46 protein-coding genes (1 of these 46 only partly in view) are annotated in these 57,671 nt (G+C 59.6%); 24 read left to right on the top strand and 22 right to left on the bottom strand.

What is annotated here, in order from left to right; genetic code table 11:
• Positions 1 to 12: 12 nt before the first annotated feature.
• Both LJ738_RS08215 and LJ738_RS08210 read right to left on the bottom strand, forming a co-directional pair.
• Positions 13 to 621, bottom strand: a complete 609-nt coding sequence (locus tag LJ738_RS08215; protein WP_227785844.1) for a thioredoxin family protein — start codon at positions 619 to 621, stop codon at positions 13 to 15.
• A 37-nt stretch (positions 622 to 658) separates the two neighbouring features.
• A complete protein-coding gene (locus LJ738_RS08210; RefSeq protein WP_227785843.1) occupies positions 659 to 1,144 on the bottom strand; it encodes a TlpA disulfide reductase family protein in 486 nt (161 codons plus the stop codon).
• A gap of 284 nt (positions 1,145 to 1,428) precedes the next feature.
• Between LJ738_RS08210 and ispG the strand changes: the two genes are divergently transcribed.
• Both ispG and LJ738_RS08200 read left to right on the top strand, forming a co-directional pair.
• Positions 1,429 to 3,417: a (E)-4-hydroxy-3-methylbut-2-enyl-diphosphate synthase gene (gene ispG / locus LJ738_RS08205; protein WP_227785842.1), complete on the top strand. Its 1,989-nt coding sequence runs from the start codon at positions 1,429 to 1,431 to the stop codon at positions 3,415 to 3,417.
• Between the two features lie 31 nt (positions 3,418 to 3,448).
• Entirely contained in the window at positions 3,449 to 3,895 is a 447-nt protein-coding gene (locus tag LJ738_RS08200) for a WapI family immunity protein (RefSeq protein WP_227785841.1), read from the top strand.
• A 31-nt stretch (positions 3,896 to 3,926) separates the two neighbouring features.
• Here LJ738_RS08200 and LJ738_RS08195 read toward each other — a convergent pair whose 3' ends face one another.
• On the bottom strand, positions 3,927 to 4,388 hold the full coding sequence (locus tag LJ738_RS08195) for a nuclear transport factor 2 family protein (protein ID WP_227785840.1): 462 nt from the start codon (positions 4,386 to 4,388) through the stop codon (positions 3,927 to 3,929).
• 139 nt (positions 4,389 to 4,527) lie between these two features.
• Here LJ738_RS08195 and LJ738_RS08190 point away from each other — a divergent pair, with 139 nt between their 5' ends.
• Both LJ738_RS08190 and LJ738_RS08185 read left to right on the top strand, forming a co-directional pair.
• Complete coding sequence (locus LJ738_RS08190; RefSeq protein ID WP_199243456.1) at positions 4,528 to 4,701, top strand: DUF6728 family protein; 174 nt, start codon at positions 4,528 to 4,530, stop codon at positions 4,699 to 4,701.
• 10 nt (positions 4,702 to 4,711) lie between these two features.
• On the top strand, positions 4,712 to 5,062 hold the full coding sequence (locus LJ738_RS08185) for an MmcQ/YjbR family DNA-binding protein (protein WP_068195286.1): 351 nt from the start codon (positions 4,712 to 4,714) through the stop codon (positions 5,060 to 5,062).
• A 193-nt stretch (positions 5,063 to 5,255) separates the two neighbouring features.
• Here LJ738_RS08185 and LJ738_RS08180 read toward each other — a convergent pair whose 3' ends face one another.
• Positions 5,256 to 7,829 (bottom strand): M14 family metallopeptidase, encoded by a 2,574-nt coding sequence (locus LJ738_RS08180; RefSeq protein WP_317206790.1) that lies wholly within the window; start codon positions 7,827 to 7,829, stop codon positions 5,256 to 5,258.
• Positions 7,830 to 8,141: 312 nt separating this feature from the next.
• Positions 8,142 to 11,111, bottom strand: a complete 2,970-nt coding sequence (locus LJ738_RS08175) for a leucine--tRNA ligase (RefSeq protein ID WP_227785839.1) — start codon at positions 11,109 to 11,111, stop codon at positions 8,142 to 8,144.
• A gap of 232 nt (positions 11,112 to 11,343) precedes the next feature.
• Between LJ738_RS08175 and dnaG the strand changes: the two genes are divergently transcribed.
• The 5 genes from dnaG to LJ738_RS08150 all read left to right on the top strand — a co-directional run bounded on the left by dnaG (position 11,344) and on the right by LJ738_RS08150 (position 18,425).
• Complete coding sequence (gene dnaG, locus LJ738_RS08170; RefSeq protein WP_227785838.1) at positions 11,344 to 13,449, top strand: DNA primase; 2,106 nt, start codon at positions 11,344 to 11,346, stop codon at positions 13,447 to 13,449.
• 103 nt (positions 13,450 to 13,552) lie between these two features.
• Entirely contained in the window at positions 13,553 to 14,608 is a 1,056-nt protein-coding gene (locus tag LJ738_RS08165) for a potassium channel family protein (protein ID WP_227785837.1), read from the top strand.
• Positions 14,609 to 14,694: 86 nt separating this feature from the next.
• Positions 14,695 to 15,921, top strand: coding sequence for a glycosyltransferase family 4 protein (locus tag LJ738_RS08160; RefSeq protein WP_227785836.1), 1,227 nt, complete (start codon positions 14,695 to 14,697; stop codon positions 15,919 to 15,921).
• Positions 15,922 to 15,944: 23 nt separating this feature from the next.
• Positions 15,945 to 17,117: a glycosyltransferase gene (locus LJ738_RS08155; RefSeq protein ID WP_227785835.1), complete on the top strand. Its 1,173-nt coding sequence runs from the start codon at positions 15,945 to 15,947 to the stop codon at positions 17,115 to 17,117.
• A 78-nt stretch (positions 17,118 to 17,195) separates the two neighbouring features.
• The gene (locus LJ738_RS08150; protein WP_227785834.1) at positions 17,196 to 18,425 is read left to right on the top strand and encodes a bifunctional 3,4-dihydroxy-2-butanone-4-phosphate synthase/GTP cyclohydrolase II; all 1,230 of its coding nucleotides are present in this window, start codon (positions 17,196 to 17,198) and stop codon (positions 18,423 to 18,425) included.
• Between the two features lie 169 nt (positions 18,426 to 18,594).
• Here the strand turns inward: LJ738_RS08150 and LJ738_RS08145 are convergent, their stop codons facing one another.
• Positions 18,595 to 19,902 carry a competence/damage-inducible protein A gene (locus LJ738_RS08145; RefSeq protein ID WP_227785833.1) on the bottom strand — a complete coding sequence of 436 codons (1,308 nt, stop codon included), beginning with the start codon at positions 19,900 to 19,902 and terminating at the stop codon, positions 18,595 to 18,597.
• A gap of 113 nt (positions 19,903 to 20,015) precedes the next feature.
• Here LJ738_RS08145 and LJ738_RS08140 point away from each other — a divergent pair, with 113 nt between their 5' ends.
• Positions 20,016 to 20,915 (top strand): DUF4197 domain-containing protein, encoded by a 900-nt coding sequence (locus LJ738_RS08140; RefSeq protein ID WP_227785832.1) that lies wholly within the window; start codon positions 20,016 to 20,018, stop codon positions 20,913 to 20,915.
• An 89-nt stretch (positions 20,916 to 21,004) separates the two neighbouring features.
• Here the strand turns inward: LJ738_RS08140 and LJ738_RS08135 are convergent, their stop codons facing one another.
• The 6 genes from LJ738_RS08135 to LJ738_RS08110 form a co-directional block, all read right to left on the bottom strand.
• Positions 21,005 to 21,367 (bottom strand): hypothetical protein, encoded by a 363-nt coding sequence (locus tag LJ738_RS08135; RefSeq protein ID WP_068195260.1) that lies wholly within the window; start codon positions 21,365 to 21,367, stop codon positions 21,005 to 21,007.
• Between the two features lie 204 nt (positions 21,368 to 21,571).
• Entirely contained in the window at positions 21,572 to 22,204 is a 633-nt protein-coding gene (locus LJ738_RS08130; RefSeq protein ID WP_227785831.1) for an ABC transporter ATP-binding protein, read from the bottom strand.
• An 11-nt stretch (positions 22,205 to 22,215) separates the two neighbouring features.
• Positions 22,216 to 23,022 carry an acyl-ACP--UDP-N-acetylglucosamine O-acyltransferase gene (gene lpxA, locus LJ738_RS08125; protein ID WP_227785830.1) on the bottom strand — a complete coding sequence of 269 codons (807 nt, stop codon included), beginning with the start codon at positions 23,020 to 23,022 and terminating at the stop codon, positions 22,216 to 22,218.
• A 100-nt stretch (positions 23,023 to 23,122) separates the two neighbouring features.
• Positions 23,123 to 24,517 (bottom strand): bifunctional UDP-3-O-[3-hydroxymyristoyl] N-acetylglucosamine deacetylase/3-hydroxyacyl-ACP dehydratase, encoded by a 1,395-nt coding sequence (locus tag LJ738_RS08120; RefSeq protein WP_068195253.1) that lies wholly within the window; start codon positions 24,515 to 24,517, stop codon positions 23,123 to 23,125.
• Positions 24,518 to 24,627: 110 nt separating this feature from the next.
• On the bottom strand, positions 24,628 to 25,668 hold the full coding sequence (gene lpxD, locus LJ738_RS08115; protein ID WP_227785829.1) for a UDP-3-O-(3-hydroxymyristoyl)glucosamine N-acyltransferase: 1,041 nt from the start codon (positions 25,666 to 25,668) through the stop codon (positions 24,628 to 24,630).
• 154 nt (positions 25,669 to 25,822) lie between these two features.
• On the bottom strand, positions 25,823 to 27,052 hold the full coding sequence (locus tag LJ738_RS08110) for an HD domain-containing protein (protein ID WP_227785828.1): 1,230 nt from the start codon (positions 27,050 to 27,052) through the stop codon (positions 25,823 to 25,825).
• Between the two features lie 357 nt (positions 27,053 to 27,409).
• On the opposite strand from LJ738_RS08110, the gene porX reads away from it, so the two are divergent.
• The gene (gene porX / locus LJ738_RS08105) at positions 27,410 to 28,981 is read left to right on the top strand and encodes a T9SS response regulator signal transducer PorX (RefSeq protein WP_227785827.1); all 1,572 of its coding nucleotides are present in this window, start codon (positions 27,410 to 27,412) and stop codon (positions 28,979 to 28,981) included.
• A gap of 54 nt (positions 28,982 to 29,035) precedes the next feature.
• Here the strand turns inward: porX and LJ738_RS08100 are convergent, their stop codons facing one another.
• The 4 genes from LJ738_RS08100 to LJ738_RS08085 all read right to left on the bottom strand — a co-directional run bounded on the left by LJ738_RS08100 (position 29,036) and on the right by LJ738_RS08085 (position 35,842).
• Positions 29,036 to 29,392: a TonB-dependent receptor plug domain-containing protein gene (locus tag LJ738_RS08100; protein WP_227785826.1), complete on the bottom strand. Its 357-nt coding sequence runs from the start codon at positions 29,390 to 29,392 to the stop codon at positions 29,036 to 29,038.
• Positions 29,393 to 29,529: 137 nt separating this feature from the next.
• Positions 29,530 to 30,786 carry a pyridoxal phosphate-dependent aminotransferase gene (locus LJ738_RS08095; protein ID WP_227785825.1) on the bottom strand — a complete coding sequence of 419 codons (1,257 nt, stop codon included), beginning with the start codon at positions 30,784 to 30,786 and terminating at the stop codon, positions 29,530 to 29,532.
• Positions 30,787 to 30,857: 71 nt separating this feature from the next.
• Positions 30,858 to 33,311 (bottom strand): TonB-dependent receptor, encoded by a 2,454-nt coding sequence (locus LJ738_RS08090; RefSeq protein ID WP_227785824.1) that lies wholly within the window; start codon positions 33,309 to 33,311, stop codon positions 30,858 to 30,860.
• A gap of 65 nt (positions 33,312 to 33,376) precedes the next feature.
• Entirely contained in the window at positions 33,377 to 35,842 is a 2,466-nt protein-coding gene (locus tag LJ738_RS08085) for a TonB-dependent receptor (protein ID WP_227785823.1), read from the bottom strand.
• A gap of 204 nt (positions 35,843 to 36,046) precedes the next feature.
• Between LJ738_RS08085 and tsaE the strand changes: the two genes are divergently transcribed.
• The 3 genes from tsaE (at position 36,047) to LJ738_RS08070 (ending at position 38,302) form a co-directional block, all read left to right on the top strand.
• Positions 36,047 to 36,484, top strand: a complete 438-nt coding sequence (gene tsaE / locus LJ738_RS08080) for a tRNA (adenosine(37)-N6)-threonylcarbamoyltransferase complex ATPase subunit type 1 TsaE (protein WP_227785822.1) — start codon at positions 36,047 to 36,049, stop codon at positions 36,482 to 36,484.
• A gap of 108 nt (positions 36,485 to 36,592) precedes the next feature.
• Positions 36,593 to 37,819, top strand: coding sequence for an alanine dehydrogenase (locus LJ738_RS08075; protein WP_068195232.1), 1,227 nt, complete (start codon positions 36,593 to 36,595; stop codon positions 37,817 to 37,819).
• 174 nt (positions 37,820 to 37,993) lie between these two features.
• Positions 37,994 to 38,302 (top strand): YdhR family protein, encoded by a 309-nt coding sequence (locus tag LJ738_RS08070; protein WP_227785821.1) that lies wholly within the window; start codon positions 37,994 to 37,996, stop codon positions 38,300 to 38,302.
• An 88-nt stretch (positions 38,303 to 38,390) separates the two neighbouring features.
• On the opposite strand, the gene LJ738_RS08065 is transcribed toward LJ738_RS08070, so the two are convergent.
• On the bottom strand, positions 38,391 to 39,314 hold the full coding sequence (locus LJ738_RS08065) for a flavin reductase family protein (RefSeq protein WP_227785820.1): 924 nt from the start codon (positions 39,312 to 39,314) through the stop codon (positions 38,391 to 38,393).
• Positions 39,315 to 39,393: 79 nt separating this feature from the next.
• On the opposite strand from LJ738_RS08065, the gene LJ738_RS08060 reads away from it, so the two are divergent.
• From LJ738_RS08060 to acs, 9 genes are all read left to right on the top strand, one after another.
• Positions 39,394 to 40,359 carry a M28 family peptidase gene (locus LJ738_RS08060; RefSeq protein WP_227785819.1) on the top strand — a complete coding sequence of 322 codons (966 nt, stop codon included), beginning with the start codon at positions 39,394 to 39,396 and terminating at the stop codon, positions 40,357 to 40,359.
• A gap of 96 nt (positions 40,360 to 40,455) precedes the next feature.
• On the top strand, positions 40,456 to 40,878 hold the full coding sequence (locus LJ738_RS21470; RefSeq protein ID WP_227785818.1) for an IS1/IS1595 family N-terminal zinc-binding domain-containing protein: 423 nt from the start codon (positions 40,456 to 40,458) through the stop codon (positions 40,876 to 40,878).
• A 139-nt stretch (positions 40,879 to 41,017) separates the two neighbouring features.
• Positions 41,018 to 42,559: a hypothetical protein gene (locus LJ738_RS08050; protein WP_227785817.1), complete on the top strand. Its 1,542-nt coding sequence runs from the start codon at positions 41,018 to 41,020 to the stop codon at positions 42,557 to 42,559.
• A 52-nt stretch (positions 42,560 to 42,611) separates the two neighbouring features.
• The gene (locus LJ738_RS08045) at positions 42,612 to 44,102 is read left to right on the top strand and encodes an MFS transporter (protein WP_227785868.1); all 1,491 of its coding nucleotides are present in this window, start codon (positions 42,612 to 42,614) and stop codon (positions 44,100 to 44,102) included.
• A gap of 214 nt (positions 44,103 to 44,316) precedes the next feature.
• Positions 44,317 to 44,460 (top strand): hypothetical protein, encoded by a 144-nt coding sequence (locus tag LJ738_RS08040; protein ID WP_227785816.1) that lies wholly within the window; start codon positions 44,317 to 44,319, stop codon positions 44,458 to 44,460.
• A gap of 67 nt (positions 44,461 to 44,527) precedes the next feature.
• The gene (locus LJ738_RS08035; RefSeq protein ID WP_227785815.1) at positions 44,528 to 47,335 is read left to right on the top strand and encodes a sensor histidine kinase; all 2,808 of its coding nucleotides are present in this window, start codon (positions 44,528 to 44,530) and stop codon (positions 47,333 to 47,335) included.
• Between the two features lie 29 nt (positions 47,336 to 47,364).
• Positions 47,365 to 47,742 carry a response regulator transcription factor gene (locus tag LJ738_RS08030; RefSeq protein ID WP_227785814.1) on the top strand — a complete coding sequence of 126 codons (378 nt, stop codon included), beginning with the start codon at positions 47,365 to 47,367 and terminating at the stop codon, positions 47,740 to 47,742.
• Positions 47,743 to 47,961: 219 nt separating this feature from the next.
• On the top strand, positions 47,962 to 49,887 hold the full coding sequence (locus tag LJ738_RS08025) for a propionyl-CoA synthetase (RefSeq protein WP_227785813.1): 1,926 nt from the start codon (positions 47,962 to 47,964) through the stop codon (positions 49,885 to 49,887).
• Between the two features lie 162 nt (positions 49,888 to 50,049).
• Positions 50,050 to 51,960, top strand: a complete 1,911-nt coding sequence (acs, locus tag LJ738_RS08020; protein ID WP_227785812.1) for an acetate--CoA ligase — start codon at positions 50,050 to 50,052, stop codon at positions 51,958 to 51,960.
• Between the two features lie 129 nt (positions 51,961 to 52,089).
• Here acs and LJ738_RS08015 read toward each other — a convergent pair whose 3' ends face one another.
• The 5 genes from LJ738_RS08015 to LJ738_RS07995 all read right to left on the bottom strand — a co-directional run bounded on the left by LJ738_RS08015 (position 52,090) and on the right by LJ738_RS07995 (position 56,544).
• Positions 52,090 to 53,577 (bottom strand): exonuclease domain-containing protein, encoded by a 1,488-nt coding sequence (locus LJ738_RS08015; RefSeq protein ID WP_227785811.1) that lies wholly within the window; start codon positions 53,575 to 53,577, stop codon positions 52,090 to 52,092.
• 160 nt (positions 53,578 to 53,737) lie between these two features.
• Positions 53,738 to 54,220 (bottom strand): ferritin-like domain-containing protein, encoded by a 483-nt coding sequence (locus LJ738_RS08010; protein WP_227785809.1) that lies wholly within the window; start codon positions 54,218 to 54,220, stop codon positions 53,738 to 53,740.
• A gap of 86 nt (positions 54,221 to 54,306) precedes the next feature.
• A complete protein-coding gene (locus LJ738_RS08005) occupies positions 54,307 to 54,615 on the bottom strand; it encodes an AI-2E family transporter (RefSeq protein WP_317206789.1) in 309 nt (102 codons plus the stop codon).
• Between the two features lie 152 nt (positions 54,616 to 54,767).
• On the bottom strand, positions 54,768 to 55,244 hold the full coding sequence (locus LJ738_RS08000; protein ID WP_227785808.1) for a ferritin-like domain-containing protein: 477 nt from the start codon (positions 55,242 to 55,244) through the stop codon (positions 54,768 to 54,770).
• A 94-nt stretch (positions 55,245 to 55,338) separates the two neighbouring features.
• Positions 55,339 to 56,544, bottom strand: a complete 1,206-nt coding sequence (locus LJ738_RS07995) for an AI-2E family transporter (protein ID WP_227785807.1) — start codon at positions 56,542 to 56,544, stop codon at positions 55,339 to 55,341.
• 180 nt (positions 56,545 to 56,724) lie between these two features.
• Between LJ738_RS07995 and LJ738_RS07990 the strand changes: the two genes are divergently transcribed.
• A protein-coding gene (locus tag LJ738_RS07990) for a DNA topoisomerase IV subunit B (protein ID WP_068195191.1) crosses the window boundary here: on the top strand, positions 56,725 to 57,671 show its beginning. The gene runs 997 nt beyond the window's last position; 947 of the gene's 1,944 nt are visible here — the first part of the coding sequence; the start codon lies at positions 56,725 to 56,727; its stop codon lies beyond the right edge, outside the window.

Here is a 57,671-nt window from a genome sequence, read left to right as displayed (position 1 = left end):
GACAAGAACGCACTAAGCCCGTTTCCATTTTATAGTGCACCCAACGGCTTTGGTTGAGCTGGGAGAAGCAGGCTTGCCGGCCATAATATCGGCCATGGCATTCTCCACATATTTGGTTTTCACCTGCTTCGGGTCCTCGGAATTATCATCGATGGCCCCGATGTAGGATACGACGAAGTCGGCGCCTTTGCGCGTGAGCACGAAGAGGTGTGGGGTGCGCGTGGCCCCGTAGAGCTTGGCTACCTGCTGCGATTCGTCCTGCAGGTAGGGAAAGGAATACTTCTTGGCTTGCATGGCGGCGTAGGAGTCACCGGGCGCCACGGCGGGGTCATTCGGGTTGATTGCCACCACGGGGTACCCTTGAGGCGCGTATCTCTCGTTCAGCGAGACGATGCGGCTTTCGTAGGCCTGCGCAAATGGGCAGGTATTGCACGTGAACACCACGATGTAGCCTTTGGCGGTCTTGTTATCAGCTAATGACACCATTTTGCCGTCTACATTTTTTAGTTTGAAATCAGCGGCTTTATCGCCCACTTTGTACCCCTCGGAAACAGGCCGAAAAACGAAGCTGCTCAGCAGCAAGGCGAAGCAAAGGGTGAGGAAAGGAATGGCTTTTTTCATGGTGCGGATGAAATAAAGGGTGACAAAATGAAATCTGCTACAAAAATGGCTGCAGGGCCGCCTTCAGCTCAACGGCCGAAAGCTCTTTCTCGAATGTAACTCGTTTTTTGGTCTTGTTGTTGACAATCAGCGTGAATGGCAGGGCGCCTGACCATTTGGGGTCAACTTTGTCGAGCCAGGAATTAGGGTCGGGTTCGTTGAGAATCACCACTTCTGATTTCAAGCTGCGCTGCTTAACGAAAGGCTTGATTTTTTTATCCAGCTGCGAGGCGTAGTCCAGGCTCACGAGCAGCACTTTTAACTTTTTGTTTGCGTAAGTGGTTCGGAGTTGCTCAAAGTTGGGCAGTTCCTTCACGCACGGGGCGCACCACGTAGCCCAGAAGTTGATGACGTAGGTGGTATCGGTGGGCCGCGTGAGCCGCTTTTGCAGCTCAGGAAACTTGATAACGGCTACCTGCTGGGCAAAGCTCGGCGCCGCTAACAGCAGGCTGAGACCTAGTAGAATGACTTTCGTGGGGCCCATATTTATCAATATTAAGAATAACTAGTTAGGAGAATTTAATCAGTCAGCAATACGTATGTTTTTACCCTTGCTAGGTAAGGCTGCTGCTTTGCAACGACCCGTGCGAACCTGACAAGCTGCTTCGTTGAGCTGAAGTTGAGAAAATTGTACAAGATGCCTATCCTCAAATACAGACAGCCAACAATGACGTGAAGTTGCGGCCCGGAAGGCGTAGCGCCCGCGCCGGACGGCTTTACCTTTGTGCTACGGCGCAACTTTCGCCTTCCGACCATAGTTTTTGGTTTATGAACAAAACGTATTGCCCCAGCCTGACCGAATACAAGCGCCGCGTAGCGCGCGTAGTTAACATTGGCGACTTGCCCTTAGGCGGCAATTACCCCATTCGGGTGCAGAGCATGACCACTGTGGACACCATGGACACGCTGGGCTCCGTGGAGCAGACGTTGCGCATGGTGGAGGCGGGGTGCGAGTACGTGCGCATCACGGCTCCCAGTATGAAGGAGGCCCAGAACCTGCTCGAAATCAAGAAGGAGCTGCGCAAACGCGGCTGCACGGTGCCGCTCATCGCCGATATTCACTTCACGCCCAACGCCGCCGAGCTGGCCGCCCGCATCGTGGAGAAAGTGCGCGTGAACCCCGGCAACTACGCCGACAAGAAGAAATTTGAGGAAATAGAGTATACCGATACCACCTACGCGGCCGAGGTAGACCGCATCCGGGAGCGGTTTCGGCCGCTGGTGAAAATATGCAAACAGTATGGAACGGCCATGCGCATTGGCACCAACCATGGCTCGCTGTCGGACCGCATCCTGAGTCGGTACGGCGACACGCCGCTGGGCATGGTGGAATCGGCGCTGGAATTTCTGCGCCTCTGCGAGGAAGAAAATTACTTCGACGTGGTGCTGAGCATGAAGGCCAGCAATACCCAGGTGATGGTGCAAGCCTACCGCCTGCTGGTGCAAAAGCTGGATGAGGAAGGCCTGCAGCCTTACCCATTGCACCTGGGCGTGACCGAAGCCGGCGAGGCCGAAGACGGCCGCATTAAGTCGGCCGTGGGCATCGGCACGCTGCTGGAAGATGGCCTCGGTGATACCGTGCGCGTGAGCCTGACCGAAGCGCCCGAAGCCGAAGCGCCGGTAGCGAAAATGCTGATTGACCGTTATACGCACCGCGCGGCAGCAGCTCAACCCATTGCCCCGCTGGTAGGCGAGGAGCCGATAAATCCGTTCCAGTACTTCCGCCGCATCACGCACGAGGTGGCCAATCTGGGTGGCCAGAACGTGCCCCGCGTCATTACCGACTTGTCTCGTTTGCCCAACCTGGAGTATGCCGATTTGCGCGCGGCCGGGCAATTGTACTCGCCGTTTCTCGACAAGTTTCAGATGTCGGACCTGGGCGCTGACTACATCTATACCGGCCAGCGGCCCGCCCCATTCATGTTGCCCAACGGCCTAAAGGAAATCGTAGACTACGCCGCCTGGCGGGACGCCGGGCACCGCGCCGACCATTTCCCGGTGTTCACGCAAGCCGAATATGATGTGACTGCCGTGCGCCACCCGGAGCTCAACTTTGTGTTCCAGAGCCTGGCTTCACTCACTGCGCCCGCGCTCGACCAGCTGCGGGCCGATAGCACTGCCGTGGTCATTCTTTACACCGAGAATGCTCACGCCATGCCGGAGATTCGGCGCGCCTTCTTCGAGCTGATGAACGCCGGCGTGACCTGCCCGGTCATTATCAACCGCCAGTACCCGGCCCTTTCGCCGGAAGAAACCCAGCTCTACGCCGCTACCGATGGGGGTGGGCTGCTGCTCGATGGCCTGGGCGATGGCATAGTACTCAGCACCGAGCTGCTGCCGGAGCGCCCGAAGCAGGAATGGCTCAATACCCTCGATGGCCTCAACCAGCTGTCGTTTGGCATCTTGCAGGCGGCCCGCACCCGCATGAGCAAAACTGAGTACATCAGCTGCCCCAGCTGCGGCCGTACCCTTTTCGACCTACAGGAAACCACGGCCATGATTCGCAAGCGCACCGACCACCTCAAGGGCGTAAAAATCGGCATCATGGGCTGTATCGTGAACGGCCCCGGCGAAATGGCCGACGCCGACTACGGCTACGTGGGCGTGGGCAAGGGCAAAATCTCGCTCTACCGCGGCCAGGAAGTCATCAAGAAATCCGTGCCCGAAGAAGCCGCCGTGGATGAGCTAATTGAGCTAATGCGGGAGGACGGCCGCTGGATTGAGAAGGAAGTGGTGGAGGAGCCGGTGGGTATTTAGATTGTAATTATAACCTCTTTGTAAAACTGAGATGGTCGTTTTTGCAGATTCAAACCATTCTGTTGTTTTGCAAACGGTTAATTATCAGTTTCCACAAGCCGGGATAGGAGGGGATTGGAATTGGGACGCTAATTTTCTAGATATCGCATTAGAAGTAAAAAGCGAAATAGGAAATTGGAGCATCATCGACCCTTGCCTTACCACCTGGGACTTAGGCTTACTAGCTAAGTGGTTTTCTGATTTATCGCAAAATCAAAGTGTAAACACCGAATTAGGGTTTATTGAGCCAAATCTGTCTTGGGAATTGGTGAGTAGTGATGAAACCAAGAAAATAATTCGAATGCACTTCGATTTGGAATGCAGGCCACCTAATGCATTAGACGAAGAAGTTTTTTTGGATTTCAGCTTTGATGATTCTGATTTGGAAAAAATATCAAGAGCTTTTCTTAGTGAATTAAATAAATTTCCTAAGAGATAGAGTGGGGGAAAGGATGCTTTTAATTAAAGCCTTACTTACACTTCTCCTTGCGCCGCGTATCGATGATGTGCGCAATTTTCCAGCCATCGGCCAGCTTCACCAGCTGAAACGAATCGTAGCCGCAGTGGCTGAATTTGCTGCCCAGGTAGAACTCATACGGTGCCCAGACGCTGGCCAGGTTGGCGTCGATGAGAACCCGCTCGAATTGTACCCGCTCGTCCCAGATTTCGGGGTGGGGCGTGCCTACGGCCTTTAGGAAACCGTTGATGCTTTCCGTTTCCAAAGTGGACGGCTGGCCGGGCTTTCCGCCGATGCCGTGGAAAACCACGCCCGGTGCCAAGGTGCGGCGAACCATGGTGCTGTCGCCGCGCCGCATGCCGTCGAAAAACGACGTTACGGTTTGCTTGACGGCAGCAGTTTCGGACGAAGCTTTCTGGGCAAAAGCGGAGCTGGTGGCAGCAGCTGATAGCAGCAATGCGAAAAAGTGTTTCAAGGGAAGCGGGGGGTTAGTTTAATGAACGACGCCGTGAGGCTGACGGAGTTGCAAACGTAGTACGGCGCAACTAATCCGGTTGCTCTAAATCATTCTGCCGCGCTTGGTGTTACCTTTCTGAACCAAAACACCATGTGCCATGAACGGTAAGAACCTATTTAATTTTGGTCCGGTCCTCGGTTATTATTTCCGCCGCAACGACCCTAATCGCAAGAGCAACTTCAACTTGAAGACCATGCACTTCATCAATAAGCTTAGCTTGGCGATGTTTCTGGTGTGCCTGGTGGTGATGCTGTTTCGCTACGTTCTGTAACAGCTTTGCGATGAATATTGAGGACTTTCGCGACTACTGCCTTGCCAAGCCCGGCGTGACGGACGGAACCCCGTTTGGCCCCGAAACCCTCGTGTTCAAAGTCGGCGGCAAAATGTTTGCCCTGACCGACATTGACACATTCGGCAGCATCAACCTCAAATGCGACCCCGAGCGGGCCGTTGAGCTGCGCGAAGCCCACGATTACGTGCTGCCCGGCTACCACATGAGTAAGACGCACTGGAACACCGTGCTGATTGGTACCGGCATTCCAGAGCGCCAGTTACGCGAGCTAATTGACCATTCTTACGACTTGGTACTTGCATCCCTGCCTAAAGCGACCCGGGCAATGCTGGCCCAATAACCGCGTAGCAAGTTCTGAGTTAGTAAACAGAATAAGGACGTCATGCAGAGCGCAGCGAAGCATCTTATAACCGTTGAACGAATGGTTCGAACGTGATAAGATGCTTCGCTGCGCTCTGCATGACGGTCTACTTTCGCTTACAAAAAAGCCCCGCCGGGAAACCGGCGGGGCTTTTCGTATTTATTGAGCTGGCTTATTGGCCTACCAGGAAAACGGCATTGCCAAAGAGCAGTTTGCCACCCTGCCAGAAGGCCCGGAACAAGGGGTTGTCGCCCAGATACACTACTTCGCCGCGGCCCAAGTCCTGGGTGCCGACTACGAACGTGTCGGAAAGCTCCTTGCGGGCTTTGGTGCCGATGAAGCCCGATGAGTAGCTGTCTTTCTTAATGACGCCCACGTTCCAGCCGCCCTTGCCCAGGAAGCGGTAGTTCAGCGGGTTGCGAATCAGGGCGAAGTACGTGTCGCCGTAGCCGAAGGCCAGCGGATGGGTGTTGTCGAGCTGCACGCGGTACACGCTGCCCTGCACCACTTCTTCGGCTTCTTCGCGCTCGGAGTTGCCGTAGCGGCGCAGGAGTTTGTAGGGGTTGGCTTTTTCGTCTTTCTTGATGGCCACCGAATCGACGGCCTTGGTCTTGAGCAGGAAGTCTTTCTTGTTGGAAAGCATTTTGGCGGCGCCTTCCATGGCGATGAGCTTGCCGCCGTCACGCACCCACGCCTTGAGGTTTTCCATGTTACGGTCGTTGTACACGTCGGTGTAGCTGCCGTTGGGCAGAATAAGTACATCGTACTTCTGCAAGGACACCCGGCTGAGGTAGTCGGTGCCGAGCACCGTGAGCGGATAGCCCAATTGCTGCTCGAAGAAGTGCCATACCTCGCCGAAGGCCGTGCCATCGACGCCCGGGCCAGCTACTACGGCCACATTGGGCTGCTTCACAAAGTGAACCGTGCCCGAACCCAAGTCGCGCCCAGAAGTGGAAAAACCCGATTTTACAGCCGTGACCACCGTGCCGGCCGAGTCGGCCTGGGCACGCACCACTTGGTCGAAGCGGGCGCCCATGGCCTCGTTGCCGGTGCGCGTGATGACCAGCGTGCCGGGGGCGTACTTCTGGCCTTCCGATTCGAATTCTTTTTCCGCGTAGCGCACCTTCACTTTTTGCTGCAGCAGGCGGCTCAGGAAGCGCACGTCCTGCAGGCTGTTCCAGCGAGCCAGGTAGGCGTAGGGCCGGTCGGTGCTGGCGGCGGCGCTGCCGCGCACGGTGGCCGGGCTAGGAGCGGCGCCCGAAGCATCGAGACGGCCGGCCACGGCGTAGGCTTTCACGCCAAAGGCGTAGGGCAGGGCCCAGGAAGTGATGTCGTAGGTGAGCGAGTCTTCGAGCTGGGCGCGGGGCTCAAACAGCACCTTTACCAGCGTCGACTTGGGCTGGTACATGCTCACCACCACGTCGCGCGGCTCAATCTGCACGGTTTCGGTTTTGCCGGAGGTGTAGTTGTAGCCTTTGGTTTTGGCGCGCTTCGAGGCATACCCGTAGCTGATTTGGTTGCGCTCGAGATACTGCGTGAGGGAGCGGAGCTGGCCCGGGTCGTTGCCGGCGGCCGACAGCACGTAGCTCTTGTACTGACCCTGGGGCTTGCTCTGGGCCGTGGCGAAGTATGCCTGGAACTCGCGCAACAGGTCATCGTGCCGCTCGGCCGTGGCCTGGATGGTGGCACGGCTGGCCGCGTGGTGGTGGGCAATGCGCTGGCCCAGGGTGAGGGTGTCGCCGTCGAGCCGCGAATAGGCTACGCCGGCCGGGCCTCCGCCGCCTTGCTCATAGGTCATGCCGATGGCGCCGTTGAAGCTGGGCCAGGTATCGCCGTAGGTGGGCGCAAACAGGTCGTAGGTTTCGCGGGTGAAATACAGCCAGTTGTTCTTGTCGAACGCCACCTTGTTGTAGTCGCCCAGCACGTCCTGAAACTTGCGCTGCCAGGGCGTAATGTCGGCGTGGTAAGGCTTGGCAGCTGGCGAAAAGTAGTAGGAGTTGTTGGGCCCCATTTCGTGGAAGTCGGCGTGCACGGCCGGGAGCCACTGGTTGTAGAGCACAATGCGCTGCTTGGTTTCCTGCTGGGTTTGCCAGGCCCAGTCGCGGTTCAGGTCGAAGTAGTAGTGGTTGAAGCGGCCGCCGGGCCAGGGCTCGTGGTGCTCCCAGGAATCGGGATTGGCATTCGGCGACTGGTTGCGCACGCGGTTGTACCAGTTGCCGTAGCGGTCGCGGCCGTCGGGGTTCACGCAGGGGTCCACGATGACGACCGTGTTCTTGAGCCAGTCCTGCATCTGCTGGTCCTGCGGGTTGGCCAGGTCGTAGAGCACCTGCATCACCGCTTCCGACGACACGGCTTCGTTGCCGTGCACGTTGTAGCTCAACCAGCACACGGCGGGCTGCTGGCGCTGGCCGTTGCCTTTTTCCAGCCCCGCGAGCTTGAGATTGTTGTGGCGCACGTCTTCGAGGCGGCCAAAATTGTCGGCACTGGCAATTTCCACCACTTCCAGCGGCCGATGCTCGTAGGTGCTGCCGTAGCGCACCAGCTTCATGCGGCTGGGCGTGTGGGCCACCACATGGTCTACGTAGCGCAAAATCTGAGCGTGGGGCGTGAACTGCGTGCCCAGCTTATAGCCCAGGAACTGGTCGGGGGTGAGCAGGGGGCCGGAGTCGGTGGCCGTTTGGGCCTGGCTTGGCAGCGACAACAGCGTGAGCAACGCTACGCTCCAACTGCGTATGGTACGGCCCACCAAGGGCCGAGGAGTAAGTAAATGATTGGGAGCCATTGAAAAATTATCAGAATATACCAGAGCAAAAAACGCGAGAATTGCCCGTCACAAAGATGCATTAGCGACGGGTTTACAATGGCTTTTTCGGGCACCGCTTTCATTTGTCTGTCATGCTGAGCCCACGAAGCATCTTATCAGGTCAGCTCAATTCGTTCAGCCGTGATAAGATGCTTCCTGCGTTAGCATGACAAAAGGGTGAGGCTCAAGCTTAAAAAGCAAAAAAGCCCGCTGCGCAATGCAGCGAGCTTTTTCAGCTCAATTTAATGTGGGTGATTACACCACCACGTTAACCATGCGGCCGGGCACCACAATCACCTTCTTGGCCGATTTGCCTTCGCCGAAACGGGCCAGGAAATCCGTGGACAGCACGCCAGTTTCAATCTCGGCGGCCGTGGCCGTGGCGGGAAACTGCAGCTGCTCGCGCACCTTGCCGTTGATGGCAATTGGATACGTCACGGTGTCTTCCACCAGGTACTCCTGGCGGAACTCGGGGTAGCGGGCACTGCTGATGCTGCCGGCCTCGTGGCCCAATTCCTGCCACAGCTCCTCGGCCAGGTGCGGCGCATACGGGGAGAGCAGAACCACCAGCGGCTCCAGAATGGCGCGTTTGTGCGAGTTGAGGGCCGTCAGCTCGTTCACGGTAATCATGAACATGCTCACCGAGGTGTTGAAGCTGAACTTCTCGATGTCTTCCTGTACCTTCTGAATGGCCCGGTGCAGAACTTTCAGCTCGGCGGGCGTGGCTGGCTCGTCGGTCACGGCCAGCGCACCGTCTTCGGGATGGAAGAGGCGCCAGAGCTTCTTGAGGAACGTGGCCACGCCGCTGATGCCGTTGGTATTCCAGGGCTTGTATTGCTCCAGCGGGCCCAGGAACATTTCGTAGAGACGCAGGGCATCGGCGCCGTATTTGCCAATCAGCACGTCGGGGCTCACCACGTTGTACTTCGACTTCGACATCTTCTCGATTTCGACTCCGCACACGTAGGTGCCGTTGTCTTCTAGGATGAATTCAGCGTTTTCGTACTCGTCGCGCCACTTTTTGAAGGCTTCGATATCGAGCACATCATTCTCCACGATGTTCACGTCGGCGTGAAGAGGAGTAAAAAGCGGATTGCCAAATTGAGCACTGGCGCCAGAACCGTCCTCACCAACTGGTGCTGCAAGCTTGCCAACAATTTCTCTCAGGCGAGCACGAACAATTCCTTTTTTGTCCTTTAACAGTTCGTATGGATTCTCGGCCGCGGTGAATTGGTCGTAGATGCTTTTTGAAACAAATACTAAAGGGCCATTCACGCTTTGCGATTGTCCAGTTGCGTCGGGCTGGGAAAAAGTCAAATTCATGCGGTACACAAAGTTTGAGCGGCCCAGAATCATGCCCTGGTTAATCAGCTTCTGGAATGGCTCATTGCCGCTCACGAGGCCCAGGTCCTTCAGGAACAGGTACCAGAAACGGGCGTAGAGCAAGTGGCCGGTGGCGTGCTCGGCCCCGCCCATGTAGAGGTCTACGGTACCCCAGTATTGCTCGGCTCCTTCGCCTACGAAGCGGACTTCGTTAGTAGGGTCCATGTAGCGCAGGTAATACCACGACGAGCCAGCCCAACCGGGCATGGTGCTCAATTCGTAAGGATACTGACCGCGGTAGAGCCAGTTTTGGGCGCGGCCCAGCGGCGGCTCGCCGGTTTCGGTGGGCTTGTATTCGCTGATTTCGGGCAGTACCAGGGGCAGGTCGCTTTCGGCGATGCCGTAGGCGGTGCCGTCCTTGTAGTAAATCGGGATGGGCTCGCCCCAGTAGCGCTGGCGGCCGAAAATAGAATCGCGCAAGCGGAAATTGACCTTGCCCCGGCCCAAGCCCTTTTCTTCGAGGTAGGCAATGAGCTTCTGGGTGGCCTCTTTGTAGGTGAGGCCGTTAATAACGCCGGAGTTGATGTAGCGGCCTTCCTTGGTGGGGTCGGCTTGCTCATCGAGGCCCTGCTGCGCATCGGAAATGGCGGGAATGGGCAGGCCGAAGTGCTTGGCAAACACGTAGTCGCGCTGGTCGCCACTGGGCACGGCCATCACGGCGCCGGTGCCGTAGCCGGCCAGCACGTAGTCGGCCAACCATATTTGCACAGGCTCCTGGTTCACGGGGTTTAGGCCGTAAGCGCCAGTGAAGACGCCGGATACGGTTTTGGTATCGGCCATCCGGTCCCGCTCCGAGCGGCGCTTGGTGGCGGCGATGTACTCGTCCACGGCGGCGCGTTGGGCTGGCGTGGTCAGCTCGTCTACCAGCTCGTGCTCAGGGGCCAGCACCAGGAAGGTGGCACCGTAGATGGTGTCCACGCGCGTGGTGTAGACCTTGATTTGGGCGTTTTCGTGGCCTTGTACCTGGAAGGTCACTTCGGCGCCGATGCTTTTGCCAATCCAATTGCGCTGCATTTCCTTTACCGCATCGGGCCAGTCGATGGTGTCGAGGCCCTGGAGCAGGCGGTCGGCGTAGGCGGTGATGCGCAGGTTCCACTGGGGCATGAGGCGGCGCTCAACGGGGAAGCCGCCGCGCTCGGAGAGGCCGTCTTTCACTTCGTCGTTGGAGAGCACCGTGCCCAAGCCCGGGCACCAGTTCACGTAGGTGTCCTGCTGGTAGGCAAGGCGGTAGGGGTGCACGGCGGCCAGCTTCTGCTGCTCAGTGAAGAGCTGCCACTGCCCGGCGCTGAACACCTGGCGCTCGTCGGCATCGCCGGCGGCGTTGATGCCTTCGCTGCCGCGCTCGGCAAAGCGGGCGGTGAGTTCCGTCAGCGGCTCGGCCTTGTTCGTATCGAGGTTGTACCAGGAGTTGAACAGCTTGAGGAAAATCCACTGCGTCCACTTGTAATAGCCAGGGTCGGAGGTGCGCACTTCGCGGCTCCAGTCGTAGCTGAAGCCCAGGCTGCTGAGCTGCTTAATGTAGGTTTCGATGTTTTGCTCAGTGGTGAGCGCCGGGTGCTGGCCCGTCTGGATGGCGTACTGCTCGGCGGGCAGGCCGAAGGAGTCGAAACCCATGGGATGCAGCACGTTGAAGCCCTGCAGGCGCTTGTAGCGCGTCACGATGTCGGAGGCGATGTAGCCCAACGGATGGCCCACGTGCAAACCCGCCCCGGAAGGGTAAGGAAACATGTCGAGCACGTAGTATTTGGGCTTTTCGGAGTGGTTGGCGGCCTTGTACGTGCTATGGGCTTTCCAATGGGCCTGCCACTTCTTTTCAATTTCTTCGGGACGGTATGCGGGCATTTTGCGCGGAGTTTATTCGAGGCAAAGGTAGGACGTAGAGAAAGTAGGGCGAACTTTGTTGGAGGTCGGCAGAACGTCGTCGACCAACTAAAACAAGTAGAACGTCATGCTGAGCGTAGCCGAAGCATCTCGCTCGCATCGTTGAGCTAGTTGGATTACTGCCACACGCGAGATGCTTCGGCTACGCTCAGCATGACGTTCTAAGTAGAAAAAAGCCGCTATCTCGCCGCCCATGGCCCGCATCCCCAAAGAACTAGTTGACCACATTATTCAAACTGCCGACATCGTAGAAGTGGTCGGCGACTTTGTGCAGCTCAAGCGCAAGGGGCAGAATCTGTGGGCGCCGTGCCCGTTTCACAACGAAAAATCCCCATCATTCTCCGTAAACCCGGCCAAGTCACTGTACAAGTGCTTCGGCTGCGGCAAGGCCGGCGGCGTGGTGCAATTTGTGATGGACGTGGAGGGCACCAGCTACGTGGAGGCCCTGAAATACCTGGCCAAAAAGTACGCCATTGAGGTTGAGGAGGAGGAAAAAACGCCTCAGCAGCAGCTGGAGCAAAACGAGCGGGACTCCCAATTCATCGTTTCCGACTTCGCTAAAAACCACTACCACCGCTTGCTGCTCAATTCCGAGGAGGGCATGAGCATCGGCTACGGTTACCTCAAGGAGCGCGGCCTGAACCTGAGCACTATCCAAACCTTTGAGTTGGGCTACTCGCTCGACAGCTGGGACGATTTGATGAAAGCCGCCGAGAAAGCCGGCTACGACAAAAAGTATCTGGAGAAATCCGGCCTCATCGTTACCAAAACCGACGACCAGGGCCACGACACCGGTCGGCGCTACGACCGGTTTCGGGGCCGGGTGATGTTCCCGATTCACAACATCAGCGGCCGGGTGGTGGGCTTTGGGGCCCGCACCCTCAAGCGCGATGATAAGATGGCGAAGTACCTCAACTCGCCAGAGTCTGACATTTACCACAAGTCGGATGTGCTGTATGGCTTGTTTCAGGCCCGCCAGGCCATCCGGACAGAGGAGGTGTGCTACCTCGTGGAAGGCTACCTCGACGTGCTCAGCCTCCACCAGGGCGGCATCAAGAACGTGGTGGCCTCGTCGGGCACCTCCCTCACCGAAGGCCAAATCCGTTTAATCAAGCGGTATTCCGATAACGTAACGGTGCTCTACGACGGCGATGCGGCCGGCATCAAGGCCTCGCTGCGCGGCACCGACCTGCTGCTCGAAGGCGGCCTGAACGTGCGTGTGGTGCTCTTCCCCGACGGCGACGACCCCGACAGCTACATCCGCAAAGTGGGCGACCAGCGCTTTGCCGACTACATCGAGAAAAGCAGCCAGGACTTCATCACCTTCAAAACCACGCTGGTGGCCCGCGAGGCCAGCAACGACCCGGTGAAGAAGGCCGAAGCTATCCGCGACGTGCTCCATAGCATTGCCAAAGTGCCCGACGCCATCAAGCGGCAGGTGTTTCTGCAGCAGACTTCGGCCACCTTTGGCATTGATGAGCAGGTACTCATCACCGAATACAACAAGCTGGTGAAAGCCCCGGCCGCCAAGCCCAGCGGCAGCTACGGCAGCGGCAACGCCGGCAATTACGGCAACGGCGCCGGCAGTGCCAACACCGGCTACCCGCCCAGTAGCAGCTCAGGCCAGCCCCGGCCCGCTCCGGCCGCCCGGCCCATGAGCGACGAGGAAGAGGCCGAGATGCTGATGTACGGCGGCCACGAAGCCTCTGTAGAGGTACTCGGGGCCGGCGCTACGTTCCAGCCGGCTAAAGCCGCCGAGCAAGACGAGGACCTGCCCGACATGCTAAAAGTCTGCGAGCGGGAGGTGCTGCGTCTGCTCGTGCTTTATGCCGGCCGCGAAGTCGAGGAGGAAATCAGCGTGGCTGCTTACCTGTTGGGCCAGCTCGGCGAAACGCCCCTGACTCACCCGCTCTTTGCCGAGATGTGGGAAATGTGCCGGCAGGAGCTCCTGGCCAACCGCTTCCCCGACGCGCGCCTGCTGGCCCAAAACGAGCGCGCCGACATTCGCCACCTCATCACCGACCTGGCCACCGAGCGCTACGAAATCAGCCCCAACTGGCGCACCAAGGAAATCTACGTCTTCAACGAAGTAGACATGCCCAAGCTGGCCTGCGACAACGCTGTGCTGCGCCTCAACAAGGTGCACGTGCAGCGCGAACTGGACATCTGCCTCGACCGCCTGCGCCACCCCCTGGAAGACGCCGAAATGTTCGAAATCCTCGGCGATATCAAACGGCTCAAGGAGCTGGACAATGAGCTTGGGGCGTTGCTTGGCACCGTGGTGGCACGCGGGGCGTAACTTCATGCCCGTTAACAACGAGTATTTCTCCCGCGGCTCGCTAGCTGGAGACGGCACCGGCATGGGGCCAGCGGCTGTTATATAGTACTTGTTATATGGGCATATGTTAAAGCAAGCCAACATCAACCGCATCATTCTGGCCATCGTGCTCACGGTTTCCAGCTTGGTTATCGGCATCGCTGGCTTTATGGCTATTGAGCACTTTAGCCTGGTCGATGCTTTTTATATGACCGTCACCACGGTATCCACGGTGGGCTACGGCGAAGTGCATCCCTTGTCCACGGCGGGGCGCATTTTCGTGTCGTTCTACATCCTCTACAATCTTATTGTAGTAGCCTACCTCGTGTCGGTACTCTCCACCTTTATCTTTGACGGCGAGCTGCGTAAACTTTTCAAAATGTACCGAACCGACCAGGAAATCAAGCGTTTTAGCGGCCACATCATCGTTTGCGGTTTTGGTCGCAACGGGCGCAAGGCGTTTCAGGAGCTTCGGCTCAACGGGGCCCGCGTGGTGGTGGTCGAGCAAGACGAGCAGCTGATGAAAAGCCTCACCGAGGGCCGCTCCGGCGAAGATTACGACGGCGACGGCGTGGCCGGCGGCAAGATTTTTACGGTGGTGGGCGACGCCACCAACGACAGCATATTGCAGCAGGCGGGCGTTGAACGGGCTTCGGCGCTCATTACGGCCCTGCCCAAGGATGCCGACAATGTTTTTGTGGCGCTTTCGGCCCGGGCGCTCAACCCGCACCTGAAAATCATTGCCCGCGCTTCCTATAAGTCATCGGAAAGCAAGCTTATCTCGGCTGGCGCCGACTCCGTGGTGATGCCCGACGAAATCGGCGGTTCGCACATGGCCAACCTGGTAGTACGCCCCGAAGTCATCCGTTTCCTTGACCTGATTTCGGGGCTCAGCGCAGATAAGCTGCGGCTCGAAGAAATGAATTTCAGCCAGATGCGGGAGGATTTACACGGCCGCAGCATTCGGGAGCTAGATGTGCGTTCCATCACCGGGGCCACCATCATCGGTCTGCGCCAGGCCGACGGCACGCTGCTGGTGAGCCCGCCTGTTGGATATATTCCGGTCCCTGGCGACGTGCTGCTGCTGCTCGGCAGCGAGGAGCAAATCGAAACGTTTGAAGTCCGGTTCCGGCAGTTGTAAATTAATCGGAAGCTAAAAACTCCTCATTACCCAGGAGGAGAGTCTGCCGTTCTTCTACTTGCTGCGCGCCTACCTTTGCAGGGCCTATGCACATTCTGCAACTCTGCCCCCGTGTTCCGTATCCGCTGCATACCGGGGGAGCCATTGCCATGTACGATGTGCCGGCCGGGCTGGTCCGGGCTGGTCACCGGGTTACGATGCTGGCCATTAACACCCCCAAGCACCACCAGCCAGCCGATTCGCTGGAACACCTCGGGCCCAATTTCCGCCTGGTAACGGTGGACGTGAACACGAATATTTCTGCTTCCAAGGCCCTGAAAAACCTGCTGCTGAGCCGCCAGCCTTACAATGTTGAGCGGTTTATCAGCGCGGAGTTTGGGGAAAAGCTCCTTGAGATTCTGCGCACTGAGGAAGTAGACGTGGTGCAAATGGAAGGCACATTTGTGGCCTGGTACGCCGAGTTCCTAAATCGCCAGCACCGTGCCAATTTCCGCGTGCCGCCCTTGGTTTTGCGGGCTCATAACGTGGAATACACCATCTGGCAGATGCTGGCCAAGCGTGAATTGAATCCACTCAAGCGGTTCTTCCTTGGCACGATGGCAGCCCGACTCGAGAATTTTGAACGCCGGCATTTAACCCAGTTCGACGCCGTGGCTGCCATTACCGACGACGATGCCCAGCGCCTACGAGCCCTGGGCTGCCCGGAGCCGGTGCTTTTCATCCCGGCCGGAGTTGAGCTAACCCGCTTCGTGCCCGACCCCGCCATTGCGGTAAAGCCCCGCACCTTGTTCATGATCGGCTCCCTGAATTGGATGCCGAACCTGGAGGGCCTGGAATGGCTGCTGCGCGAAGTATGGCCCACTTTCCACGCGGAGGTGCCCGATGTGGAGCTGCATGTAGCCGGCAGTGGCACCCCCACCAGCCTGCGCGCGCCCCGCACCGACAATGTCATTGTGCACGGCTTTGTGGAATCGGCTTCGGCCTTCATGCAGCAGTACGAGCTGATGCTGGTGCCGCTGCTCAGCGGGGGCGGCATGCGTATCAAAATCATCGAGGGCATGGCCCTGGGCAAACCAGTGCTGAGCACCCCACTAGGGGCCGAAGGCATCGCCGTGCGCGACGGCCACGACCTGCTGCTGCGCGACTCAGCCACCGCCTGGCTGGAGGCGCTACGTGCCTGGGCCCGCGGTGAACTGCCCACTGCAGCAATCGGCGCCGCCGCAGCTCACACCGCCGCCGACCTGTACGATAACCGCCGCGTGACCCAGCGATTTGTGGACCTGTACGAGCGGCTGCAGCCGGTAGAAGCCTGATGGTGCTGGCCCTGCTCTTGCTTGTGTTTTGGGGCAGCTTGCTGCTGGTGGCGCACACGTATGTGCTATTTCCGGTGCTGCTGGAAAGGCTGGCGCGGGGCCGGCGCCAGAACCAGAACGTGTACCGCCCGGCCGCGGCCAACCTGCCCGCAGTCGATATCCTGCTGGCCGCGCACAATGAGGAGGCTGTGATTGAAGAGAAAATTCGCTCCACGTTTGCCACCACGTACCCGCTCGACCGGCTGCGGCTGCTCGTGGGGTCGGATAATTCCTCGGACCGCACCAATGCCCTGCTCACGGCCCTGAGCCGCGAGTTTCCGCAGCTCCACTTCGAGGCCTACGGTGAGCGCATGGGCAAGCCCGGCGTCATCGAAAACCTGGCCCAACAAGCCACGGCACCTGTGCTGGTGCTGACGGATGCCAACGTGTTTTTTGCGCCCGACACGCTGTACCACCTCGTGAAGCATTTCCAGTGCACAGAAATTGGGCTGGTGGGCGGGCACATTATCAACCCCGAGCATCGGGCAGAGGGGATTTCCGGGCAGGAGAAGGCGTATTTGGAGCGCGAAAACCTGATTAAGTACCAGGAGGGTGTGGTGTGGGGCAGCATGATGGGCGCCTTCGGGGGCTGCTTTGCGGTGCGGCGCGCGTGCTACTACCCCGCTCCGGCCGATTTTCTGGTCGATGATTTCTACATCACCCTAGCGGTGCTGCGCGATGGCTACCACGCCATCAACGAGCTGGAAGCTGTGTGCTACGAAGACGTATCAGACCGCTTGCCCGAGGAGTTTAGGCGCAAAGCCCGCATTTCGGCCGGCAATTTTCAGAATTTGAAAGAGTTTCGGGCGCTGCTTTTGCCGCCTTGGCGGGGAGTAGCGTTTGCGCTCTGGTCGCATAAGGTGTTTCGCTGGTACACGCCGCTGCTGCTGCTCACGCTGCTGGCCGCTACGGTTGGGCTGGTGGTGAGCGGGGGCGGGTGGTTTTATCAGTTGGCGCTGGCCGGGCAGCTGGGGCTGCCGCTGCTGCTGCTGCTGGATGTGGCCCTGCGCCGCGCGGGGCGGCACTCGCGCCTGCTGCGGTTTATCACCCACTTCTACAGCATGAACGCGGCCCTGCTGTTGGGTTACTGGCGTTACTTGCGCGGCATCAAAACCACCGTATGGCAGCCCACGCAACGTTTTCAGCAAGCAAAGTAAATCTGACCAACTTCTGCGGTCCCGTTCGGGTTATGCACGCAGAGTTGGCCGCATCCCACCACCCACTGACACTACAAAATGCTTGATACCATCGAATCCGCCATTGCCGATATCCGGGCCGGCAAGGTCGTAATCGTTGTCGACGACGAGGACCGCGAAAATGAAGGCGACTTTATCTGCGCCGCCCGCTGCGCCACGCCCGAAATCGTGAACTTTATGGCCACCCACGGCCGCGGTCTGGTTTGCGCCTCCCTGCCCGAAGGCCGCTGCGAAGAGCTGGGCCTCGACCTGATGGTGGGCCACAACACAGCCCTGCACGCCACCCCCTTCACCGTATCGGTCGATTTGCTGAAGAACGGCGTGACTACGGGTATCTCGGCCTCCGACCGCAGCAAGACCATCCTGGCCCTCATTGACCCCAACACCAAGCCCGAGGAGCTGGGTAAGCCCGGCCACATTTTCCCCCTCAAAGCCCGCAAAGAAGGCGTATTGCGCCGCGCCGGTCACACCGAAGCCGCCGTCGACCTGGCCCGGCTGGCTGGGTTCGAACCGGCGGGGGTTTTGGTAGAAATCCTGAAGGAGGACGGCGAAATGGCCCGCCTGCCTGATTTGGAAATCGTAGCCAAAAAATGGGACCTGAAGCTGATTTCGGTGCAGGACCTCATCAAGTACCGCTTGGCCAAGGAAAGCCTCATCCACCGCGATATCTCGGTGAAAATGCCAACCGAGTGGGGCGATTTCGACCTCTATGCCTACACTCAGCGCAGCAACGGCGTGCAGCACCTGGCCCTGGTGAAGGGCGACATCAGCGGCCCCGAGCCGGTGCTGGTGCGGGTGCACAGCTCCTGCGTTACCGGCGACATCTTCGGCTCTTGCCGCTGCGACTGCGGCCCCCAGCTGCATCAGGCCATGCGCCAGATTGAGCGCGAGGGCCGCGGCGTGGTTGTGTACATGAACCAGGAAGGTCGCGGCATCGGCCTCATCAACAAGCTCAAAGCCTATAAGCTGCAGGAGCAGGGCCGCGACACCGTGCAGGCCAACGAAGACCTGGGCTTCAAGGGCGACGAACGCGACTACGGCGTGGGCGCTCAAATTCTGCGCGACCTCGGCATCACGGAAATGCGCCTGCTCACTAACAACCCCCGCAAGCGCACCGGCCTCGTCGGTTACGGTCTCGAAATCGTGGATACACTGCCCATCGAAATAAACTCGAACCCCCATAATGAGGCCTACCTCGCCACCAAGCGTGATAAAATGGGGCACGACATCATGCGCAAAGTGACGAGCGACGAGCCCGAAGCGGCGTAGTCCACCTGTCATTGCGAGGCCGTAGGCCGTGGCAATCCGTCCTGTAAAAGCCAGACATTCTTTAAAACGACAAGCCCCGGTACTGCGCAGTACCGGGGCTTGTCACATTATTAGGCTAGTCGCTGAGAACAGGACGGATTGCTTCGCTCTACTCGCAATGACAGATTGCTTAGACTGTAATTCCCGCCAGCTGCTGCCGCAGCATGGTGAGCAACGACTGGGCGGCGTATTCCACGTTTAGCGCCCGGCCGCGGTCGAGGACGTATTCCTTGCTGATGGTCTGGCTGGCGTCCGCGTAGGCCAGGCAGACGGTGCCGACTTTCTTGGTGTCGGTAGCGCCGCCGGGGCCGGCGATGCCGCTGGTGGCCACGGCTACGTCCACGCCCAGGCGCTGGCGGGCGCCCTCGGCCATTTCCCGCACGGTGGCTTCGCTCACAGCACCGAATTGGGCCAGGGTTTCGGATTTTACGCCGAGCTCCTGCTGCTTGATGTCGTTGTGGTAGGCCACGATGCTGCCCCGGAAATATTCTGAGCTGCCCGGCACGCTGGTGATGCGGTGGGCCACAAGGCCGCCCGTACAGCTCTCGGCGGTACCGATGGTGAGGTTGCGAGCCAGCAATAATTGGCCGATGGCCGCTTCCAGCGTGGTTTCTTCTTCGGCAAAAATAAACTCGCCGATACGTTCGCGCAGGGCCGGGAGCAGGGCCAGCATGCGGCCGCGCAGGTTGGGCTGGCCGTCGTCGGTGCCGGTGAGGCGCAGGCGCACAGCCCCGAAGCTGGGCAGGTACGCCAGCTTGATGTTGGGCGGCAGGGCATCTTCCCAATCGGCAATTTTCTGAGCCAAAAATGACTCACCCAAGCCAGCGGTCATCACCACCACATGCTCGATGGGGGCTAGGTGAAATTGCGCCTGGAGGCGCGGCAGGACGTGGTCCGTCATCAGCCGTTTCATCTCAAACGGCACGCCGGGCATGCTCACGAACACCGTGCCCTGGTCGTTAAACCACATGCCCGGGGCCGTGCCCACGGCGTTATGCAACACTTCGCAGTTGGCCGGTACCAGTGCCTGCTGGCGGTTCACGTCCAGCATGGGCCGCTGGAAGCGCTTGAAAATTTCTTCTACGTGGTGCAGCGTGGGCTCGTGCATCACCAGTTCGGTGTTGAAGTAGCGGGCCAGTACGTGCTTGGTGAGGTCGTCTTTGGTGGGGCCCAGGCCGCCCGTGATGAGTACCACCTGCGCGCGCTGCCGGGCCTGGTCCAGGGCCGCTACTATTTCATCGGCCCGGTCCGATACCGATGAAATCTGCCGCACGCGCAAGCCTATTTTAGCCAGCTCCTGGCCCATAAAGGCCGAATTGGTGTCCACCACCTGGCCATATAGCAGCTCATCGCCAATGGTCATGATTTCGACATCGGGCGGCGCGGCCTGTAAGGGTTGGGCAGAAGCAGGAGCTTGAATTGGGGCAGGGGTGGGCATAGGGAGGAGGTTAAAAATAGGTTTGGCCGCAAAATTGTCTTCAATTTGCATACGCGGCGGTCCAAGGACAGTCATAGGGGCCATCCGGTTTTCCCGCCGCAGCTGTTTATTACATGTTTACTCGCATCGCCAGCGCCCTGTTGGTAGCCGGCCTACTGGCCACTTCGGCCCCGGCTGCCCACGCGCAAACTACTGCCGCCAAAAAAGCTGCTGCCACGAAAGCCGCTGCTGCTAAAACCGCCGCTGCCAAGAAAGCTGCTGGCACGAAAGCTGCCGCCGCTAAAACGGCCGCTGCCAAAGCTACTGCCGCAAAAGCTACTGCCGCAAAAGCTGCGGCTGCCAAAGACGCGGCCGCAGCTGCCGCTGCCAAAGCGGCCGCAGCTACACCACCGCCCGCACCCCTCACCGAGGCCCAGGCCAGCGCCGGCATCAAGGATGCCCTCAATAAGGGCATCATTAAAGCCGTACAGTTTGCATCGGAGCCGGATGGCTTCAACCTCAACGACGACATCCACATTCCGTTTCCCGAGGATGCTATTCTGATGAAAACGACCCTGAGCCGGATTCCGGGCATGAATACGCTGATTAACACCTTTGAAACTCAGCTCAACCGTGCCGCCGAGGCAGCGGCGCCCAAGGCCAAGGATATTTTCCTTAATGCCCTGGCCAACATCAGCATCACTGATGCGCTGTCGTTAGTTACCAGTAGCTCCACCGATGCGGCCACGCAGTTTTTGCGCAAGTCTACCGAGGCCCAGCTGATTGCCGCGTTCAAGCCCGATATCAGCGCGGCCATCGACCAGGTGGGCGCTGAAAAGGCGTATGCCAAGATGACCAGCCAGTACAACCGTATTCCGCTGATGACGCCCGTGCAAACCGACCTCTCGGCCTATACCACCCAAAAAGCCGTGGATGGCCTGTTCATCCTATTGGCCCAGGAGGAAGGCAAAATCCGGAAAAACCCCGCTGCCCGCACCACCGACATCTTGAAGCAGGTTTTTGGCCGCAAATAAGCCCGTTAAGTGCAACTTAGTTATACAAAAAGCCCCGGCTCAATATTGAGCCGGGGCTTTTTGTATGGGTGCTTTATAAACTGCACGGATTAATAATCGTCGCTGTCGAAGCTGCTGCCGCGGCGGCTTCCGCGGCCGCTGCTGTAGCCTTCGTCGGCCTCATCGTCATCGTCGTCGGCGAAGTCATCCTCTTCGTCGTCGAGGCTGGTGAACGCGCCGCGGTCGGCGTTTTCGGCGCGCTCGGCTTCCACAAACTCTTCTTCCGTCATGTTGGCCAGGTCCAGGGCTTCGTCGTGCGAGGAGCCCGTGTCGGTCCACATCAGGTAGTCGGCGTATTTGGCCGAGAGTCGGTCTTCAGAGGTGCCGATGGCGGCAGCGCCGCCTTTGGCAGCATAGGTATCCAGGTCGTCGTCGTCGAGCAAGTCGTCGTCCAGGTCTTCGTGGTCAATCATGGCCGGGGCGGGATTAAGTTGAGTTGAAGGTATGTGCCTTAGGTGGCCGCGAAGATACGGAGCCAGCGAATTTCCAGCTGAATATTTACCGGGTTACGGACTTGAAAAACGGTAGCTCAATGGCTGCTTCTGGCTTTTTAGCGCGTCCGGTCAGCCCTTGCTCAAGTCAAATTACCAGGCAATTGCAGCCTTGGCAAAGCAGGATTATACCACCCGAATATTTTGGAAATCCGTCACCAACAATTGCTCGTCGCAGAAGGCATATTCTGCCGGCACGTTGGAGCTAAGCAGCAGGGTACGCCCTGCGCGGGTGGCTTGCACGTGCTCCTGGTACCAGGCCACGCCGGTGGTATCGAGGTTGGTAGTGGGCTCGTCGAGTAGCAGCATAGGCGCATTGGCATAGAGCGCCATGGCCAGCTTTAGCCGCTGCTTCATACCCGACGAAAACTCACGCACCAGCTGGTGGCGGGATTTCTCCAGGTACATCAGCCCAATTAGTTTGTCGTTGGTCATGCCCGGGCGCAAGGCCTTGAAGCGGGTGTGGAAGTGCAGCATTTCCAGCAGCGTCAGCTCTTCCAGCAGCTCAAGATAGGGCGCCGCGTACGCCAGGTGCTGCGGCAATTCCTCCACAGCTACCGTACGCCCCGCCAGTGAGTACGCCAAAGTGCCCTCAGTAGCCAGCAATTGACCCGAAATGGTGTTGAGCAGCGTGCTTTTGCCCGCCCCGTTGGGCCCGAGCACAGCGGTGGCGCTCCCGGGCCGGAACGTGCGCGTGAGGCCGCGATAAATCCAGTCGCGCTGGAAGCGCTTGCCCAGGCTGGTGGCTACAATCTGCATGGCAGCGTGGGTTATTCCGCTTCGCTGCCGTCCGTGCGGCCCCGCTTGGGCCCTTTGATGATGCCGCGCGTGGCTGCCCGCACAAAGCTCACGGCGATTTCGCGCTCGGGTGATGCCGGCAGTTCGCGCTCAATCTGAGCCAAGGCATCCTGGGTATTAAAGCCGCCCAAAAACAGCGTTCGGTACAACTGCTGCACCAGGTTGATGGCGTCCTCGGTGAAACCGCGGCGGCGCAGGCCCACCGAGTTGGCCCCGGCGTAGGACAGCGGCTCGCGGCCGGCTTTCACAAACGGCGGCACGTCCTTGCGTACCAGGGAGCCACCCGAAACCATGGCGTGCGCCCCAATCTTGACAAACTGATGTACGGCCGAAGAGCCGCCGATGATGGCGTAGTCGCCAATTTCAACGTGCCCGGCTACCTGCACAGTGTTGGCCAGAATGCAGTGGTTGCCGATAATGCAGTCGTGGGCCACATGCACGTAGGCCATGAGCAGGCAGTGGCTGCCCACGCGGGTTTCGCCGCGGTCAACAGTGCCGCGGTTCACGGTCACGCATTCCCGAATGACGGTGTAGTCGCCAATCACGGCGGTGGTTTGCTCGCCAGCAAATTTCAAATCCTGGGGCACGGCACCCAGCACGGCGCCCGGAAACACCTGGCAGTGCTGCCCAATTCGCGCGCCATTCATGATGGTCACGTTCGGCCCAATCCAGCTACCCTCGCCAATCTCGACATCCGCCGCAATCGTCGTAAACGGCTCCACGGTTACGCCAGGCGCAATACGAGCTGAAGGGTGAATGTAGGCGAGGGGAGAAATCATTCTTTACTTTAATGAAGAATGAGGAATGAAGAATGAGGAATTTGTGGGCAACAAGCGCCGGCTAATTCTTCATTCTTCATTCTTCATTATTAATTCAACTCTAGGCGTCTTTGCGAACAATAGCGGCGCTCATTTCGGCGTCCATCACCACTTTGCCATTCACGAAAGCCTGGCCGCGCATTTTGGCGATGCCACGCTTGATGGGAGCTAACAACTGACAGTGGAATAAGATGGTGTCGCCGGGCAATACTTTTTTGCGGAAGCGGCAGTTTTCGATGCCCAGGAAGTACTGCCAGTAGTTTTCGGGGTCGGGCACAGTGTTCATCACCAGGATGCCGCCGGTCTGGGCCATGGCCTCTACCTGCAGCACACCGGGCATGATGGGGTTGCCGGGGAAGTGGCCCTGGAAGAACGGCTCGTTCATGGTCACGTTCTTCACCGAGGTCACCATCTGGTCGTCGAGGTGGATGATTTTGTCAATCAGCAGGAACGGGTAGCGGTGGGGCAGCACCTGCATGATGCGGTTGATGTCCATCACCGGCTCGCGGTTCATGTCGTACACCGGCACGGGGTTGCTACGGGCTTCGAGCATCTTTTTCTTGATGCGCTTGGCGAAGGCCACGTTGGCCGCGTGGCCGGGCCGGGCGGCCAGAATCTGGCCTTTCAGGGGGCGTCCCACCAAGGCGAGGTCGCCCACGAGGTCGAGCAGCTTGTGGCGGGCGGGCTCGTTTTTGTGGCGCAGGTCCACGTTGTTCAGGATGCCTTCCTTCTTCACCGACACGCGGGGCTTGCCCAGCATTTTGGCCAGCTCGTTGAGCTCGTCGTCGGTTACCACCCGGTCTACTACCACGATGGCGTTGCTCAGGTCGCCGCCGCGGATGAGGTTGTTTTTGTAGAGCATTTCCAGCTCGTGCAAAAAGCAGAACGTACGCGACGAAGCAATTTCATCGCCGAACTGGGCGATGTCGGCTAGCGTGGCGTGCTGCGAGCCCAGTACCGGCGAGTTGTAGTCCACCATCACCGTGAGGCGGTAGTCGGACAGGGGCAGGGCCGCAATTTCCACACCACGGGCATTGTCCACGTAGCGGATGCTCTCGGGGATTTCGTAGTAGTTGCGCAGGGCGTTCTGCTCTTCCAGTCCCACCGTTTCGATGGCCTTGATGAACTCGGCCGACGAACCATCCATAATGGGCGGCTCGGGACCCGAGAGCTGAATCAGCACGTTGTCGAGCTGCAAGCCCACCAGCGCGGCCAGGGTGTGCTCCACCGTGTTAATGCGAGCGCCGTTCTGCTCAATGGTGGTGCCGCGGCTCAGGTCCACTACGTTGTCCACGTCGGCATCCACGATGGGCTGGCCGGGCATGTCCACGCGCTGAAACTTGTAGCCGTGGCCCACGGGCGCGGGGCAAAACGTCATGGTGGCTTCTACGCCCGTGTGCAGTCCGATGCCGCGCACCGTAACGGGCGCCTTGATGGTGTGTTGCTTGTCGTTCATTTCTAAGACTATAGAAGTCAGAAGCTAGGAGCTGGGAGCTAGAAGGCACACGTAATCGGCTTTCTTCATGCTCCCAGCTTCTAGCTCCTAGCTTCCAGGTTACTGCAAAGCTAGGGCTTTTCCGTCGTGCTTTTCGCCTTCTCCAAGCGCTCGACGCGCTGCTCCAGTTCGGGCAGCCGGCGGAAAACGATTTGGGCGCGCTGGTTCTGCTTGAAATCGAAGGCAGTGGAGCCCTGCAGAATCAGGCCTTCCTGCTTCACGTTTTTGCCCACGCCCGACTGGGCCGTGACGGTGGTTTTGTTGGCCAGCGTGACGTGGCCTGCCATGCCCACCTGCCCGGCCAGCACGCAATGGTCGCCGATTTTGGCCGAGCCGGCGATGCCGGTTTGGGAGGCAATGACCGTATGCTGGCCGATTTCTACGTTGTGGGCCAGCTGCACCAGGTTGTCGATTTTGCTGCCCCGGCCCACGCGGGTTGAGCCCAGCGTGGCGCAGTCGATGGTGGCGTTGGCCCCGATGCTCACGTAGTCTTCCAGCACCACGTTGCCAATCTGCGGGATGGCCTTGTAGGAGCCATCGGGCTGCGGGGCAAAGCCGAAGCCATCGGTACCCACTACGGCCCCCGCCTTCACGACGCAAAACTGCCCAATGACCGTGTCGGAATAAATCTTGGCACCCGCGTGGATGATGCTGCCGTTGCCAATCGTGACCCGGTCGCCGATGTAGGCGTGCGGGAAAACCAAAACATTCTCCCCGAGCTTGCAATTATCGCCGATGTAGGAAAATGCACCCCGGTAGTGGCCTGTGCCAATTTCCGAGGTTTCGCCGATGAAGGAAGGTTGCTCCACGCCGCGCTTGCCGGTGCGGGTGGCCTGGGCGTAGAATTCGAGGAGCTGGCTAAAAGCAGAGTAGGGGTCTTCCACCCTAATCAGAGCGGGCTTGATAGCATTCCGCAACTCAAGGCTGCGGCCTACGATGACGGCGGTGGCGCCGGTTTCGTAGAGAAAAGACTCGTATTTGGTATTGGAGAGAAACGTGAGCGAGCCGGCCTGGGCTTCTTCAATCTTGGCCAGGCTGGAAATGGGCTGGGTGGCGTCGCCTTCCACGGTGCCGCCGAGAACTTCGGCGATTTGCTGAACAGTAAATTCCATAGTCCGCAAATTTAGTGGTTGGCAAGCTGAAAAGAACGTCATGCTGAGCGCAGCCGAAGCATCTTTACCGCTTCGTTGAGTCCGTTGGATTAGTGTTGCATTAGAGATGCTTCGGCTGCGCTCAGCATGACGGTCTATAGTTTTTGTGTCAACGCTACACAATCTCCTTGGGGTAGCAGATGTAGAACTTCTCCACGCGCTGGCTCAGGGCGCGGATATTGGGCAGGTCGGAGGCTTCCATCACATTCACCACGTCACCTCTTTTGGTCAGAATCTCAATGGGCTCCTGGCTTTCGGCGTTGTAGGCACTGTTGCTCAGGCGGCCCGGTATCATGAGGAGGGCAGCTTCGGCGGGCGGCAGGTTGAATTTCTCCTCAATCAGCTCCCGAATGCCCAGGCGGAATTCTTCGTCAAACGGCTCGGGCGAAAGCACAATTTTGAGCAGGTTGCGGTTCAAAATGCTTTTAGCGAGGTAGCTGAGCACTTTATCGGGGTGGCCAGCCCAATTTTTTATCGCCGACCAGAAATCGTGGTCGTCGAGCTCCACGAAGTGGCTCAATATTTTATCGTCGCGCTCGAAGTCGGCCAGGGTCACGGCGCGGCCCAGGAAATAGCCCAGGCAGCTGTTGGCGGGCACGTCTACGCCCTGGCGGGCCAAGTCGCGGGCCCGTTGTATCACCCGGATAACCATTTGCTCGGCGCTGGTCACGGTCTTGTGCAGGTACACCTGCCAGTACATCAGGCGGCGGCTCACCAGAAAGTTTTCGACCGAGTACACCGCTTTTTCTTCCAGCACCAGGCGCTCCTCGTGCACGCGCAGCATCTTGATGAGGCGGTCGGCACCGGGGCGGCCTTCTTCCACGCCGGTGTAGAACGAGTCGCGGTTGAGGTAGTCGAGGCGGTCCATGTCGAGCTGACTGCTCACCAGCTGATGGAAAAACGGCCGCTTGTACGTGCCCTTGAACATCTCGATGGCCAGCGTCAGCTTGCCTTCAAATTCCTCGTTGAGCCGTTCCATCAGAAACAGCGAGAGCTGCTCGTGCGGTACATCCTGGAAAATTGCGGTTTCCAGCGCATGGGAGAGGGGGCCGTGGCCCACGTCGTGGAGCAGAATGGCCGTAAGGGCAGCCTCGCCTTCCGCCGCCGAAATCTTTACACCCTTGTCCTTGAGCGTGCGCAGGGCCAACGACATGAGATGCATGGCGCCCAGCGCGTGGTGGAAACGCGTGTGCAGCGCCCCCGGATACACAAACCCCGTGAGGCCCAGCTGCTGAATGCGCCGCAGCCGCTGAAAGTACCGGTGCTCAATGAGGTCAAATAACAGCTCGGTGGGAATGGTGACGAAACCGTAGACCGGGTCGTTGAAAATTTTCTTTTTGTTCATAAAGGGCGTTGGCGTTGGGCCAACGGGACGTAGAGCGGGGCAATCGTGGTACAAAAGAACGACGGCCGCGTGGGGTTTAGCTCATCAGCGGCTGCTGGCGGCCCCGTTTGCGCAACCGAACGGGAGAGAAATGAGACCTTTGGGCTAGCCGTCGCACCACGGTTGAGCTAACGGCATTTCAATAACCAAACTGCCCCGTTTACGGTAAAGCTTTCGGGTTGGGCTGGTGGCCGGGGCACTAGGGCTCACGTTATACCGTTTAACCCATGCGTTGGGATTTTGTCCCGGCGAATTTCACCCACGGGCGCCCCTGGCGTCCTGTTTTACTAACTCGCCACCGTTTAGTGGCGCTATCCTATGCAACAAACTTCCATTCTCTGGGCCGACGACGAAATTGATTTGCTCAAGCCCCACTTATTATTTCTGAAGGAAAAAGGCTACGACGTGACGCCGGTGAACAGCGGCGCCGATGCCATCGAGCAGATTCAGGAGCAGAGCTACGACCTGGTGTTTCTCGACGAGAACATGCCCGGCCTTACCGGCCTGCAAACCCTTACCGAAATCAAGGCCATTCGGCCCACCGTGCCCGTGGTGATGATTACCAAGAGCGAGGAAGAACACATTATGGAGTCGGCCATTGGCGCCAAAATCGCCGATTACCTCATCAAGCCCGTCAACCCGAGCCAGATTCTGCTGTCGGTGAAGAAGGTGCTCGACAACAAGCGTCTGGTGAGCGAAGCCACCAACAGCGGCTACCAGCGCGACTTCCGCCAGCTGGGTATGCAGCTTTCCGACCGCCTTACGCCGGCCGAGTGGGCCGAAGTGTACAAGAAGCTGGTGTACTGGGAGCTGGAAATCAACGAAACCGAAGGCAAGAGCATGGCCGAGGTGTTTAACATGCAGAAGGACGAGGCCAATACCTATTTCGGCCGCTTCATCACGGAGAACTACGAAGACTGGGTGAACGGCCGCGACGACGACGCACCGCTCATGTCGCACCAGCTGTTCAAGGAGCGGGTATTCCCCACGCTGAAGGCCACCGGCGACACGCCCGTGTACTTTGTGCTGATTGACAACCTGCGCTACGACCAGTGGAAAGTGCTCGAGCCCATCATCACCGAACTATTCACCGTGGACAGCGAGGAGATGTACTACGCCATCCTGCCCACCACCACGGCGTATGCGCGCAATGCCATTTTCTCGGGCATGATGCCCGGCGAGATTCAGAAGAAGTACCCCAATCTGTGGGTGACCGACGACGACGACGAGGGCAAAAACCTGCACGAATCCGAGTTCATGGAAATCAACTTCCAGAAGAACAATCAGAAAGTGAAGTACAGCTACAACAAGGTGACCAACCTGCAGGCTGGCAAGGACTTGCTGAGCAAGATGAGCAACCTGCACAACAATTACAAGTGCAACGTCATCGTGTACAACTTCGTGGACATGCTCTCGCACGCCCGCACCGACATGGCCATGATTCGGGAGCTGGCCGCCGATGAGTCGGCTTACCGTAGCATCACCCGCTCGTGGTTCCTCCACTCGCCGCTGTATGAAATGATGCAGCAGATTGCGGAGAAAAAAGGCAAGCTCATCATCACCACCGACCACGGCACCATCCGCTGCAAGCGCCCGTACAAGATTGTGGGTGACCGCAACACCAACACCAACCTGCGCTACAAGCACGGCAAGAACCTGGGCTTCGAAGACTCGCGCGACGTGTACGTGGTGCGCAAGCCGGAAAGCATTTTCCTGCCCCGCGAAAACGTGAGCACCGCGTACGTATTCACGATTGGCGACTATTTCTTCGCCTACCCCAACAACTACAACTACTACGTGAACTACTACAAGGACACATTCCAGCACGGCGGTATTTCGCTGGAGGAGTGCATCATTCCTTATGTGACGCTTACTGCTAAGGGAGCTTAGTCATAAGCGAACAAAACAAAGAAGGCCAGCTCAATTGAGCTGGCCTTCTTTGTTTTACTTCTTTTTCTTTCGGGTAATTATCAAAGCGCCATTGTTGGCCCGGGTACCGTATATCGCAGCCGCTGCTGGTCCTTTCAAAACGTTAATGCTCTCGATTACTTCAGGATTCAAGGCTAGCAACGAATCATTGGGGACTATTTTTCCATCCAGCACAAGCAGTGCTGCATTTGCTGTATCTCTTCTGAAACGGGGCCGCGGAGCACAATCGAGATGTATAACCAGGGCGTTAATGTTGGAATCATGAGCTGTTTTGTTACTCTTGGCAGGGGGTGGCCCTGCTCCTTGAGCAAGTGCCTGACTTTGAGGAGAGCAGAATGGGAAGGCAAATACGCAAAGGAGCTTGATGAACATGTGAGATAAAAGGGGCGGCAGCAATAAAGAAAGCTTCAGTAAATGGCAATTTTCCAGATAATGTATCTAGTGGATGCCTATTACTACCCGAATTCACACGTTCACTAACTTTTATTTCTCCATTCAAGCAACCACTGCTACTTCAGCTTATCCAACGCAGCCTTGAGGCGCGGGAGTGCAGCTTGAATCGACTCCACCGTTTCGGCACCCACGGATGCGCGGAACCACGGCTCCGTGGCCGATGTGCCGAAGGCACTGAAGGGCACCAGGGCTAGCTTGGCTTCGGAAATGAGGTAGGAGGTGAGCTCTTGGGTGGTGGCCAGCACCGTGCCGTCGGGCGTGGTGCGGCCCAACTCGTCGATTTTAACGGTGAGGTAGATAGCACCGGCCGGAACCACGGCATCCACGGGGTAGCCCTGGGCTTGCAGGTCCTTCAGCCCGTTAAACAGGGCTTGCAGGGAGCTTTGCAGCTTGCTTTTGGTATCGGCCAGGAAGGCATCAACGGCCGCCGTTTCGGGCATAAAGTGGGCCGTGGCTACCTGCTCTGCTTTGGGAGCCCAGGCACCCACGTGGCCCAAGATGGACTTCATCTTCTCGATGATGGCCGTGGGGCCGAAGGCGTAGCCCACGCGCACGCCGGTAGCCGCAAAGCACTTGGAAATACCGTCGATGTACACCACGTAGTCGCGCAGCTCGGGGCGCAGGCTCACGGGGTCAAAGTGCTGCGTGTTGCCGAAGGTCAGCAGCCAGTAAATCTGGTCGTAGAGAATATAGAGGGGTTTCTCGTGGATGCTGCGGCGCTTGTTTTCGGCCAGCACCAGGTCGCAGATTTCTTCCAGCCCTTCTTTGGTGAACACCGTACCGGTGGGGTTCAGGGGCGAGCACAGGGCCAGCAGCGTAGCATCCTCCAGGTAGGGAGCCAGCTCGGCGGCAGTGGGCATGAAGTTGTTTTCCGGCAGCGTGGGTACTGCTACTTGGGTCGCGCTGGTGAGGTGGCAGTAGTGGTTGTTGTTCCAGCTGGGCAGCGGGAATACTACTCGGTCGCCGGGGTCTACCAGGGCGCGGTAGGTGGCGTAGATGAGCGGGCGCGACCCACCGGCTACCAGAATGTCGTTGGGGCCATAGTCAAGGCCCTGGCGGGTCTTCAGGAAATCGGACACGGCCTGGCGCAGCTCGCCCATGCCAGCAGCGGGCGGGTAGTTGGTGAGGCCCTGCAGGTAAGCTTGCGTGATGCCGGCGTTCAGCTCGGCTGGAATCGGGAAGATTTTGGGGTCAAAATCGCCAATGGTAAGGTTGCAGATATCTGCGCCCTGGCGCACCTGCTCGCTTACTTGGTTGCCAATTCGAATAATTTCGGAGCCGCTCAATCCGGCGGCCATCTGAGATACTTGCATGGAGAAATACAGAGAATTAGGTGCCGCAACGGCCCACAAAGGTATTTCCGTTCTGGCGAACTAGCTGCGCACTAGCCCGCGCGGCGCTTCTCGTCTTCGGCGCCACTGGTGCGGCGGCGGGTGGGGGCCACTTTCTGGTTACCAAAGCGGTATGTGAATGCCAGCGTGACCACGCGGGTATCGAAACGCTGGTAAATCCGCTCCTGGTAATTGTTATAGCTCGACGTGGCGCGGGTTTTCTGGGTGTAGAAAATGTCGGTGACGTTCAGCTTCAGGCTGCCTTTTTTCTCCCACAGGCTCTTGGAAACCCCCGCCACGAGCTGGCCCCGGGCCCGGATATCAAAAAAGGCCTGCTGCTGCCGCGACTGGTAGGTGCCCGTGAGGTCGGCGCCCCAGCCGTGGCCCAGCGTGAAGCTGTTGTTGGTGGTGAGGTTGAGGGTGGGACGGCCTTTGTTGAGGTCGGTGCCGTTGAGCCGGCCGATGTAACGGGCGTAATAGCCCACTAGGTTGTTGTTGGAGCTCCACCATTTAAATGGCTCCACGGGGGCGCTCAGGGTAAAGGAATAGGTGTCGAGCCGGTCGAGGTTGATGTTCTGGACCACCACGTAATTGCTGCTGGCCACCGGCTGCACGGAGTTGACAATAGGCAGGCTGGTGACAGACCAGGCCAGTTCGGTGGTGAATTTCTGCTTAAAAGTGTGGCTCAGCTCCATGTTGTAGCTGGTTTGGGGGCGCAGGCCGGGGTTGCCGGTGCTATAGGTGGTGGCATCGACGTAGATGCGGAAGGGGTTGAGGTCGCCGTAAGTGGGCCGGTCGATGCGGCGGCTGAGCGACAGCGCCACCTCGTGCTGCTTGGAGAGGGCGCGCCGAATGGCAGCGCTGGGAAACAGCTGTAAGTAGTGGCGCTCAAAGCCTTGGTTGCCCACTTCCTGGCGGCCCGAGGTGTTGGTTTGCTCGGCGCGCAGGCCGGCCGTGAGGGTGGTTTTGGGCCTGGTGTGCGTGAGGGTGAAATACCCGGCGTTCACGTTCTCGTCGTAGAGGAAATGGTTCGATTGATTCCGGTCAACCGTGGTCTTATCATTTTCGGTGAGCGTGAACAGCACGTCGTTATCGGAGCTTACCCGGCTGGTCTTCAGGCCCGCTTCGAGTTTGGCTTTTTTGCTGAGCGGGTGCGTGTAGTCGGTTTTGAAAGACTCGATGACCACAGTGCCGCGCTGGTCGCCGTTGAGCGTGGTGGGCGCTAGCACGGGCAGGTCGTAGGTGGTGGCCAGGGTTTGCAGGCGGGTGTTGCGGAACTGCGCATAGTCGGCGTCCATGCTCACTTCGCGCAGCCCCAGCGAATCCACGAAGGTGTGCTTGAAGTTGAGGTTGGCGGCGGCGTTGGGGCTGCGCACGGTGCGCAGGTTGGTGGCCCGGTACTGGCCCGTTATTCGGTCGGTGGCGTCGATCAGCGAGGCGGCGTTGGTGCCATCCTGCGGGGAGGTGGCCGCCTGGCCGTTCACGGCCAGCCCCACGGTGGTACGCGGCGAGAGGCTGTAGTCGACGCCCGCCTTCCAGGTATGCACCAGCTGGCGCGCTTTAATGTAGTTTTCCTGGTCGCTGTGGCCCAGCAGCGTGCTGCCGCTATAAAAGTCGCGGTGAAACGTCAGCGCGTTGAAGTTCTCCCGGTCGGCGTAGCCGTAGTTGCCAAACACGTTGGTTTTGCCGTGGCGGTTGTTCAGGCTCAGGTTGGTGCTGAGCTTGTTGTAGCGGCCGCGGCCTAGGCTGGCACTCAGGTTGCCGTTGGAACCCTGGCGTTGGTCTTTTTTGAGGTTGATGGCGATGATGCCGGCACCGCCCTGGGCGTCGTACTTAGCCGGCGGGTTGGTAATCAACTCAATATTCTTGAGCTGCTCGGCGGGTAGGTTGCGCAGAAAGTCCGACAGCTCAGTACCGGACATGGCTACTCGTTTGCCATCAATGAGTACCATCACCCCCGGGCGGCCCTTCAGGCTCAGGGCATCGCCCGAGCCGACGGACACGCCCGGTGCGCGGGCCAGAATATCAAGCGTGGTAGAACCGGCCGAAAGCGGGCTGTCCTCCACATTTACGATGGTCCGGTCGGCCTGCCGTTCAAACAAGGGCTTGCGGGCTGTCACGGTCACTTCCTTAAGGGCCGTGGCTGCACTGGCCCGCAGCGAAATGGCCGGCAGTGCTATGCCTGCAGCCGGCAGCTCAAAGGGTGCACTCCAATACCGCTCAAATCCCACCTGGGCCGCCGATACCCGGTAGCTGGCGCCACTAGGGGCTTCCACCTGAAAGCGGCCCTGTGCATCGCTAAACTCCGTTTTTATCACGGTAGAGTCGGCCGCTCGGTGCAGGGTGATGGTGGCAAACTCCACCGGTGCGCCCGCCGCCGAGGCTACTGCGCCGGTGAGTGACGCCCGGGCCTGCGCAGCCGCTGAGCTAGCCGAAACAGCGTTTAGAATGAAAGCGCCGAAAAGGCAGGCGTACAAGTAACGGTACAGCGGAAAGGTGCAATGCATAGGCCAGAAGTATAAAAGCGGCTCCAATGACCGTTTGCCCTCCTGTGGGTTGCACTACGTGCTGTTTATTGCCCGGCGCGGCGCAGTTCTTCGTCGGCGCCCACGGTGCGCTTGCGCGCTGCCGCCACTTTGCTGTTGCCGAAGCGGTAGGTGAGGGCTGCCGTGACCACGCGGGTATCCTGAGCCACCCGGAAGCTCTCGGAGAAGTTATAGTAGGTGGAGGTGGCCCGGGCCGGCATAGTGTAGAAAATATCGGCCATGTTAAGCCGTAGCGTGCCCTGCTTTTTCCACAGGCTCTTTTGCACACCAGCCGCGACCTGCCCCCGGGCCCGCGAGACTTCAAAACCCCATATCTCGCCCGTCTGGAAGTTGCCGTTCAGCTCGGCTGCCCAACCGTTGGGCAAGCCGAAGCTATTGTTGGCGGCAAGCGTAAACGCGGGCTGGCCGCGGTCGAGGGGAGTGCCTGCCAGCGTGCCCTGGAAACGCGAGTAGTAAAGCACGCCATTGGCGTTGAGCGTCCACCACTTGGCCAACTCAAAAGGAGCGTCGAGAGCAAGGGAGTAGGTGTACTGCGTCTTAAGGTTTGCATCGCGGTTCACCACCAGGCGGCCTCCGTCTTCGGAGAGCTGCACGGCGCTTACGATGGGCTGGTCGGTTTGTGCGTAAGTGAGCGTGGTGCTGTATTTCTGGCGGTAAGTATGCGTCAGCTCCACGTTGTAGCTGGTTTGCAACAGCAGGTCGGGGTTGCCAGCGCGGTAGGAGGTGGCATCCGAATAGGCGCGCAGCGGATTGAGCTGGCCGTAGCTGGGCCGGTCGATGCGCCGGGCTACCGAGAGGGCCAGGCCGTGCCGTTCGTTGAGGGTGCGCTGCAGCAGTGCGCTCGGAAAGAGCTGGAGGTAGTGCCGCTCGCGGGAGCTGCTACCTACAGTGGCGGCCAGGGTGTTGGTTTGCTCGGCGCGCAGGCCGGCTTGAACGGTGCTTTTAGGAGTAGCGCGGCGAACGCTCACGTAGGCGGCGTTCACGTTTTCCTCGTAGCGGAACTGGTTAGAGATGGCCGGGTCCAGCGCGCTTGTGCCGTTGGCAGTGCGCACAAAGGCCACGTTGTTATCGGATATTATCCGGGTCACTTTCGCGCCGGCTTCCAGTCGCGCCCGGTAGGGGAGCGGGGTGCTGAAATCTGACTTGACGGACTTGATAGTGAGCGTCGTGCTCTGGTCACCGGAGAGCAACCGGGGAGAATATGCCGGGATTTCGTAATAGGTGTTGAGCGCCAGCTGCCGGGTGGTGCGGTATTGGGCTACGTCGGCATCGGCGCTCAGGGTGCTGGCCGTGGCCGAGTCGGCGAAGGCGTGGCGGAAATTTAAGTTGGCGGCTCCGCTGGGCCGGTTGAGGTCCTGGTCGGCAATGGAGGTATAGCGGGAAATGGTTTCGCCTTGGGCTCCAAAAAACTGCGTGTTGTTGGCCGTGCGGCTGTTGGTTTCGCTGGCCAGCCCCGAGGCCGATATCCCCAGCGTGGTCCGTTTCGAGAGATTTACGTCGAGGCCCACTTTGCCGGTGTGCGAGCGCAGGTGCGAAAGCTGCTCGTTGGCCAGCACACTGCTGGCTGCCGGCAGCAGCGCCGACTCGGCATACTGCCGATTGAAATTATGCCGGAAAAACCCCCAGCGGTCGGCGTAGGCGTAGTTGCCGTAGACGTTGAGGTTCTTGCGGCGGTGGTTCAGCGCCAGCCCCGTAGTGAACTTGCCGTACTCGCCGCGGCCGTAGCTGGCATTCACGCTGCCGTTGGTGCCCAGGCGTTGGTCCTTTTTTAGGTTGATGGCGATGACGCCAGCTCCACCCTGGGCATCGTACTGCGCCGGTGGGTTGGTAATCAGCTCAATACTCTGCAGCTGCTCGGCGGGCAACGACCTCAGGTAATCGGCCAGTTCGGTGCCCGTTAGGGGCGTGCGCTTGCCATCGATTACGACCAGCAGGCCCGTGCGGCCGCGCAGGCCCAGCACATCGCCCGAACTGACCGTCACGCCGGGCGCGCGGCTTAGCACGTCGAGCGTGGTGGAGCCGGCCGAAAGCGGGCTGTCGGCCACGTTGACCACCGTGCGGTCGGCCAGGTGCTCAAACAGGGGCTTGCGCGCCGTTACTTTCACTTCTTTGAGGGCCGTGACGCGGCTTGAAGATAGTTTGATACCGGGTAAGGTCAGGCCCTCCGCCGTCAGCTCAAACGCGGGGCTCCAGGAACGTCCATAGCCCACCTGAACCGCCGAAACCAGGTAGCTGCCGCCCGCGGCTTCCAGCCGAAAAGCGCCTTGACTGTCGCTGAATTCGGTTTTTACTACGGTTGAGTCGGCTGCGCGGTGCAGCGTTACGGTAGCGTATTCGATGGGGGCTCCGGTGCTGTTGCCCACGGTGCCGCTCACTGCAACGCGCTGTTGGGCCAGGGCCGTGAGCGGGGCCGCAAGCAAGGCGCTAAACCCCAGTAATCGCAGAGTAGGAAGAGGCTTGAAGCCCAGCCGAGCCGGGTAAAAATGGGCCATGTAGGAGGGTTTGGTAGAAGGCAGAAGGGATTTTGGCACCAACCGGGGCTGGTAGCCGGGCGCAGGCAGCAGGCGCGTGAGGAGTAGCTATACCCTCTTTATATTAACATGTTACCCTGGCCGGTAAAGTGTAAAGGTGTGGTAAACGCATCGATAATCCAAAAAAGCATGGTTGCTTGTGCCGCACCGCGGTAATTTTGCCCTATGCTTCCTCTCCTTATCACAGTGCCTACCCTGGCCGACCTGCCCGCGGCGGCCCGGCAAGTGCAAGCCGCCATTGCCGAATCCGGGTGCTCGGTGGTGGCTTTTGAGGGCGAAATGGGCGCGGGCAAAACCACTCTGATTCGGGCGCTGGCCGGCACCCTGGGCGTGGCCGACGACGTGAGCAGCCCCACCTTCGCCCTGGTCAACGAATACCGCGACGGGCGCAACCAGCCCGTGTATCACTTTGACTTCTACCGCATTGATTCAGTAGAAGAGGCCGAGCGCATTGGCGCCGCGGAGTACCTTGATTCCGGGTATCTTTGTTTGGTGGAATGGCCCGCCCGCGTGGCGGAGTTATTACCTGAGCCACGGCTTGAAGTACGTTTGGACGTGCTGAGCGCCGAGGCCCGGACCATTCATCTTGCTCTTATTAGCTAACTTACATCTGAACAGGCGTTAACCTGCCAGTTGCCAACGCCCTTTCCCGCCGAAAGCGCCCTTCGCCTTTCGGTTGTTGGCCCTGTCATTTCCTGCCCCACTTGGTTTATGGCCGAACAGCTACCATCCGGTTTTGAGTCACTGGCCACGAGCCGCGCCTATTTCACGCAGGAATCGATGCTGGCCGTGGAAACGCGCAAGCGCAAACTCTTTATTGGCCTGCCCCGCGAAACCTCGCTCCAGGAAAACCGCCTGGGCCTCACGCCCGAGGCCGTGCAGCACCTCGTGAACGAAGGCCACGAGGTAATCATGGAAGCCGGCGCCGGCGAGCCCAGCAAGTACGCCGACCACGCCTACTCAGAAGCGGGCGCTCAGATTGCATATTCGGCCGAAGAGGTGTTCAAGGCCGATGTGCTGCTGAAAGTGGCCCCGCCCACGCTCGACGAAATTGAGCTACTGCATTCCGGCCAAACCCTGATTTCCGCGTTGCAAATGGGCTCCATGACCCAGGAGTACATTGCGGCGCTGTCCCGCAAAAAGATAAACGCCATCGGCTTTGAGCTGATGAAAGACCCCAGCGGCGCCCGCCCGGTGGTGCGCGCCATGAGCGAAATTGCCGGCTCCACCGTCATGCTGATTGCGGCCGAATACCTGGCCCGCTCCAACGAGGGCAAAGGCATCATCCTGGGCGGTATTACGGGTGTGCCGCCGTCGCAGGTGGTCATTCTGGGGGCTGGCACGGTGGCGGAGTACGCCGCCCGCGCCGCCACCGGCCTCGGCGCCGAAGTGAAAGTGTTCGACAATCACCTCTACAAGCTGCGCCGCCTCAAGCACAACCTGGGCATGCAGCTCTACACGAGCACGCTCGATACGTTTGCCCTGAGCCAGCAAATCCGCCGGGCCGACGTCGTAATCGGCGCTCTGGCTGTGGAAGACGGCCGCATTCCCTTTATGGTGCCCGAGGAAATGGTGTCGAGCATGGCTCCCGGCTCCGTCATCATCGACGTGAGCATCGACCAAGGCGGCAGCTTCGAAACCAGCGAGATGACCAGCCACAGCAAGCCTGTGTTCCGCAAGTACGATGTGGTGCATTACTGCGTGCCCAACATTGCCTCGCGCGTGCCCCGCACCGCCACCAATGCCCTGAGCAACATTTTCACCCCAATTCTGCAGGAAATCAGCCAGTACGGCGGCATCAACGAGGTGCTGTTCACCAACGAGCATTTCCGCAGTGGCGTGTACATCTACCGCGGCTCGCTCACCAATGCCATGATTGCGAAGAAGTTCAACCTCCGCTACAAGGAGCTGGGGCTGCTGATTGCGGTGCGGAATTAATTAGCAGCAAGCTTGCCGGCAATAAGCATCTTGGGTGTTTCTTGCCTTTAAGTAAGGTATTTACTATCTTGACAATAAAGAAGTAAGCTTGCAAATCCTACTTGGCAACCGCATTAGGAGCAGCCAGTTGTTTCCATACATTCATCTGCAATACGTGTCGCCATGTCACAGAGGGTGCTTGTTACAAATTACAAATACAATGTAAGCTTCGAGGAGTATCAGAAACTCATCGCGCAGCTGGCTCCCGAATTTGCGGCCGTGCCGGGTTGTATTTGGAAAATCTGGCTGATTGATAAAGAAAAGCAAGAAGCGGGGGGCGTTTACCTCTTCGAAGACGATGCTTCTTTACAAGACTTCAAAGTCAGCTCGTTGGTCGGAGTGGTTGTTTCCCATCCCGCGCTTAGCAACTTCACGTTGAAAGAAAGGGACATTATGGAGGAAATAAGCCTCATTACCCGGGCCCCCATAATGCAAACGGCCTGAGCGCCCCCTTATTTGTGCGCGGCGACCGCAGCCTGCGGCTAGAAGTCTTTGAATTGGTGCGCCCGCTGTAGGCACCGCTTTTTGCCAGTTAAGTGCGACTAGGACCGATGAGCAGCAAGCCTTTCCAGGCTTCTACCAGCTTGCCTTCGGCCAGATACTGCCGCCCCAATTGCAGCAGCTGTTTCTCCAGCTCAGGGGTGTCGCTGCGGTATTTGTTGAGAGTATACGCTACTAAGGGCTCGGTCCTGAAATCCTCCACTTGCTCTGCCGTGGGCATGGCATCCAGCTCAATATTGGCCAGCCGGCCCAATTCGTTGCCGGTCAGTACGTCGCTGTTCCGGATGTACTCGGGCAGCTGGTCGATTCCGATGCCGATGTGGCGGTTGGGCTTGGGTACTTCGAAGAGGCTGGGGCCGCTGGCCCGGCAGTACCAGTCGCCGCCCAGGCGGGCCACGGCATCGAGCTTGAAGGGGTCGATGCCGGTGGCGTTGGGCAGGAGGATGTCGGTGCGGAAGTGCGCGCGCACCACGCGGCAAATGACGAGGTTGCCGGCGCCGTTGTTGTGGCCCAGCTCAATAACCTGCTCCACCACGCACTCAAACGCCGCCGGGGCCTCCGCCACCCGCGGCGGCTGCACCAGTTCCGAGGCCAGCTCGGTCAGGCCAGCTTTGGTGAATTCGTTCACGCCTTTCTCGTACTCCGTGCTGGCCAGCGACATCTGCTCCACCATCGCAAAGTCACAAATGTTGATGACCACCTCGGGCACCTCGCGCACGTTTTGCAGCGTGTGCTTCTGGGTGTTGTCGCGCACCCGGTTGGCGGGCGAAAACACCAGAATGGGCGGGTTGGAGCTGAAGGCATTGAAGAAGCTGTAGGGGCTCAGGTTCACGCGGCCCTTGGCATCGACGGTGCTGACGAAGGCCACCGGGCGCGGCGCCACCGCACCTACCAAAAACGGATGCCACTCGCTGGGCTTGAGGTCGGCAGGAGTGAGGGAGTGGAAGGTGGGCATGGGCAGGTGCAGCGCAGGATTTAAGGCAATTAATAGGGCATGGGTGCCGCTTTGGCCAAAGCTAGGTAGCTTTCGCCGTATGAAACCCGAACGAATGCTCCTTGGGCCACTGGTGCTGCTCGGGAGCTTGCTGCTGGCAGCAGCGGCGCAGGCCCAGGGCAATAGCGCGGCGCGCAGCCCCCTGGCCACCGACACCAGCCGCCTCCGCCAGCACCTGCGCTATCTCACTACCACGCCGCTCCCTCGCAATTCGGCCCACCCCGCAGTGCTCGACAGTGTGGCGGCGTACCTCAGCCGGCAGCTGCAAGCCAGTGGAGCGCGGGTGCACGAGCAGCCGTACCAAGTGCAGGGCCGCACCTACCGCAATGTGGTGGCATCCTTTGGCCCCGCCGAGGGGCCGGTAGTGGTCATTGGCGCGCATTACGACGTGTGCGGCAACCAGCCGGGCGCCGACGACAACGGCACTGGCATTGCCGCGCTGCTGGAGTTGGCCCGGCAGCTTGGGGCCAGGCCCCAGCTTTCGCAGCGCCTCGACTTGGTGGCGTATACCCTGGAAGAGCCCCCGTTTTTCCGGACGCCCAACATGGGCAGCTACGTGCACGCGGCGTCGCTGCGCGCAGCCGGGGTGCCGGTGCGCGGCATGGTGGCCCTCGAAATGTTGGGCTATTATGACGACCGCCGCGGCTCGCAGCATTACCCCTTTGGCCCACTGAAGCTGATTTATGGCTCGCGGGGCAACTACGTGGTGGCGGCCCGCAAATTTGGGAGCGGGCGCTTTGCCCGCCAGTTTGCACGCAGCTACCGCGCTGGGGCGGCGCTCCCCGTACGGCGCTTCACGGCCCCGGCGTGGCTTCCGGGCATCGACTTTTCCGACCACCTGAATTATTGGAAATTCGGCTATTCGGCCCTGCTGCTCACCGACACGGCCTTCTACCGAAACCGCGCCTACCACGAAACCACCGACACGGTAGCTCAACTGGACATGCCCCGCCTGGCCCTGGCCGTAGATGCGCTGCTTACGGCTCTGCTCACTCTTCGTTCTTAATGCCAATTAGTTACGAGGTCTTGTATATTTGCTAAAAAGGTATATATTTGCTCAATACCTATAGCTTTCGCCGTTTCATCCTAATTCGTCTGTGCCGTGAATGCTCCCGCCTGCCCCAAATGCGAGTCGACGAAAGCCACAAAAAGTGGCGTGGTGAACGAGCGGCAGCGGTTTAAGTGCGCCGACTGCGGCTACCACTACACGGTGGCCAAAGTGGGCCGCGAGGTGAACCCGTACTATGTGGTAAAGGCCCTGCAGCTCTACATTGAGGGCGTGAGCTACCGCGAAATTGAGCGGTTGCTGGGCGTGAGCCACGTGAGCGTGATGAACTGGGTGAAGAAGTACGGCGTGCGGGCCCCGCGCCAAACCGATTATCATCCCACCTACAAAATCCTGAACCAGGCCGAACTGGCGGCCTTTTTCCAAGTGCCTGGCAATGTGAAAGGGGCCGGCATGATGATAACCGAACTGGGCGACAAGTTCATGGTGATTCGCTGGGAGCGGTTTCGGGCCGGGTAGGGCGGGGCGCAGCTATAGCAGTTAGCAAAACGACTGCGGGGGTGTAGTTAATGGAAGAAGGCGGGTGCTACTTAGCCGGGCTGAATGCTGCCTGGCGGCATACGGTTCACGCATTCCTCCCACCATACTTCACCTTACTATGCGACTAAATCGCTACGCATTAGCCCTGAGCAGCTTGCTGCTGGCAGGTGCCGGTACGGCCTTCGGGCAAGTAATTCCGCCCACCACCGGCACGCCCCCGCCGCCTGCCGAGCCGGCGCCCGCCCCGCCGGTGTCCTCTCCCGCGTCGCCGGCCCAGGCGCCAGCCATGGCCCAGGGCCCGGCAGCCCCGGCAAAACCGGCGGCCTACGGGCCGGGCATGAAGGTGAATCTCTCGCCCGATGGCTCCAAATACCTGCGCTTTATGATTTGGACGCAGGTGTACGCGCGCTACACCGAGAACAATACCGGCACCCTGCGCGCCCCCAGTGCGCCCAAGGCCAGCCAGATAGATTTCGGTATCCGCCGCTCGCGCATGGTGATTTTAGCCCAGCTCAACCCGCGGTTCCTCGTCTACACCCACTTTGGCATCAACAACCAAAACGCGGTGAGCGGGGGCGTGGCGCCCACCACCGATGGCAAAAAGCCCCAGCTGTTCATTCACGAAGCCGTGACCGAATACCGGGTGAACAAGTACCTGAACCTGGGCGCGGGCATTCACTACTACAACGGCATTTCGCGCATGACCAGCGCCAGCACCACGAGCATCATGGCGGTGGACTTGCCGCTGACCAACTTCCCCACCATTGAGCTCACCGACCAGTTTGCGCGGTGGCTTGGCATCTACGCCAAGGGTCGCGTCGGCAAGTTCGATTACCGGGTATCGATGAATGATGCCTTCCTGACCAACCAGACCAGCACGCCGCTGAGCCTGGGCACTACAGTGGGCAGCTCGAACACCGGGACGGGCATTGCCAACTACAATCCCCAAAACGCCAACCACGTGTACCAGGGGTATTTCAGCTATAATTTTCTGGAGCCTGAGGCCAACCTGCTGCCGTACACCCAGGGCACTTACCTGGGCACCAAGCGGGTCTTTAGCGTAGGCGCCGGCTTTCTTTATAACAAGGATGCCATGTACTCCCGGTCGACTGGGAGCACCGTGACCGTGACGCCGGCCGTATCGGCCGACCCGTTTGGCACCGTTGCCACCACCAAGCACGATATGAAGCTGTTTGGCGTGGATGCCTTCTACGATGTGCCCCTGGATACCACCTCGCGCACGGCCATCACGCTCTACGGCGTGTATTACAACTTCAACTTGGGACCTAATTACGTGCGCTTTTTAGGGCCTGAAAATCCCGGCTATGGCACCAGCGCCACCCGCGGAAATGCCGTGCCGCAGTCCGGTACCGGTAGCTCAGAATACATTCAGGCCGGCTACCTGATGCCCAAAAACACCCTGGGCCCCAAGGCGCGCCTGCAGCCTTACGTGGCGTATATGCATAGTAACTACGAGGGCCTGCGCCAAACCAACGGCGACACCAAGGGCGTGAACATCTACGATGCCGGCGTGAACCTGCTGCTCGATGGGCACAACGCCAAAGTGACGCTCAACTACCGCGCCCGCCCCGATTTCACCAACGTGAACGACGTGAAATACCGCCCCGAAATCACGCTGCAGACGCAGGTCTTCCTGTAGGCCGCCCGCCAGTTTCTTTAACCCTCTCATCTTTTTGCAAAAACAAACCAACATGGAACAGAGCCTGACCCAACCCTATGGCGCGGCCGCCTCCGGCCCCGCCATTGCGCACGACAACAACGCCACCCCCACCAGCAAAATCTGGCAGGTGATTAAGGCCTCGTCGGTGGGCACGGTCATCGAGTGGTACGACTTCTACATTTTCGGCTCGCTGGCCACCATCATCGCCACGCAGTTTTTCCCGAAGACCAACCCGCTGGCGGCGCTCCTGAGCACGCTGGCTGCCTTTGCGGTGGGCTTTGTCGTGCGGCCGTTTGGCGCCGTGGTGTTTGGCCGCATTGGTGACATGGTGGGCCGGAAGTACACCTTCCTGCTCACGCTGCTGCTCATGGGCGGCTCCACGTTTGCCATTGGCCTGGTGCCCAACTATGCCACCATTGGCGTGGCGGCGCCCATTATCATCTTCCTGCTGCGCGTGGTGCAGGGCCTGGCGCTGGGCGGCGAGTACGGCGGCGCCACCACCTACGTAGCCGAGCACGCTCCCGACAACCGGCGCGGCTACTATACCAGCTTCATTCAGACCACGGCCACGGTGGGCCTGTTCATCAGCGTGGCCGTCATCGTGGGCACCAAGCTGATTGTGGGCGCGCCGGCGTTTGCCGAGTGGGGCTGGCGCATTCCGTTCCTGCTGTCGTCGGTGCTGCTGGTGGCTTCCTACGTCATTCGCCGCAAGCTGAACGAGTCGCCGCTGTTTCAGAAAGCCAAGGACGAAGGCACCGTGAGCACCTCGCCGCTGCGCGACTCCTTTGTGGAGCCCGTAAACCGCCGCCTCGTGCTGCTGGCGCTCTTTGGCGCCACCATGGGCCAGGGGGTAATCTGGTACACCGGCCAGTTCTACGCCTACTTCTACCTGCAAACGGTGCTGAAGTTGGAGCAGATTCCGGCCAGCATTATCCTGTGCGTGGCCCTGCTGGCTGCCACGCCGTTCTTCGTGTACTTCGGCAGCCTATCGGACCGCATCGGGCGCAAGCGCATCATCATGACGGGCATGCTGTGCGGGGTGCTGTTCACCATTCCCATTTTCTACGGCCTGACGCAGTTTGCTGGCCCGGCCGTGGAGAAAACCGCCGCCACGGTAGACGCTTCTGGTGCAGTCGTGCCCGCCGTGATGGTGGCCAACAACTACCAGATGTTCCCCATGATTGTGCTGGTGTTCTGCCTGGTGCTGTTCGTGACCATGGTGTACGGCCCCATCGCCGCTTACCTCGTGGAGCTGTTCCCGACCAAGGTGCGCTACACCTCGCTGTCGGTGCCCTACCACATTGGCAACGGCATCTTTGGGGGCCTCGTGCCCCTGATTTCGACCTCGATGGTGGCCTATGCCGCCGCGCAGCCCTCCGGCTTTCTCAAAGAGCACAGCATCTATTTCGGCTTGGTGTACCCGGTGGTTATTGCCGCGATTTGCTTCCTGTATGGCTCGGCTAAAATGAAAGACGTGCGCAACGTGAAACTCATGGCCGACCAGCCCACTCCGGTGGTGTAAAGCGCCATTTCCCGGCCTTGGCCAACCTTTAAAAAGCCGCTGGTCCGTTGGGCTGGCGGCTTTTCCGTTAAATTGAAGGGCTACCGTATCCCATACGCAGCGCCCGCCCATGCCCACCAAGCCCGAATTATCCATGCCGCCCCGCACGCCCCCCGAGCAAGCCGAACCGCGTCGGGGTCAGCGCTTGCTGTTCCTCAGCGTTTTGTTTGGGGTAATGCTTAGCTTTCCGCTGCTGGCCGTCTTCGACCAGGACAAGCGGGTAGGAGGGGTGCCGGTCCTGTACTTGTACGTCTTACTGATGTGGTTTTTATTGGTGGGCCTGACCGCCTACCTGGTGCGCAAGCGCCACGAAGAATAAGCGGCATCCCGCGGTGCTGGGGCAATGGAGCTGCCCTGTTGGGTCTTTTTTAATTTTAATCGGCTTCATGTCCAAGCTGCTCGTCATTGCCTTCTCCTTCGGGTACCTGGCCCTGCTCTTCGGCGTGGCCTACGCGGCCGAGCGACGCTCTGCGGCGCGCAAAAGCCTGGTGAGCAACCCCTACGTGTACGCCCTAAGCATGGCCGTGTACTGCACCGCCTGGACGTATTACGGCAGCGTGGGCCGGGCCGCCACCCACGGCCTCGAGTTCGTGAGCATTTACCTCGGGCCCACCTTGCTGGCGCCGGCGTGGTGGCTCGTGCTGCGCAAAATCATTCGGGTGTGTCGGCAGCAGCGGCTCACTTCTATTGCCGATTTTATCTCGGCGCGCTACGGCAAAAGTGCATCACTAGGAGCACTGGTTACGGCGGTGTGCGTGCTGGGCATTGTGCCCTACATCGCCCTGCAAATCAAAGCCATTGCGGCCTCCTTCGTGACCATGACCGGCAGCCCGGCCGGCGCGGCTGGTCCGGCCGCGGCCACTGCTCTGTACACCACCGGAGCCCTGGCCGTGTTCACCATCCTGTTTGGGGTGCGGTCGGTGGAGGCCACCGAGCGCCACGAAGGCATTGTGCTGGCCGTGGCCGTGGAAAGCCTGCTCAAGCTGGTGGCGTTTTTGGCGCTGGGGTTATTCGTCACGTTTGGGCTGTTCGGCGGGTTCGCCGATGTGTTTGACCAGGCCGCCGCGGTGCCGGCCCTCCGGCAGCTGTTCACGCTGCAGGGCAGCGGCACCAGCGGCGCGGCGTGGTTTACGCTGCTGGTGCTCAGCATGTCGGCGGTGCTGCTGCTGCCGCGTCAGTTTCAGGTGGCCGTGGTGGAGAACGTGGATGAGAACCACCTGCGCAAGGCCATGTGGCTGTTTCCGCTTTACCTCATCGTCATCAACCTTTTTGTGCTGCCCGTGGCGTTTGGCGGCATGCTGCGCCTGGGGGCCAGCGGGCTCGATGCCGACACGTTTGTGCTCGCCTTGCCGCTTTCGGCCGGGCACTCCTGGCTGGCGCTGCTCACCTATCTGGGCGGGCTCTCGGCGGCCAGCAGCATGATTATCGTCGAAACAATTGCCCTGAGCGTGATGATGAGCAACCACCTGCTCATGCCTCTGCTGGTGCGCGTGCCGGCGGCCCGCCCGGCTTTGCAGACGCGTTGGTTTGCCTACCTGGGCCGGGTGGCGCTGCAAAGCCGGCGCCTAGCCGTAGTGGCCGTACTGCTGCTGGCCTACGGCTACTACGCCGAGGTGGGCAAGCAGCTGCCGCTGGTGAATACCGGGCTGGTGTCGTTTGCGGCGGTAGCTCAATTTGTGCCGGCCGTGCTGGGCGGGTTGTATTGGAAGGGCGGCACCCGGCGAGGCGCTACCGTGGGCCTGCTGGCGGGGTTTGGGGTGTGGTTTTTTACGCTGGTGCTGCCCACCATGGTGGGGCCGGGTAAGCTGCCCGAATCCATTCTCACCGAGGGCGTGGGCGGCATTGCCGGGCTGCGGCCGTTTGCGTTGTTTGGGCTGGAGGGACTCGACTACTTGTCGCACGGCCTTTTCTGGAGCTGGCTGGTCAACGTTGGATTGTACGTTGGGCTGTCGTTGGCCAAGCCGCCCACGGCGCTGGAGCTGCGGCAGGCCGACGTGTTTGTGGACGTGTTCATTCGCCGCAGCCTGGCCGAGGAAGTGGCTGGCTGGCAGGGCCGCACCGCGTTTCCCGATGTGCGGGCCCTGCTACTGGGCTTCCTGGGGAAAAAGCGCACCAACCAAGCCCTGCGGGCTTTCTCCGACCGCTTTCCTGATGCCCTGCCGGCCAGAATTCAGCCCAACGGTACTGCGCCGCAGGACCTTGCCTCGGCCGACCCGCGCCTGCTCACTTACGCCGAGAAGCTGCTGGCTGGCAGCCTGGGGCCGGCCTCGGCGCGCATGCTGGTGGCCTCGGTGGCGGGGGCCGAGCAAATCAGCTACGACAGCGTGGTGGGCATTCTGCGCGAAAGCCAGCAGCTTCTCGAAGCCAACCGCCAGCTCCAGAAGCAGTCGCGCCAGCTCCAGCGCCTCACCGAGGAGCTGCGCGCCGCCTACGTTCAGCTCCAGGCCCTGGACCAGCGCAAGGACGAATTCCTGTACACCGTGACGCACGAGCTGCGCACGCCGCTTACCAGCATTCGGGCGCTGGCCGAAATCCTGGCCGACAACCCCGAGCTGGAGGAGCCCGAGCGGCAACGGTTTCAGCACACCATCAGCCGCGAGGCCGAGCGCCTGACGCGCCTTATTTCCCTGGTCCTGGATTTGGAGAAGTTCGAGTCGGGCCAGGCCACGCTGGAGCGCATTCCCGTGCCGGTGCTCGAGCTGCTGGAAGAAGCCGTGGACACCGTGGGCCAGCTGCTGCGCGAAAAGCACATTTCCCTCGACCTGGCCATCCCGCCCGACCTGCCCGAGCTGCCCGCCGACCGCGACCGGCTGATGCAGGTGCTCGTGAACCTGCTGTCCAATGCCATCAAAGCCTGCCGGCCCAACGGCTCGGGCCGCATCTGCCTCACCGTAGCTTGCTCAGCCTCGCGCTTAGAAGCTCACCCCGGCACACATTCCCAGGTGCTCACCCTCACTATTGCCGATAATGGCAAAGGCATTGCGCCCGCTGAGCAGGAGCACATTTTTGAAAAATTCTTCCAGGCCCGCCACCAAACCACCCGCAAGCCCGAAGGCACCGGCCTGGGCCTGGCCATCACCAAAAAGATAGTTGAGCTGCACCACGGCCGCCTTTGGGTGGAAAGCCAGCCCAACCAGGGCGCCACGTTTTTTGTGGAACTGCCCCTGGAAAATACCCCCGAACTAGTCAGCTAACCCTTCTACCCGCACCCTTCCTATGAGCCATGAAAGTACCCCACATTCTGATTGTTGATGACGAGCCCAACATCGTCATGTCCCTTGAATTTCTGATGCGCAAAAACGGCTACCAGGTCGGCATTGCCCGCAACGGCACCGAAGCCCTGGCCGCCATTGCTCACACGCCTTACGACCTCGTGCTACTCGATGTGATGATGCCAGATGTGGACGGCTACCAGGTGTGCCAGCAGCTTCGCGCCCGGCCCAACGCCGCAGGTACCAAAGTCATTTTCCTCTCGGCCAAAAGCCGCGATGCCGACGTGAAGAAGGGCTATGATGTGGGAGCCGATTTGTATATTCCCAAACCATTCAGTACCCGTCAGTTAATGGAAAAAGTGCGCGAACTCCTTGCCATTGTTGTTTGATTATCTGCATATATCAATGTCATTTAAGCTTGATGAAAACTTTCCCTTTTTAGTTGTTTTATTATCCTCTTAATCCGTCTGTCATGCAGAGCGCAGCGAAGCATCTTATCCCCGCTGAACGAATCCTTATAACGTGATAAGATGCTTCGCTACGCTCTGCATGACAGACGTAGTATGCTCGCTGGCCCCACTGCCCCCGCTCCCCAATTCCCACCCGCCATGAAACCTGCTTGTTCTTATTCCGCGACGCATGCCGCCAGCCTGGCCGACCCCGCCGCGTTTTGGCTCAGGCAGGCCACCCACCTGCACTGGGATACGCCGCCTACGCAGCCGCTTTCCCAGGATGCCCAGGGCTTTTATCGCTGGTTTGAGGGAGGCGAGTTGAACACCTCGTTTCTCTGCCTCGACTACCACGTGCGGCACGGCCGGGGCAGCCAGCCGGCCCTGATTTACGACTCGCCTGTTACCAACACCCTGCGCACCTACACCTACGCCGAGCTGCTGGACATGACCGCGCGGTTTGCCGGTGGGCTGCGCGCCATTGGGGTGGGGCTGGGCGACCGGGTTATTATCTACATGCCCAACATGCCCGAGGCCGTGGTGGCCATGCTGGCCTGCGCACGCATTGGGGCGGTTCATTCGGTAGTGTTCGGGGGCTTTGCCCCGCACGAGCTAGCCGTGCGCATCGACGATGCCAAGCCCCATGCCATCATCTGCGCATCGGGCGGCATGGAGTTCGACCGCATCATTCCCTACAAGCCCCTTGTGGATGAGGCCGTGGCGAAAGCGACCCACAAACCGGCCCACGTGGTGGTGTGCCAGCGCGATTTTGTGACTGCCACCCTGCAGCCCGGTCGCGACCTTGACTACCGCAAATTGCTGCAGGCCCCGCCCATTGCAGCCCTACCGGTGCCGGCCACGCATCCGCTCTACATCCTCTACACCAGTGGCACCACCGGCCGGCCCAAGGGCGTACTGCGCGACCACGGCGGCCACGCCGTGGCCCTGCGCTTCAGCATGGAGGCTATTTATGACCTGGCGCCGGGCGAAGTCATGTTCACCGCCTCGGATATTGGCTGGGCGGTGGGGCATTCCTACATTGTGTACGGGCCGTTGCTCCGGGGCTGCACCTCGGTGCTGTATGAGGGCAAACCCGTGCGCACGCCCGACGCCGGCGCGTTCTGGCGCATTGTGGAGCAGCACCGCGCCCGGGTTATGTTCACGGCACCTACCGCCATCCGGGCCATTAAGAAAGAAGACCCCGACGGCCTGCTGGCTAGCAAGTACGACCTGAGCAGCCTGCGCCACCTGTTTCTGGCCGGCGAGCGCTGTGACCCCGCCACTTTCGCCTGGGCCCAGCAGGTGCTAGGCGTGCCCGTGGTGGACCACTGGTGGCAAACCGAATCGGGCTGGCCCATGCTGGCCACCCTAGTGGGCCTGGAGGGCATGCCGCCGCCCCGGCCTGGTAGCGCCGGCCACCCCGTGCCGGGCTACGACGTGCAGGTTCTGGACGAGGCCGGCGAGCCCGTGACGGCCGGAACCACCGGCCTGGTGGCCGTGAAGCTCCCGTTGCCCCCCGGCTGTTTCCCCACGCTCTGGAACGACGACGCCCGCTTCCACGAAGCCTACATGGCCACTTTCCCGGGCTACTACCTGAGCGGCGACGGCGGCTACCGCGACAGCGAAGGCTACTGCTACATCATGGGCCGCGTCGACGATGTTATCAATGTGGCCGGCCACCGGCTGAGCACCGGCGAAATGGAGGAGATACTGGCCGCGCACCCTGCCGTGGCCGAGTGCGCTGTGCTGGGCATTGCCGACAGCCTGCGCGGGCAGGTGCCCGTGGGGCTGGTGGTGCTGAAAGATGGCCATACGATAGGAGAGGAGGCCCTAGAAAAAGAGCTGGTGGCCACCGTGCGCGCCCAAATTGGGGCGCTCGCCTGCTTCCGAACGGTGCTGGTGGTGAAGCGCCTGCCCAAGACCCGCTCCGGTAAAATCCTCCGCAAAACCCTGCGCCAGCTGGCCGATGGCGAAGATTTCGCCGTGCCATCCACCATCGACGACCCCCTTATTCTGGATGAAATCCGGGCAGGCTTGCAGCGGCGCGGAGTTGGGCTGGCGTACGAAGCCAGCCATCCTTCCTAACGGCTCAAGCCAAGCCGGCTTGGGCCTTGTGGGGGTGTCTAATATATTTCATTCCTTGCATGGCTAAGTTGAGCCGGCCCGCCAAGGCCCGCGGATTCCCAGCCGCCTTAGCTAGCGGATACTCGCTTCTAAACTCAACCTTTCACCCCAACCTTCCCCACTATGCACTCCCGCATTCGCACCTTAGAGCAATACCACGTCGCCTACAAGCAGTCCATCGCGGACCCCGATGCCTTTTGGGGCGACATCGCCGAACCCTTCACCTGGCGACGCAAGTGGGATAAGGTGAAAGGCGGCGAGTTTTCGCCCGAAGGACGGAGTACCTGGTTTGAAGGCGCCCGGCTCAACCTCACCGAAAACTGCCTCGACCGCCACCTGGCCCTACGCGGCAACAAGCTGGCTATCATCTTCGAGCCCAACGACCCCAAAACCCGCCACCTGCGCCTGACCTACCGCGAGCTGCACGAGCATACCTGCCAGTTTGGGAACGTGCTCCTAAAAAATGGCGTCAAAAAAGGCGACCGGGTCATCATCTACATGCCCATGATTCCGCAGCTGGCGGTGGCCGTGCTCGCCTGTGCCCGCATCGGGGCCGTGCACTCGGTGGTGTTTGCGGGCTTTTCGGCCACGGCCATTGCCGACAGGGTCAACGACGCCGAAGCCCAGGTGGTCCTCACCGCCGACGGCCTGAACCGCGGCGCCAAGCAGATTCCGGTGAAGTCGGTGGTCGACGAAGCCTTGCAAAATTGCCCTTCGGTGCGCCGCGTGATAGTGGTGGAGCACACCGGCTGGCCGGTGCAGTGGGAGGAAGGCCGCGATGTATGGTACCACGACGAGGTGAAGGACGTGGAAAAAGAATGCCCGGTGGCCGAAATGGAGGCCGAAGACCCGCTCTTTATCCTGTACACCAGCGGCAGCACCGGCAAGCCCAAGGGCGTGGTGCACACCCAGGCCGGCTACATGGTCTGGGCCGATTTTACCTTCCGCAACGTGTTTCAGGTAGAGGAAAACGACGTGTACTGGTGCACCGCCGACATTGGCTGGGTTACGGGCCACACCTACGGCCTCTACGGGCCCCTGCTGGCGGGCAGCACCACGCTCATGTTTGAAGGCGTGCCCACTTATCCATCGCCGGGCCGCTTCTGGGAGGTGATTGACAAGCACCATGTCACTATTTTCTATACCGCGCCCACTGCCATTCGCTCGCTGATGGCCGCGCCCCTCGACCACGTGCTGGCGTATTCGCTCAGCAGCCTGCGCGTGCTGGGTTCGGTGGGCGAGCCCATCAATGAGGAGGCCTGGCACTGGTACCACCAGCACGTGGGCAAAGGCCGCTGCCCCATCGTAGACACGTGGTGGCAAACCGAAACCGGCGGCATCATGATTTCGGCCTTGGCCGGCATCACGCCCTCGGTGCCGGCGCGGGCGGGCCTGCCGCTGCCCGGCGTGCATCCCGTACTGCTCAACCAGGACGGCACCGAAATCGAAGGCAACGACCAGGAGGGCTACCTTGCCATTAAGGCCAGCTGGCCCGGTATCATCCGCACCACTTGGGGCGACCACGAGCGTGCCCGCCAAACCTATTTCACGCCTTATCCCGGCTACTACTTCACCGGCGACGGCGCCCGGCGCGACGAGAATGGCCTCTACCGCATTATCGGGCGTGTCGATGACGTTATCAACGTCAGCGGCCACCGCTTCGGCACCGCCGAAATCGAGAATGCCATCAACCAGAGCGACTACGTAGTAGAAAGCGCCGTGGTAGGCTACCCGCACGACGTTAAAGGCCAGGGTATCTACGCCTACGTCATCTGCAAAGACGGGGTGCCAACAACTGACATGGAAATCCGGCGCGCCGAAGCCAGCATCATCGAAGCGGTGGTTGCCGAAATTGGCCGTATCGCCAAGCCCGACAAAATTCAAATTGTCTCGGGCCTACCCAAAACCCGGTCGGGCAAAATCATGCGCCGCATTCTGCGCAAAGTAGCCGAAGGCGAAACCAGCAACCTGGGCGACGTATCCACCCTGCTCGACCCACTGGTAGTGGATGAGATTGTGGCGGGGAAGAGGTAGCTCCTGAAAGGTTCGTATGAAGTAGGGGCGGGGCTCGCCCCCGCCTGTAGTTGAACGATTCAAGCCAAGTCGTCCACCTACGGGCGGGGGCGAGCCCCGCCCCTACATCGTCATGCATTCAAAGTGCATCTACCCAAAAACCTTCACCCGTTCGCCTTTGTGCTTGGTGCGCAGGTGATGGCGGATAATCTGCTGGGTGTCTTTGTTGTCGGTGAATGGTTGGATAACGTCCCGGAAATCAGCCAACTTGCGGGCCGAGAACGTCTCGTCGACGTAGGCGAAGCCGCGGTAGCGGCCGTTCTCGACCAGCACAATGCTCTTTTCCAGCTCGGTGCGGCCCGCGCCAATGACGACGAAGGTTTCGTGCTCGTAGCTGATGCTGTCGATGGCCTCATCCACGCGCTGGTTGTAGCTCTCGGGCGGCTCCAGGCCCAGGCAGGCGCCCTGGCAGTGGTGCACCTGGTAGTCGAAGCAGGCGCCCTGGGTTTTGTAGAGGCCGCAGAGCTTCTGGCACAGGTTGTATTTGGCCACTTTGTGGTACAGAAAGCCCTGGGCCTTGTACTGGTTGCCCAGCGCGATAATGGGGATTTCGGCGTTGCGGGCATCGGCGCGGCCGTAGGCCAGGCGCTTGTAGCCCTGCTCGTCTACGCGTAGGTAAATGCCCGCCGGGAACACCGAACGCCGTTGGGCGCGGTTGTAGGCCGGCTTGAGCTGTTTGATGAGGTGCGACTCGTAGAGCAGCGCTACCAGCTCAGAGCCGGTAAGTTCCCAGGTGATGTCGGCAATGGAGTTCTTGAATTCGAGGCTCTTGCGCGACTTTACATCGACGGCGAAGTGCTGCTGGATGCGCTTGTAAATGTTGATGCTCTTGCCCACGTAAATCACCTCGCCGGCCTCGTTGTGGAAGTAGTACACGCCCGTGGCCTGCGGCAGATTCGCCACCACCGAAGCCGACAGCAGCGGCGGCATCAGGGCTTCCCGAATAGCGGTCTGCACGGCGGCCACGCGCTTGGGCGAGGGCGTTTTGGTGGCGGTTTGGGGCCGGTTGCCGGCGGGCGCCAAGGCATCCACGCGGGCCAGGGTGTGGCTGGTGTCGGTGCCGTGGGGCACGTTTTCGCTTTCCTGGGTAATCTTGAGTAGCCGGCCAAACAGGATGGCGGTGGCGTGGGCGTCGCCGGCAGCGCGGTGGCGGTTTTCCAGCTCAATGCCGATGTTCTGACACAGCTTGCCGAGGCTGTAGCTGGGCTGGCCGGGAATGAGCGAGCGGCTCAGGCGCACCGTGCACAGGGTTTTGCGGGAATAGTTGTAGCCCAGGTCGGCAAATTCCTTCTTCAGAAACGAGTAGTCGAACCTGACGTTGTGGGCCACAAACACGCAGCCTTCGGTCATTTCCACCACTTTGCGGGCCACTTCGTGGAACCGGGGCGCGTCGCTCACCATGTCGTTGGTGATGCCGGTGAGCTGGGTAATGAACGGCGGAATGGCCCGGCCGGGGTTGAGCAGCGTGGCGTACTCGTCCACGATTTTCTCGCCGTCGTGAATGTATATCGCTATTTCGGTGATGCGGTCCTGGGTGGGCTGCCCGCCGGTGGTTTCAAGGTCAATGATGGCGTACAAATCGCAGGGCCGGGATGGTGGTCGGAAAGAAGACTAACAAATTTAGCCCGGCATAAGGTTGCACAACTAAAAAAGGCAGCCCTTACGGACTGCCTTTTTTGCGCTCTGAGCGGCCAATTGGCAGCGTACCGTCTGGTAGCTACTAACGGCTATCGCCGCACTATCTGTTGCTCTTGGCTTGGTTTTTCAGCTGGGACAGGGTGTTTTTAGCGGACACAATCTGGTTCCGCTGCTGTTCGATGACTTGCTTAACTGGCTGGGGCAGGTCGGGCTCCTTCAGAGCCATATCGTAGGCCTTGAGGGCCGTGGTATCGACGGTTTCGCATTCGTTCAGAATGACAGCTTCGTTGTGCCCGGAGACGGCAGTCTTTACATTCATCCAGTTGCGCTGCACCGTTGAGGCCACGTTGGTGAAAGAGCTTTCCACGGTCATTTTAGTATCGGTTTTCACGCCAAAGCGGCTGGCTTGTTGCGCTAGCTCCGAAGCGAATTGTGCTCGTTGGTCTGCAAGGTGCTTTAGCTCCGTCTTGATTTGAGGAGTAGATACCCCCGAAGCCGCTTCCTGATATCCTTTATTGGCTGACTTGTTAATTTCGACGAGGTCGATATAAGCGCGGGCTAATTTTTCATTGGGCGTTGTCATAGTTATAAAATAATTGGTGAGTCATGAAGTTAGGGATTTTTTTATAATAAAAACAATGCCTGATATAATAAAACATGGTTAAGCTGTCATTGCATCAGCTTTACCACGTGCCAGGCTTTGCCCAGAAAGCCGGGCTTATCGTCCGATTTGTCCCGTTTGGTGTCATCCCCGTCGGTTACGTCGCCCAGCAAAAAGCCCCAGGGCTCGGTGGTCTTGTTGGAATCGAACACGACCTTGAGCACGGCCACGAGCGGGATGCTCAGAATCATGCCGGGCGTGCCCCAGAGCTCGCCACCCAGGATAAGGGCCACGATGGCCGCCATGGGGTTGATGCTCACCTTCGAGCCCGTAATCATGGGCGTAATGAAGTTGCCTTCCAGAAACTGCACAAACACGCCCACCACCCCGGCCGCCTTCGCCGGGCAAGCCGGTGTCAGTAATGACGTAGGTTGGTAAATGCCACGAAAAAAGCCCCATCGGCTGCAAAGCTTGCAGCCGATGGGGCTCGTTCTTTCTACGCTAATTGGGCTAAATGCCCGGTAATTATTTACCGTTTCAAGGTGCCTTTCTGCTGCGTGACCCAGTTTTTGGCTTGCAGAACCTGGCTGTGCTGCTGTTCGATTACCCGCTTGGCTTCGGTGGGCAAGTCAGTCGATTCCAAAGCCGTTTCGTAGGCTTGCAGAGCCGTCGCATCGCCGGTTTCGCACTCGCCCAGGATAGCCGCATCATCATGGCCGGTGATGGCCGATTTGATGTTAATCCAGCCACGGTGCACTGCGGCGGCGGCGTCGGTTAGCGCGCCCTCTACTGTGCCGTGGGTGGTCGTGCTCAGGCCGTACTGGCTGGCGCGCTGGGTGAGCTCCGAGGCAAACTGGGCCCGCTGCTGCGAGAGCCGGCTCAACTCCGATTTGAGTTGGGGGTTGGTCACGCCTTCGGCGGCTTCCTGGTAGCCTTTGGCCGCGGTTTTGTTGATTTCAACCAGGTCGTTGTAAGCGCGGGCAGTGGTTTCGGTGGTCGTAGCCATGGATATAATAGGGTTTAGTGGAAAGGAAAACTTCCTAGAATATACTGCGAAGGCTACTAAGGGGTTGCGGTCGAGCAGACCCACCCGCCAAGCTTTACATGCGCTTAATCATGTGCCAGGCTTTGCCCAGAAAGCCGGGCTTGTCGTCCGATTTATCCCGTTTCGTGTCGTCGCCGTCGGTCACGTCGCCGAGCAAAAAGCCCCAGGGCTCGGTGGTCTTGTTGGAGTCAAATACCACCTTGAGCACGGCCACGAGCGGGATGCTCAGAATCATGCCGGGCGTGCCCCAGAGCTCGCCACCCAGGATAAGGGCCACGATGGCCGCCATGGGGTTGATGCTCACCTTCGAGCCCGTAATCATGGGCGTGATGAAGTTGCCTTCCAGAAACTGCACGAACACAAATACGCCCACCACCCCGGCCGCCTTCGCCGGCGAGCCCGTTTCGACCAGCGTAATCAGGGCCGGAATGGTGGCGCCAATCATGATGCCGATGTAGGGGATGACCGCCAGAATGGAAGCAAAAATGGCAAAGAACACGGCGAACTTCACCCCCAGAATCAGCAAGCCAATGGCGTTCAGAACCGAGACTATGACGATAACCGTGAGCAGCCCCGAAATGTAGGCCTGCACCACGGTCTGGATGCTGTCCATGGTGTGCAGCACCGTGGTACGCTTATCGGGCGCCACAAACCGGAACATGAACTGGCGCATGTGGTCGCGGTAGTACAGAAAGCAGAAAATGTAAATCGGAATCAGGGTCACTACGCTCAGCACGCCGGCCGTGGTGCTGATGGTGCTGCCCAGAAAGCCGCCAGCCGATTTTTTGGCCGAGCTCAACGAGGAGTCGATAAACTCATCCTTGCTCATCACGCGCATGCCCAGGCGGTCGTGCAGCCATTGCTGGCCCTGGTCAAAAAATATTGCCAGCTTCTGCTGAATCAGGGGCAGCTCGGCCCGCAGGTCCAGAATTTGGGAGCCAAACAAAATGATGAGGCCCGCCAGCCCGCTTACCAATAAAAGGATGGCCGCGATGATGGCCAGTACCCGCGACCAGCCCCAGCCTTCCAGCTTGGTTACCAAGGGCAGGAGCAGGGTGGAAAGCAACGCTGAAAAGAAAAGCGGCAGCAAAATACCGTCGAGCTTATGGAGCACAAATACCAGCAGCGACAGCCCAATGAGGAGGAAGGTGTAGTGGACCACCGGCGCCAGCTTGGCCTCGGGAATGGCGCCGCTTTGTTGGGCTACGTTGGAGTGGGGCGAACCACGATTGATTACCCGGTTGATTAGAGGAGGAAACATGCGGTTTGAAGAGGGGGAAATCAATTGGCGCGGCGGGCCAAAACCCGTGAACCCAGGCCAGCTAAGTGGTGTTGGAGACTAAATAAATTAGCGAGGTGATACTAAAAGAGCTGGCAATATTTCTTGCCCTCCTGCTAATTTCTGCGTTATTTTACCCAAAAACTGGAGAACAGTTGCCCAATGAACGACGAACTACTGACCGAAGCCTCCGAAGTGAAGGCCAAAGTCCCCGACCACGGCTATAACGAAGACAGTATCCGCTCGCTGGATTGGCGCGAGCACATCCGCCTGCGACCGGGCATGTACATCGGCAAACTCGGCGACGGTTCTGCTTACGATGACGGCATTTACGTATTGGTGAAGGAAGTGGTCGATAACTGCATCGACGAACACGTGATGGGCCACGGCCGCACCATCGATATCAAGATATCGGACTCCCGGGTGCAGGTGCGCGACTACGGCCGCGGCATCCCGCTGGGCAAGGTGGTCGACGTGGTGAGCAAAATCAACACCGGCGGTAAATACGACTCCAAGGTCTTCCAGAAGTCGGTGGGCCTGAACGGCGTGGGCACCAAGGCTGTGAACGCGCTGAGCGGCTATTTCTTGGTGCAAAGCGTGCGCGAAGGCATTATGAAGTCGGCCGAGTTTGCCCAGGGCAACCTGGTGAGCGACCCCAAGCCCCAGAAAACCAGCCAGCGCAACGGCACGCTGGTCACTTTTCAGCCCGACGACACGATTTTCAAGAACTACCGCTTCATCCCGGAGTATCTCGAAAATCAAATCTGGAACTACGTTTACCTGAACGCCGGCCTGACCATCAACTTCAACGGCCAGAAGTACTACTCCGAAAACGGCCTGCTCGACCTGCTGGCCCGCAAGGCCGATGTGGAGCACCTGCGCTACCCCATTATCCACCTAAAGGCGCCGGATATTGAGATGGCCATGACCCATGGCAACGACTACGGCGAGGAGTACTACTCCTTCGTGAACGGCCAGTACACCACGCAGGGCGGTACCCACCTGGCTGCCTTTCGCGAGGCGGTGGTGAAGGCCGTGCGCGAATTCTACAAGAAGGATTTTGACGCGGCCGACGTGCGCGGCTCCATCATCGGGGCCATTTCGGTGCG

The sequence above is a fragment of the Hymenobacter plasmatis genome (assembly GCF_020711255.1).
Lineage (GTDB): Bacteria > Bacteroidota > Bacteroidia > Cytophagales > Hymenobacteraceae > Hymenobacter.
Note: the sequence above shows the minus strand (reverse complement) of the source record. Positions and strands in the feature narration are given on the sequence as shown.

Coding starts and splice junctions, on each gene's coding strand:
- LJ738_RS08075 (WP_068195232.1), top strand. CDS start 36,593: ATGGCCGAACAGCTACCATCCGGTTTTGAGTCACTGGCCACGAGCCGC.
- LJ738_RS08030 (WP_227785814.1), top strand. CDS start 47,365: ATGAAAGTACCCCACATTCTGATTGTTGATGACGAGCCCAACATCGTC.
- LJ738_RS08050 (WP_227785817.1), top strand. CDS start 41,018: ATGCGACTAAATCGCTACGCATTAGCCCTGAGCAGCTTGCTGCTGGCA.
- LJ738_RS08135 (WP_068195260.1), bottom strand. CDS start 21,367: ATGATTGACCACGAAGACCTGGACGACGACTTGCTCGACGACGACGAC.
- LJ738_RS08210 (WP_227785843.1), bottom strand. CDS start 1,144: ATGGGCCCCACGAAAGTCATTCTACTAGGTCTCAGCCTGCTGTTAGCG.
- tsaE (WP_227785822.1), top strand. CDS start 36,047: ATGCTTCCTCTCCTTATCACAGTGCCTACCCTGGCCGACCTGCCCGCG.
- LJ738_RS08010 (WP_227785809.1), bottom strand. CDS start 54,220: ATGACAACGCCCAATGAAAAATTAGCCCGCGCTTATATCGACCTCGTC.
- LJ738_RS08145 (WP_227785833.1), bottom strand. CDS start 19,902: ATGCCCACCCCTGCCCCAATTCAAGCTCCTGCTTCTGCCCAACCCTTA.
- LJ738_RS08130 (WP_227785831.1), bottom strand. CDS start 22,204: ATGCAGATTGTAGCCACCAGCCTGGGCAAGCGCTTCCAGCGCGACTGG.
- LJ738_RS08175 (WP_227785839.1), bottom strand. CDS start 11,111: ATGCCCGCATACCGTCCCGAAGAAATTGAAAAGAAGTGGCAGGCCCAT.
- LJ738_RS08120 (WP_068195253.1), bottom strand. CDS start 24,517: ATGAACGACAAGCAACACACCATCAAGGCGCCCGTTACGGTGCGCGGC.
- LJ738_RS08060 (WP_227785819.1), top strand. CDS start 39,394: ATGAAACCCGAACGAATGCTCCTTGGGCCACTGGTGCTGCTCGGGAGC.
- dnaG (WP_227785838.1), top strand. CDS start 11,344: ATGGCCCGCATCCCCAAAGAACTAGTTGACCACATTATTCAAACTGCC.
- porX (WP_227785827.1), top strand. CDS start 27,410: ATGCAACAAACTTCCATTCTCTGGGCCGACGACGAAATTGATTTGCTC.
- lpxA (WP_227785830.1), bottom strand. CDS start 23,022: ATGATTTCTCCCCTCGCCTACATTCACCCTTCAGCTCGTATTGCGCCT.
- LJ738_RS08140 (WP_227785832.1), top strand. CDS start 20,016: ATGTTTACTCGCATCGCCAGCGCCCTGTTGGTAGCCGGCCTACTGGCC.
- lpxD (WP_227785829.1), bottom strand. CDS start 25,668: ATGGAATTTACTGTTCAGCAAATCGCCGAAGTTCTCGGCGGCACCGTG.
- LJ738_RS08000 (WP_227785808.1), bottom strand. CDS start 55,244: ATGGCTACGACCACCGAAACCACTGCCCGCGCTTACAACGACCTGGTT.
- LJ738_RS08085 (WP_227785823.1), bottom strand. CDS start 35,842: ATGGCCCATTTTTACCCGGCTCGGCTGGGCTTCAAGCCTCTTCCTACT.
- LJ738_RS08025 (WP_227785813.1), top strand. CDS start 47,962: ATGAAACCTGCTTGTTCTTATTCCGCGACGCATGCCGCCAGCCTGGCC.
- LJ738_RS08200 (WP_227785841.1), top strand. CDS start 3,449: ATGGTCGTTTTTGCAGATTCAAACCATTCTGTTGTTTTGCAAACGGTT.
- LJ738_RS08065 (WP_227785820.1), bottom strand. CDS start 39,314: ATGCCCACCTTCCACTCCCTCACTCCTGCCGACCTCAAGCCCAGCGAG.
- LJ738_RS08190 (WP_199243456.1), top strand. CDS start 4,528: ATGAACGGTAAGAACCTATTTAATTTTGGTCCGGTCCTCGGTTATTAT.
- LJ738_RS08100 (WP_227785826.1), bottom strand. CDS start 29,392: ATGTTCATCAAGCTCCTTTGCGTATTTGCCTTCCCATTCTGCTCTCCT.
- LJ738_RS08185 (WP_068195286.1), top strand. CDS start 4,712: ATGAATATTGAGGACTTTCGCGACTACTGCCTTGCCAAGCCCGGCGTG.
- LJ738_RS08110 (WP_227785828.1), bottom strand. CDS start 27,052: ATGAACAAAAAGAAAATTTTCAACGACCCGGTCTACGGTTTCGTCACC.
- LJ738_RS08095 (WP_227785825.1), bottom strand. CDS start 30,786: ATGCAAGTATCTCAGATGGCCGCCGGATTGAGCGGCTCCGAAATTATT.
- ispG (WP_227785842.1), top strand. CDS start 1,429: ATGAACAAAACGTATTGCCCCAGCCTGACCGAATACAAGCGCCGCGTA.
- LJ738_RS08165 (WP_227785837.1), top strand. CDS start 13,553: ATGTTAAAGCAAGCCAACATCAACCGCATCATTCTGGCCATCGTGCTC.
- LJ738_RS08045 (WP_227785868.1), top strand. CDS start 42,612: ATGGAACAGAGCCTGACCCAACCCTATGGCGCGGCCGCCTCCGGCCCC.
- LJ738_RS08035 (WP_227785815.1), top strand. CDS start 44,528: ATGTCCAAGCTGCTCGTCATTGCCTTCTCCTTCGGGTACCTGGCCCTG.
- LJ738_RS07995 (WP_227785807.1), bottom strand. CDS start 56,544: ATGTTTCCTCCTCTAATCAACCGGGTAATCAATCGTGGTTCGCCCCAC.
- acs (WP_227785812.1), top strand. CDS start 50,050: ATGCACTCCCGCATTCGCACCTTAGAGCAATACCACGTCGCCTACAAG.
- LJ738_RS08040 (WP_227785816.1), top strand. CDS start 44,317: ATGCTTAGCTTTCCGCTGCTGGCCGTCTTCGACCAGGACAAGCGGGTA.
- LJ738_RS08150 (WP_227785834.1), top strand. CDS start 17,196: ATGCTTGATACCATCGAATCCGCCATTGCCGATATCCGGGCCGGCAAG.
- LJ738_RS08090 (WP_227785824.1), bottom strand. CDS start 33,311: ATGCATTGCACCTTTCCGCTGTACCGTTACTTGTACGCCTGCCTTTTC.
- LJ738_RS08160 (WP_227785836.1), top strand. CDS start 14,695: ATGCACATTCTGCAACTCTGCCCCCGTGTTCCGTATCCGCTGCATACC.
- LJ738_RS08215 (WP_227785844.1), bottom strand. CDS start 621: ATGAAAAAAGCCATTCCTTTCCTCACCCTTTGCTTCGCCTTGCTGCTG.